Origin of the sequence: Thermoanaerobacter sp. A7A (assembly GCF_000445185.1) — a bacterium.
GTDB lineage: Bacteria > Bacillota > Thermoanaerobacteria > Thermoanaerobacterales > Thermoanaerobacteraceae > Thermoanaerobacter.
In genome coordinates, this window is the sequence record NZ_AVAF01000093.1 from 57,672 (window position 1) to 115,342 (window position 57,671).

General features: G+C 34.0%; 61 protein-coding genes, 1 tRNA gene, 1 other RNA gene, 1 pseudogene and 1 other annotated feature (2 of these 65 cut by a window edge). Of the genes and pseudogenes, 7 read left to right on the forward strand and 57 right to left on the reverse strand.

The genetic code is table 11. The annotated features are described in order from the left end of the window. The 46 genes and pseudogenes from M663_RS0106080 to M663_RS0106305 form a co-directional block, all read right to left on the reverse strand. Nucleotides 1-366: the 5' portion of a ribonuclease J gene (locus M663_RS0106080; protein ID WP_337954491.1), read on the reverse strand. Its footprint begins 1,299 nt before the window's first position; the window shows 366 of its 1,665 coding nt (coding positions 1-366); the start codon lies at nt 364-366; the stop codon falls past the left edge of the window. A gap of 177 nt (nt 367-543) precedes the next feature. Further along, nucleotides 544-984: a Fur family transcriptional regulator gene (locus M663_RS0106085; RefSeq protein ID WP_003869799.1), complete on the reverse strand. Its 441-nt coding sequence runs from the start codon at nt 982-984 to the stop codon at nt 544-546. 226 nt (nt 985-1,210) lie between these two features. Continuing rightward, the gene (locus tag M663_RS0106090; RefSeq protein ID WP_003869798.1) at nt 1,211-1,498 is read right to left on the reverse strand and encodes a DUF1292 domain-containing protein; all 288 of its coding nucleotides are present in this window, start codon (nt 1,496-1,498) and stop codon (nt 1,211-1,213) included. An 83-nt stretch (nt 1,499-1,581) separates the two neighbouring features. Continuing rightward, the gene (gene ruvX / locus M663_RS0106095) at nt 1,582-2,001 is read right to left on the reverse strand and encodes a Holliday junction resolvase RuvX (protein WP_029688308.1); all 420 of its coding nucleotides are present in this window, start codon (nt 1,999-2,001) and stop codon (nt 1,582-1,584) included. Nucleotides 2,002-2,056: 55 nt separating this feature from the next. Then, nucleotides 2,057-2,314, reverse strand: coding sequence for an IreB family regulatory phosphoprotein (locus M663_RS0106100; RefSeq protein WP_003869796.1), 258 nt, complete (start codon nt 2,312-2,314; stop codon nt 2,057-2,059). Nucleotides 2,315-2,391: 77 nt separating this feature from the next. Beyond that, nucleotides 2,392-5,025 (reverse strand): alanine--tRNA ligase, encoded by a 2,634-nt coding sequence (gene alaS / locus M663_RS0106105; protein WP_029688309.1) that lies wholly within the window; start codon nt 5,023-5,025, stop codon nt 2,392-2,394. 113 nt (nt 5,026-5,138) lie between these two features. Then, nucleotides 5,139-6,164 carry an AI-2E family transporter gene (locus M663_RS0106110; protein WP_004396485.1) on the reverse strand — a complete coding sequence of 342 codons (1,026 nt, stop codon included), beginning with the start codon at nt 6,162-6,164 and terminating at the stop codon, nt 5,139-5,141. 17 nt (nt 6,165-6,181) lie between these two features. Beyond that, complete coding sequence (locus tag M663_RS15310) at nt 6,182-6,343, reverse strand: hypothetical protein (protein ID WP_003869793.1); 162 nt, start codon at nt 6,341-6,343, stop codon at nt 6,182-6,184. Between the two features lie 86 nt (nt 6,344-6,429). Next, nucleotides 6,430-7,524, reverse strand: coding sequence for a tRNA 2-thiouridine(34) synthase MnmA (gene mnmA / locus M663_RS0106120; RefSeq protein WP_004396492.1), 1,095 nt, complete (start codon nt 7,522-7,524; stop codon nt 6,430-6,432). Nucleotides 7,525-7,570: 46 nt separating this feature from the next. Then, entirely contained in the window at nt 7,571-8,020 is a 450-nt protein-coding gene (locus tag M663_RS0106125) for an Rrf2 family transcriptional regulator (RefSeq protein WP_003868830.1), read from the reverse strand. Between the two features lie 213 nt (nt 8,021-8,233). Continuing rightward, a complete protein-coding gene (locus tag M663_RS15315) occupies nt 8,234-8,401 on the reverse strand; it encodes a VOC family protein (protein ID WP_012268707.1) in 168 nt (55 codons plus the stop codon). An 85-nt stretch (nt 8,402-8,486) separates the two neighbouring features. Further along, on the reverse strand, nt 8,487-9,551 hold the full coding sequence (gene orr / locus M663_RS0106135) for an ornithine racemase Orr (protein ID WP_029688310.1): 1,065 nt from the start codon (nt 9,549-9,551) through the stop codon (nt 8,487-8,489). Nucleotides 9,552-9,567: 16 nt separating this feature from the next. After that, nucleotides 9,568-10,911: a GlmL-related ornithine degradation protein gene (locus M663_RS0106140; protein WP_029688311.1), complete on the reverse strand. Its 1,344-nt coding sequence runs from the start codon at nt 10,909-10,911 to the stop codon at nt 9,568-9,570. After that, complete coding sequence (gene oraE / locus M663_RS0106145) at nt 10,895-13,099, reverse strand: D-ornithine 4,5-aminomutase subunit OraE (protein ID WP_029688312.1); 2,205 nt, start codon at nt 13,097-13,099, stop codon at nt 10,895-10,897. The genes M663_RS0106140 and oraE overlap by 17 nt, the downstream gene beginning before the upstream one ends. Then, a complete protein-coding gene (locus M663_RS0106150) occupies nt 13,089-13,463 on the reverse strand; it encodes an ornithine aminomutase subunit alpha (protein WP_003869787.1) in 375 nt (124 codons plus the stop codon). The genes oraE and M663_RS0106150 overlap by 11 nt, the downstream gene beginning before the upstream one ends. Beyond that, nucleotides 13,460-14,872: a 2-amino-4-oxopentanoate thiolase subunit OrtB gene (ortB, locus tag M663_RS0106155; RefSeq protein ID WP_029688313.1), complete on the reverse strand. Its 1,413-nt coding sequence runs from the start codon at nt 14,870-14,872 to the stop codon at nt 13,460-13,462. Before ortB ends, M663_RS0106150 begins: the two co-directional genes overlap by 4 nt. Next, nucleotides 14,869-15,171 (reverse strand): 2-amino-4-oxopentanoate thiolase subunit OrtA, encoded by a 303-nt coding sequence (gene ortA / locus M663_RS0106160; RefSeq protein WP_003868890.1) that lies wholly within the window; start codon nt 15,169-15,171, stop codon nt 14,869-14,871. Before ortA ends, ortB begins: the two co-directional genes overlap by 4 nt. 1 nt (nt 15,172) lies before the next feature. Continuing rightward, nucleotides 15,173-16,213: a 2,4-diaminopentanoate dehydrogenase gene (gene ord, locus M663_RS0106165; RefSeq protein ID WP_029688314.1), complete on the reverse strand. Its 1,041-nt coding sequence runs from the start codon at nt 16,211-16,213 to the stop codon at nt 15,173-15,175. Nucleotides 16,214-16,448: 235 nt separating this feature from the next. Then, nucleotides 16,449-16,760, reverse strand: a complete 312-nt coding sequence (gene trxA, locus M663_RS0106170; protein ID WP_028986148.1) for a thioredoxin — start codon at nt 16,758-16,760, stop codon at nt 16,449-16,451. Nucleotides 16,761-16,802: 42 nt separating this feature from the next. Next, nucleotides 16,803-17,120 (reverse strand): annotated as a pseudogene (gene trxA, locus M663_RS0106175) (thioredoxin); the annotation flags it as partial. 102 nt (nt 17,121-17,222) lie between these two features. Continuing rightward, on the reverse strand, nt 17,223-17,489 hold the full coding sequence (locus M663_RS0106180; RefSeq protein ID WP_003869782.1) for a metal-sensitive transcriptional regulator: 267 nt from the start codon (nt 17,487-17,489) through the stop codon (nt 17,223-17,225). A 76-nt stretch (nt 17,490-17,565) separates the two neighbouring features. Next, nucleotides 17,566-18,276 carry a tRNA threonylcarbamoyladenosine dehydratase gene (locus M663_RS0106185; protein ID WP_004396521.1) on the reverse strand — a complete coding sequence of 237 codons (711 nt, stop codon included), beginning with the start codon at nt 18,274-18,276 and terminating at the stop codon, nt 17,566-17,568. A gap of 17 nt (nt 18,277-18,293) precedes the next feature. Continuing rightward, nucleotides 18,294-18,476, reverse strand: a non-coding RNA gene (gene ssrS, locus M663_RS15320) — 6S RNA. A 66-nt stretch (nt 18,477-18,542) separates the two neighbouring features. Next, the gene (gene aspS, locus M663_RS0106190) at nt 18,543-20,321 is read right to left on the reverse strand and encodes an aspartate--tRNA ligase (protein ID WP_003869780.1); all 1,779 of its coding nucleotides are present in this window, start codon (nt 20,319-20,321) and stop codon (nt 18,543-18,545) included. Between the two features lie 14 nt (nt 20,322-20,335). Then, nucleotides 20,336-21,592, reverse strand: coding sequence for a histidine--tRNA ligase (gene hisS, locus M663_RS0106195; protein WP_029688315.1), 1,257 nt, complete (start codon nt 21,590-21,592; stop codon nt 20,336-20,338). A gap of 66 nt (nt 21,593-21,658) precedes the next feature. Further along, nucleotides 21,659-21,860 (reverse strand) — a binding site (T-box leader). A 352-nt stretch (nt 21,861-22,212) separates the two neighbouring features. Next, complete coding sequence (locus M663_RS0106210; protein WP_003868855.1) at nt 22,213-22,845, reverse strand: MBL fold metallo-hydrolase; 633 nt, start codon at nt 22,843-22,845, stop codon at nt 22,213-22,215. A 10-nt stretch (nt 22,846-22,855) separates the two neighbouring features. Beyond that, nucleotides 22,856-23,305 carry a D-aminoacyl-tRNA deacylase gene (dtd, locus tag M663_RS0106215; RefSeq protein WP_029688317.1) on the reverse strand — a complete coding sequence of 150 codons (450 nt, stop codon included), beginning with the start codon at nt 23,303-23,305 and terminating at the stop codon, nt 22,856-22,858. Nucleotides 23,306-23,316: 11 nt separating this feature from the next. Then, a complete protein-coding gene (locus M663_RS0106220; protein ID WP_029688318.1) occupies nt 23,317-25,476 on the reverse strand; it encodes a bifunctional (p)ppGpp synthetase/guanosine-3',5'-bis(diphosphate) 3'-pyrophosphohydrolase in 2,160 nt (719 codons plus the stop codon). A 46-nt stretch (nt 25,477-25,522) separates the two neighbouring features. Next, nucleotides 25,523-26,044: an adenine phosphoribosyltransferase gene (locus M663_RS0106225; RefSeq protein ID WP_029688319.1), complete on the reverse strand. Its 522-nt coding sequence runs from the start codon at nt 26,042-26,044 to the stop codon at nt 25,523-25,525. Nucleotides 26,045-26,057: 13 nt separating this feature from the next. Continuing rightward, a complete protein-coding gene (gene recJ / locus M663_RS0106230; protein WP_029688320.1) occupies nt 26,058-28,505 on the reverse strand; it encodes a single-stranded-DNA-specific exonuclease RecJ in 2,448 nt (815 codons plus the stop codon). Nucleotides 28,506-28,513: 8 nt separating this feature from the next. Then, nucleotides 28,514-30,181 carry a 2-polyprenylphenol 6-hydroxylase gene (gene ubiB, locus M663_RS0106235; protein ID WP_009052295.1) on the reverse strand — a complete coding sequence of 556 codons (1,668 nt, stop codon included), beginning with the start codon at nt 30,179-30,181 and terminating at the stop codon, nt 28,514-28,516. A gap of 82 nt (nt 30,182-30,263) precedes the next feature. Beyond that, on the reverse strand, nt 30,264-31,175 hold the full coding sequence (secF, locus tag M663_RS0106240; RefSeq protein WP_029688321.1) for a protein translocase subunit SecF: 912 nt from the start codon (nt 31,173-31,175) through the stop codon (nt 30,264-30,266). A 12-nt stretch (nt 31,176-31,187) separates the two neighbouring features. Then, nucleotides 31,188-32,423, reverse strand: coding sequence for a protein translocase subunit SecD (gene secD / locus M663_RS0106245; RefSeq protein ID WP_029688322.1), 1,236 nt, complete (start codon nt 32,421-32,423; stop codon nt 31,188-31,190). A gap of 19 nt (nt 32,424-32,442) precedes the next feature. Continuing rightward, nucleotides 32,443-33,000, reverse strand: a complete 558-nt coding sequence (locus tag M663_RS0106250) for a gamma carbonic anhydrase family protein (protein ID WP_003868512.1) — start codon at nt 32,998-33,000, stop codon at nt 32,443-32,445. Beyond that, nucleotides 32,981-34,366, reverse strand: coding sequence for a thioether cross-link-forming SCIFF peptide maturase (scfB, locus tag M663_RS0106255; protein WP_009052294.1), 1,386 nt, complete (start codon nt 34,364-34,366; stop codon nt 32,981-32,983). Before scfB ends, M663_RS0106250 begins: the two co-directional genes overlap by 20 nt. 66 nt (nt 34,367-34,432) lie before the next feature. Then, entirely contained in the window at nt 34,433-34,570 is a 138-nt protein-coding gene (scfA, locus tag M663_RS15325) for a six-cysteine ranthipeptide SCIFF (RefSeq protein WP_009052293.1), read from the reverse strand. 55 nt (nt 34,571-34,625) lie between these two features. Continuing rightward, nucleotides 34,626-35,018, reverse strand: coding sequence for a TIGR04086 family membrane protein (locus M663_RS0106260; protein WP_003868514.1), 393 nt, complete (start codon nt 35,016-35,018; stop codon nt 34,626-34,628). A gap of 87 nt (nt 35,019-35,105) precedes the next feature. Continuing rightward, entirely contained in the window at nt 35,106-35,405 is a 300-nt protein-coding gene (gene yajC, locus M663_RS0106265; RefSeq protein ID WP_029688323.1) for a preprotein translocase subunit YajC, read from the reverse strand. Continuing rightward, entirely contained in the window at nt 35,405-36,532 is a 1,128-nt protein-coding gene (tgt, locus tag M663_RS0106270) for a tRNA guanosine(34) transglycosylase Tgt (RefSeq protein ID WP_029688324.1), read from the reverse strand. Before tgt ends, yajC begins: the two co-directional genes overlap by 1 nt. Before the next feature lie 18 nt (nt 36,533-36,550). Continuing rightward, nucleotides 36,551-37,576 carry a tRNA preQ1(34) S-adenosylmethionine ribosyltransferase-isomerase QueA gene (queA, locus tag M663_RS0106275; protein ID WP_029688325.1) on the reverse strand — a complete coding sequence of 342 codons (1,026 nt, stop codon included), beginning with the start codon at nt 37,574-37,576 and terminating at the stop codon, nt 36,551-36,553. 17 nt (nt 37,577-37,593) lie between these two features. Next, entirely contained in the window at nt 37,594-39,186 is a 1,593-nt protein-coding gene (locus M663_RS0106280; protein WP_029688326.1) for a SpoIID/LytB domain-containing protein, read from the reverse strand. A 23-nt stretch (nt 39,187-39,209) separates the two neighbouring features. After that, nucleotides 39,210-39,422, reverse strand: a complete 213-nt coding sequence (locus M663_RS0106285) for a DUF2905 domain-containing protein (RefSeq protein ID WP_029688327.1) — start codon at nt 39,420-39,422, stop codon at nt 39,210-39,212. After that, nucleotides 39,415-40,431, reverse strand: coding sequence for a Holliday junction branch migration DNA helicase RuvB (gene ruvB / locus M663_RS0106290; RefSeq protein ID WP_004401833.1), 1,017 nt, complete (start codon nt 40,429-40,431; stop codon nt 39,415-39,417). Before ruvB ends, M663_RS0106285 begins: the two co-directional genes overlap by 8 nt. A 10-nt stretch (nt 40,432-40,441) precedes the next feature. Beyond that, complete coding sequence (gene ruvA / locus M663_RS0106295; RefSeq protein WP_029688328.1) at nt 40,442-41,005, reverse strand: Holliday junction branch migration protein RuvA; 564 nt, start codon at nt 41,003-41,005, stop codon at nt 40,442-40,444. Beyond that, the gene (ruvC, locus tag M663_RS0106300; RefSeq protein WP_003869754.1) at nt 41,002-41,499 is read right to left on the reverse strand and encodes a crossover junction endodeoxyribonuclease RuvC; all 498 of its coding nucleotides are present in this window, start codon (nt 41,497-41,499) and stop codon (nt 41,002-41,004) included. Before ruvC ends, ruvA begins: the two co-directional genes overlap by 4 nt. A gap of 81 nt (nt 41,500-41,580) precedes the next feature. After that, the gene (locus tag M663_RS0106305) at nt 41,581-42,147 is read right to left on the reverse strand and encodes a hypothetical protein (RefSeq protein ID WP_029688329.1); all 567 of its coding nucleotides are present in this window, start codon (nt 42,145-42,147) and stop codon (nt 41,581-41,583) included. 110 nt (nt 42,148-42,257) lie between these two features. Here M663_RS0106305 and M663_RS0106310 point away from each other — a divergent pair, with 110 nt between their 5' ends. After that, complete coding sequence (locus tag M663_RS0106310) at nt 42,258-42,704, forward strand: chemotaxis protein CheW (protein ID WP_029688330.1); 447 nt, start codon at nt 42,258-42,260, stop codon at nt 42,702-42,704. 19 nt (nt 42,705-42,723) lie between these two features. Here the strand turns inward: M663_RS0106310 and M663_RS0106315 are convergent, their stop codons facing one another. Both M663_RS0106315 and cysK read right to left on the reverse strand, forming a co-directional pair. Further along, a complete protein-coding gene (locus M663_RS0106315) occupies nt 42,724-43,464 on the reverse strand; it encodes a YebC/PmpR family DNA-binding transcriptional regulator (RefSeq protein ID WP_029688331.1) in 741 nt (246 codons plus the stop codon). Between the two features lie 60 nt (nt 43,465-43,524). Next, the gene (gene cysK, locus M663_RS0106320) at nt 43,525-44,445 is read right to left on the reverse strand and encodes a cysteine synthase A (RefSeq protein ID WP_029688332.1); all 921 of its coding nucleotides are present in this window, start codon (nt 44,443-44,445) and stop codon (nt 43,525-43,527) included. A gap of 132 nt (nt 44,446-44,577) precedes the next feature. Here cysK and M663_RS0106325 point away from each other — a divergent pair, with 132 nt between their 5' ends. Continuing rightward, nucleotides 44,578-44,934: a sulfite exporter TauE/SafE family protein gene (locus M663_RS0106325; protein WP_012995071.1), complete on the forward strand. Its 357-nt coding sequence runs from the start codon at nt 44,578-44,580 to the stop codon at nt 44,932-44,934. Beyond that, complete coding sequence (locus M663_RS0106330; RefSeq protein WP_012995070.1) at nt 44,931-45,284, forward strand: TSUP family transporter; 354 nt, start codon at nt 44,931-44,933, stop codon at nt 45,282-45,284. Before M663_RS0106325 ends, M663_RS0106330 begins: the two co-directional genes overlap by 4 nt. A gap of 27 nt (nt 45,285-45,311) precedes the next feature. On the opposite strand, the gene M663_RS0106335 is transcribed toward M663_RS0106330, so the two are convergent. From M663_RS0106335 to M663_RS0106345, 3 genes are all read right to left on the reverse strand, one after another. Beyond that, nucleotides 45,312-45,722 (reverse strand): CoA-binding protein, encoded by a 411-nt coding sequence (locus M663_RS0106335; RefSeq protein ID WP_029688333.1) that lies wholly within the window; start codon nt 45,720-45,722, stop codon nt 45,312-45,314. 84 nt (nt 45,723-45,806) lie between these two features. Then, nucleotides 45,807-46,457 (reverse strand): YigZ family protein, encoded by a 651-nt coding sequence (locus tag M663_RS0106340; protein ID WP_029688334.1) that lies wholly within the window; start codon nt 46,455-46,457, stop codon nt 45,807-45,809. 87 nt (nt 46,458-46,544) lie between these two features. Beyond that, nucleotides 46,545-46,973, reverse strand: coding sequence for an NUDIX hydrolase (locus M663_RS0106345; protein ID WP_012995067.1), 429 nt, complete (start codon nt 46,971-46,973; stop codon nt 46,545-46,547). A gap of 223 nt (nt 46,974-47,196) precedes the next feature. On the opposite strand from M663_RS0106345, the gene M663_RS0106355 reads away from it, so the two are divergent. Next, nucleotides 47,197-47,679, forward strand: a complete 483-nt coding sequence (locus M663_RS0106355) for a DUF3189 family protein (protein WP_012995066.1) — start codon at nt 47,197-47,199, stop codon at nt 47,677-47,679. Here the strand turns inward: M663_RS0106355 and hflX are convergent. Continuing rightward, the gene (gene hflX / locus M663_RS0106360; RefSeq protein WP_029688335.1) at nt 47,669-48,910 is read right to left on the reverse strand and encodes a GTPase HflX; all 1,242 of its coding nucleotides are present in this window, start codon (nt 48,908-48,910) and stop codon (nt 47,669-47,671) included. The genes M663_RS0106355 and hflX overlap by 11 nt on opposite strands. A 153-nt stretch (nt 48,911-49,063) precedes the next feature. On the opposite strand from hflX, the gene M663_RS0106365 reads away from it, so the two are divergent. Next, nucleotides 49,064-49,152 (forward strand) — tRNA-Leu (locus M663_RS0106365). 58 nt (nt 49,153-49,210) lie between these two features. Here the strand turns inward: M663_RS0106365 and M663_RS0106370 are convergent. Together M663_RS0106370 and M663_RS0106375 are read right to left on the reverse strand one after the other, a co-directional pair. Further along, nucleotides 49,211-50,911, reverse strand: a complete 1,701-nt coding sequence (locus M663_RS0106370) for an ABC-ATPase domain-containing protein (RefSeq protein ID WP_029688336.1) — start codon at nt 50,909-50,911, stop codon at nt 49,211-49,213. A 60-nt stretch (nt 50,912-50,971) separates the two neighbouring features. Further along, the gene (locus M663_RS0106375) at nt 50,972-53,437 is read right to left on the reverse strand and encodes an ASKHA domain-containing protein (RefSeq protein WP_029688337.1); all 2,466 of its coding nucleotides are present in this window, start codon (nt 53,435-53,437) and stop codon (nt 50,972-50,974) included. A gap of 377 nt (nt 53,438-53,814) precedes the next feature. Between M663_RS0106375 and M663_RS0106380 the strand changes: the two genes are divergently transcribed. Beyond that, nucleotides 53,815-55,302, forward strand: coding sequence for an aminotransferase class I/II-fold pyridoxal phosphate-dependent enzyme (locus M663_RS0106380; RefSeq protein ID WP_029688338.1), 1,488 nt, complete (start codon nt 53,815-53,817; stop codon nt 55,300-55,302). Nucleotides 55,303-55,353: 51 nt separating this feature from the next. Here the strand turns inward: M663_RS0106380 and trxA (M663_RS0106385) are convergent, their stop codons facing one another. The 3 genes from trxA (M663_RS0106385) to M663_RS0106395 are packed head-to-tail and all read right to left on the reverse strand — an operon-like array spanning nt 55,354 to nt 57,008. Beyond that, a complete protein-coding gene (gene trxA / locus M663_RS0106385; protein WP_029688339.1) occupies nt 55,354-55,677 on the reverse strand; it encodes a thioredoxin in 324 nt (107 codons plus the stop codon). A 41-nt stretch (nt 55,678-55,718) separates the two neighbouring features. After that, nucleotides 55,719-56,339 (reverse strand): TlpA disulfide reductase family protein, encoded by a 621-nt coding sequence (locus M663_RS0106390; RefSeq protein ID WP_029688340.1) that lies wholly within the window; start codon nt 56,337-56,339, stop codon nt 55,719-55,721. A gap of 12 nt (nt 56,340-56,351) precedes the next feature. Then, nucleotides 56,352-57,008 (reverse strand): cytochrome c biogenesis protein CcdA, encoded by a 657-nt coding sequence (locus M663_RS0106395; protein WP_029688341.1) that lies wholly within the window; start codon nt 57,006-57,008, stop codon nt 56,352-56,354. A gap of 201 nt (nt 57,009-57,209) precedes the next feature. Here M663_RS0106395 and M663_RS0106400 point away from each other — a divergent pair, with 201 nt between their 5' ends. Beyond that, a protein-coding gene (locus tag M663_RS0106400) for a TetR/AcrR family transcriptional regulator (protein ID WP_029688342.1) crosses the window boundary here: on the forward strand, nt 57,210-57,671 show its 5' portion. Its footprint extends 177 nt past the window's final position; 462 of the gene's 639 nt are visible here — the first part of the coding sequence; its start codon is at nt 57,210-57,212; the stop codon falls past the right edge of the window.

A 57,671-nucleotide genomic window follows, 5' to 3' on the forward strand; every position in this document is an offset into this window, starting at 1 on the left:
TGGCTTCACCGTTATCAATTTACTATCTTTTAAAATACCATGCTCTTTTAACTTATATTCTACTAAACCTATAGTCAGACGAGTCCCATATACAGGAACATTAAGTTGCTTTAAGACATATGGTAAAGCTCCAATATGGTCTTCATGACCATGTGTTAAAACAATTGCCTTAACCTTTTCCCTATTTTTCAATAAATAAGTAATGTCGGGAATGACCAAATCTATTCCCAACATTTCATCATCTGGAAAAGCGAGACCGCAATCCACAACTATTATGTCGTTTCCGAATTCAAAAACAGTCATGTTTTTGCCGATCTCATTTAACCCGCCCAAAGGAATGATTTTAAGTTTTGCCTTGTGTGCCAAATACTTATCTCCTTTCATTAGATATTTTTAGCTTTAATTTTATTTTCCCCCAAAAACCCAAAAAAACTTACCCGTACCTTACACCAGTTAATATAAATTATACTTTATTTGAAAAAATACTTCAACCCTATTAATGTAAATTATTTCTTAAACAAAATCCAAAATCTCACTATAAGTTTAATTATACCTGCTCCTACATTTGCTACAATAACCAAAAAATTTCACATTATGATCTATTATTTCAAAATCTTTAGTCTCTTCTATTGCCTCTTCTAAATTCTCCAAAAGGTCTCCTTCCATTTCTATAACTGCTCCGCATTTTAAACAAATCAAATGATGATGCTGATGGTTTTCATTATGATATAGCTCGTATCTATTTCGACCATCGTCAAAATTTAATTTATAGACAATACCTAATTCCTCAAATAACTGAAGGGTCCTATAAACTGTAGCAAGCCCTATTTCAGGATATTTTAGCCTTACAAGGTCATATATTTCCTCAGAGGAAAGATGTTTATCCCTATTTTCCATAATGACGTCCAATATCACACGCCTTTGAGTTGTCAACTTATATCCCTTATCTTTTAATTTTTCTTTAAATTTTTCAATTTCATTCATCTAAATCACCGCCAAATAATATCAACTAATATTAGTTTATGATATTCATTTTCAATTGTCAAATATTTTTTTTCGATTTTTTAGTAAATATCAAATTTTATAGTGGACAGAGATATTTCAATTGAGAATCCAATTTCCATTTTACATAGAAATTAAATTTTGTGGGTATATAAAATTAAGATATACCAAAACGGTATATCTTAATTAATTTCATTCTAATTTTAATTTACTCTTCATCGTCAAAATCTTCATCATCATAATATTCTTCATACTCTTCCATCAGCTCATTGTATGCTTCGACAGCATCATTGAACTCATCTTCGTCTTCAATCCCTACAAAAATATCATTGCCATTTTCATCTTGTTCCACTCTCAGGATGTAAGCATCTTCTCCATCACCATCGACAGGGACCACAACTGCATACCTGGTATCATCAAGGTCAAATGATGCTACAAGTTCGAAGTCTACTTCATGGCCGTGCTCGTCGATTAGCTGAATGATTTCTGGTTCCATACTATTTCACCTCAATTCTACTTCAAGATAATGTAATTGTATAACATACCAAAAAGACTGTCAAGTTTTTAATAAAAATTTATTTATTTATTTTTTTGTGAATCTAAGTAGTTCTGAAGTATAAGAACTGCAGCCAGCTTATCAATTACTTCTTTTCTCTTTGCCCTACTTATATCAGCTTTTTCTATTAAAACCCTTTGTGCTTCTACTGTAGTAAGCCTTTCATCCCACAAGATTATTGGTATATTAATAGCTTCCTTTAAGTGTTCAACAAATCTCATAACTTTTTGTCCCTGTGGCCCCAAAGTACCATTCAAATTCTTAGGCAATCCTACAATTATCATTCCCACTTCATATTCATTTATTATTTGTTTTATTCTCTCAAAATCTTTTTTGTTACTACTTCTTTTAATAGTAGTAAGTCCCTGTGCAATTGTGCCTGATAAGTCACTTATAGCTACCCCGATTGTTTTATCCCCCACATCTAAACCCATAATCCTCAAAGAAACCTCTCCATTCTAAAATTGCCTCACACAAAGTGAGGCAATTTCATTTTTCTTATTTTTGGGAAGACAAATACTCTCTCAAAAGTTCTTCTACTAATTCATCTCTTTCAATTTTTCTTATCAAATTTCTCGCATTTTTATGGCTGGTTATATAAGTAGGGTCCCCAGACAATATATAACCTACTATTTGATTAATTGGATTATAACCTTTTTCAGAAAGTGCTTCATACACTGCTGTCAATATCTCTTTAACAGTTTTTCTATCAGTTGTAACGTGATACCTCAGAGTCTGCTCGTTTTTATCTACCATAATATATCACCTCTAGATACATTTAACTACCATCAACTTTATAATAACCTATATTTACTTGGCTAGTCAAGCTTTTCTCAATTTTTTAACTGTTCTTTTACAATATCTATCGCTTTGTTTAACGCTTCATCTACCTTAGATAGATTTTTGCCTGTTCCTTGAGCCATGTCTGGTCTTCCACCGCCATTTCCTTCAGATACTTTGCACACCTCTTTAATAATAGCTCCCATGTTTATCCCTTTTTGAACAACATCTTTAGTAGCCATACCGACAAATATAGCTTTTTCTGGGGTAGAAGATGCTAATACTACTGCAGCAATTTTTAATTTATCTTTTAAAATATCTCCTAATGCCTTCAAAGCCTCACTATCATAATCTTCAACCTTTGAAACCACTACTTTTATACCATCTAATGAAATAGCAGAATTGATTAAACTATCAGCCAAAATAGAAGCCATTTTTATTTTTAATTGTTCTATCTCTTTATCTTTTGTCTTTAAAACTTGCTGCAAACTCTCAATTTTTGAAATTATCTCTTTATCTTGGACTTTTAATAAATCAGAAGCCTCTTTTAATATTTCTTCTTTCTCTCCTAAATATTTTATTGCAGCAAGTCCTGTTAAAGCTTCAATTCTTCTTAAACCTGCACCAACTGCACTTTCAGATACAATCTTAAAAATCCCTATTTCGTTAGTATTTTTAACATGAGTTCCACCGCAAAGTTCCATGCTGTAATCATCAATTTTTACAACCCTTACTTTATCCCCATACTTTTCTGTAAATAACGCAACAGCCCCTTCTTTCACTGCCTCATCATAAGTTTTTTCTTCAATATGCACATTTAAACTTTGGTATATCTTTTCATTAACCCTATTTTCTATTTGCTTTAGCTCTTCTTTAGTCACAGCTTGATAATGTGAAAAATCAAATCTTAATCGATCATCAGCCACAAGAGAACCAGCTTGATGAACATGGTCGCCTAAAATCTCCTTTAGGGCTTTATGAAGAAGATGAGTTACAGTGTGGTTTCTTGCAGCATTCCTTCGACTTACCACATCAATTTGAGCTTTTACTTCATCTCCTACTGAAATTAAACCTCTTTCAATTGTTCCAGTGTGTATAAACTTATCTCCTATTTTTTTACAGTCATTTACTTTTATCAAAGCATTTTCATTCTCTAGAACTCCCTTGTCTCCTATCTGCCCACCACTTTCAGCATAGAAAGGAGTAACATCTAATATGATACTCACATCATCTCCAGCTTCTGCTTCCTCAACAAGCTCTTCATCTTTTACAATAGCTAAAACTTTTGAATCGCTTTCATAAGTATCATATCCCACAAATTTTGTTTTAATATCTCCTAAAGTAGAATATATGTCTTGTTCCCACAAACTATTATCTTCTTTTCTGCTGCTTCTCGCTCTTATCCTTTGTTTCTCCAACTCCTTTGTATATCCTTCTTCATCAACAGTAATGCCAGCTTCTTGCAAAATTTCTTTTGTTAAATCCAATGGGAACCCATAGGTATCGTATAGTTTAAAAGCTTTAGAACCTTCTAATACGGTTTTTCCTTGTACTTTTAGTTCGCTTATATAATCTTGTAAAATTGTAAGTCCTTGGTCTATTGTCTCCTTAAATCTTTCTTCTTCCAGTTTGATTATTCGCTTTATATAGTCCTTTCTCTCAATTATTTCAGGATATGCCTCTCCATAATTTTCTATGACTGAATCAACCACTTTATACAAGAAGGTATCGTTTATCCCCAGCAATTTACCGTGCCTTGCAGCCCTTCTTAAAAGCCTTCTCAAAACATAGCCTCTTCCTTCATTAGAAGGCAGAATTCCATCTGATATCATGAAAGTTATCCCTCTTATATGGTCAGTGATAACTCTCAAAGACACATCTTTTTCTGCATCTTTTCCATATTCTACTTCCGCAATCTTAGACACAAAATTAGTAATGCCTCTTATTACGTCTACATCAAATATGCTGTCGACTCCCTGCATTATTGTGGCTATCCTCTCAAGTCCCATGCCTGTATCAATATTTGGATTTGGCAACCTGTGATAATTTCCTCGTTCGTCTTTATTAAACTGGGTAAAAACTAAATTCCAGAATTCAATAAACCTATCGCAATCACAGCCAACTCCACAAGTAGGCTTCCCACAGCCTTTTTCTTCACCTCTGTCAAAATAAATCTCTGAAGAGGGGCCACAAGGTCCTGTGCCAATCTCCCAGAAATTATCTTCTTTCCCCATCCTCACAATTCTTTCAGGAGGTAACCCAACTATTTTATTCCAAATCTCAAATGCTTCATCGTCTTCCTCATAAATTGATACCCATAACCTGTCAACTGGCAATCCCAAAACTTCTGTGACAAATTCCCATGCCCATGGAATAGCTTCTTTTTTAAAATAATCACCAAAAGAAAAGTTACCTAGCATTTCAAAAAAGGTACCGTGACGTGCTGTTTTACCCACTCTTTCAATATCCGGTGTCCTTATACATCTTTGGCAAGTAGTTACTCGTTTGCTGGGGGGAGTTTCTTTTCCTGTAAAATAGGGTTTTAAAGGAGCCATTCCAGAATTAATTAACAATAAGCTTTTATCATTCTTAGGAATTAGAGAAAAACTTGGTAGTCTCAGGTGCCCTTTGCTTTCAAAAAAGCTTAAAAATTTTTCTCTAATTTCGTTCATCCCGAGTTTTTCCATAAAAATCCTCCTTTTTGATACAATAAAAACCGTCCCAAATTTGGGGACGGGCTTTTACCCGCTCTTTTTTGAGTATATTATACAAGATTGAATATAACAAGTCAATAACTGGTTTATTTCTCAATAAAAATTTCTGTTACAATAACTTTCCCTATTGCTACAACAGGCACAGATAATAAAAGCCCCCAGACGCCAAAAAGTTCCTCTCCTGCAATCAATGAAAAAATCACTGTAATAGGATGAAGCCCTACACTGTCGCTAATTATTTTAGGTGTTATAAAGGCATTTTCTATCTGTTGCACTAAAAGACACACAAGTAAAGCCCAAAAGCCTTTAGATAAAGAATCAAGGAGCCCTATTAAAACAGCAGGAATAATTGACAAGATAGGCCCTATGTAGGGAATTATATTTAATATTCCTGCCAATATTCCTATTAAAAAAGCATATTTAACTTTAATTAGAGAAAGGCCTATACTTGTAAAAATAGCAACAAAGATAGAAAGATATATTTGTGCTCTTATGTATTTACTTAAAATTTTGTCTATTTTTTTTAAAAGAGCAAAAAAACTATCATGATATTTGGAGGGAATCATTCTTTCAATTTCTTTTTCAAATACATTTTTATCTTTTAAAAGATAAAAAGTAATAATCGGTACAATTATCACGTCTATAATATCTTTTAATATTGCAACAGTAGATTTAAAAACCAAATCGACACGAGAGGCAAAAAGATTATTTAGGGCATTCAAATTTTTATCTAAAACTTTTTCAAATTGAGGTGGCAAATAAGAAAAATAGTTAAATTTTAGTTGAATCAAAATTTTTTGTAGTTCTTCAGTATAGAAAGGTATCATTTTCACAAAAATAACTATTTCATTTATCAACAAAGGGAGAATGTAAAAAGAAAAAAATAGTATTACCAAAGCAACAATTAAAAACACTAGAAGAATAGACAAAAAAGTAGAAAAGCCCTTTGAATTAAAAAATTTTACCATTGGATTTAATAAATAGGCTATTAAAGCGGAAACAAAAAAAGGGGAAAGTATATTTTTAATACTCACCCAATTCTTTATAAAAAAATACAATAAGCCTATGGCACCAATGATTAAAAAAAGTAGATACACTTTTTTAACTTGCATTTTATCACCTGAAAAATCTATCTAATTTTTATTTTGTTCATTGTACGCCATATTTTTGTCATATTTTTTTCTATCATATCTTTATAACGTCTATATTTTCTCATATCTATTTTGGGAATTATATATGCAGCAGCTACTATTCCTGCCAAAAATCCCTTTATATATTTGTCTCTATTCATAAAAGCCCTCCTTTGAAATCTAAAAAAGTTTCTGCTTTTTATAGATTTCCCTCTTTAAAATAAAAAATGCACACTTTTTGTGTGCACTATCTCACCTTTTTTTCAATTATTCCTCCTCCTACTACTACATCTTTATCGTAGAAGACAACTGATTGTCCTGGAGTTATAGCTCTTTGAGGTTTTAAAAATTTTACTAATACTTTATCTTCTTCATATGGCTTTATTATAGCCTCTTCTTCTTTAGCTGTGTAGCGTATTTTTGCAGTTACCTTCATTTCCCTTTCAAGTTTTTCAATGGAAATAAAATTGTTATTTGAGGATATTAGCTCTTCTCCCCACACATCTTCTTGATGTCCAACAACAACCACATTGTTTTTCACATCTATATCCACGACGTATAAAGGTCTATCAGAAGATAAACCCAATCCTCTTCTCTGACCAATTGTATAGTGTATTATTCCCTTATGATACCCTAAAAATTTGCCGTGAACATCTCTAAATTCTCCTGGCTTTATTTCATCTTTAACTTGCCTTTTTATAAATCCGCTGTAATCATTATCTGGGATAAAACAAATTTCTTGACTCTCTAGCTTTTTAGCAACAGGTAGCTTTAACTCCTCTGCCAAAGCTCTTATTTCTTCTTTTTTGTAATTTCCTAAAGGGAAAAGAGCATGTTCTAACTGCTTCTGTGTCAAACGATATAAGACATAGCTTTGATCCTTAGAAGAATCTATACCTTTTTTTAATAAATATCTTTTTGTTTTTTCATCATAGTCTTTTCTGACATAATGGCCTGTAGCAATGTAATAAGCTCCCAACTCAAATGCTTTCTCTAGAAGCTCTCCAAATTTTATTTGCCTATTACACAATACACAAGGATTAGGAGTCCTTCCTTTTAAATATTCATTGATAAAATAATTTACTATTTTATCATAAAAGACTTCACTAAAATCAACTGTGTAATGAGGTACTCCCAACATCTCTGCAACTTTTTTTGCATCTTGTGTAGCTCTTAAAGAACAACAGCTCTTATCGCTATCAAAAGCTTTAGCTTCATGGTCTACCCATACTTTCATTGTAAGGCCTATAACATCAAATCCTTCTTTTTTTAAAAGATATGCAGCTACAGAGCTATCTACTCCTCCACTCATTCCAATTGCTACTCTATTGTTTATCTCCATATTATATATAAAATCCTCCCCTAAAAGTCCTAAAATTATTATTTCCCTAAATGTAATACATAAAAGCACTTTTTTGATTTAATCGCCTGTAATCATCCACCATATCCTGTAAAGTAATAGAGTCTATCACTTTATTTATACTGTCTCTTATTCTTTCCATCACCAACTTCGTCGGACAACCTCCTGCTCTGCTGCACTCAAAAGGAGTATCTTCCAAAACGCAATCTGCAGGAGCCAGTGATCCTTCCAATGTTCTTATCACATCTCCAACGGTTATCTTATCAGGAGGAGCTGCTAGCATATATCCTCCCTGTGCTCCTCTGACACTTTTCACAAGGTCAGCTTTTCTAAGGATTGCTATAAGCTGTTCTAGATAATGCTCAGAAAGTCCTTCATTTTCGGCAATTGTCTTTAAAGAAATGGGGCCTTCCCCGTAGTAAAGGGCTAATTCAAACATAGCTTGTATCCCATATCGACCTTTTGTAGATAGTTTCACGATTATCCACCCCTGAATTCCTACTATTTTACCCGGATTTCACCAAAAAGAATACCACTTAAAAAAGTGGTTGTCAACACTTAATTTTCTATAATTCTTTTGCTTTATCCTGCAAAGAACCCGGCATTATTTGCATTAGTTCTATTCTATTTCTATCAGGATCTTCTATCCAATATTGATAATTTCCATCTGCTCCCATCATAGGCTGCCCCTTTATTCAATGAATTGTCCCTCCGCCACTTTTAGATATACAAGCATTAATTCTCCATTTTCATGGTTTAACCTAAATGCTTCTTTTAGACCTAATTTTTTACAATAAAACTCTATGCTTCTGTCAATATCTGTGACTTTGTAGGCTACATGCCCTAAACCTATTATCATTTTAAAACCCTCCTAAAAAATATTATTCCTCACTCTATTATAGCAATCCCTTCAAATTTTTCATAATGCAAAAAGAGGCGCATTTTTACGCCTCTTCAATGACTTTTTCTACATATTCAGAGGTAGAACAGGATAAAATCCCTCCATATCTCAGTTTGAACTTTATTATATCTCCTACCTTATACGGATATTGGGAATTTGTAACATTTACAATTAAATGGTCACTGCTTGAACCTATTAATTCAATAGAGCTGTCTATAGGAATTAGGTCATTCATATTGACATCCTGTCTTCCTATAGCCAAAATTGCTCTTTTCATTATCCCCCTATCCACATATACTTGTCTTTCTCCAAAAGCATCCATTCCTAATATACCTCGTGGATAAGAAGGTTTTTCTTTTAATTCGACTATCTGTGCTTCTAAAGTAAATACATCGTCATAAGTATGGGGAATTCTGTCTCCAAAAGCCGTTTCCCTACCTAAGACAATAGCTTCTCCTATTCTAAGTTGCGTTATTCCTCTTGGTATGAGACCATTTTGAACTAAGTACAGACTGCTTGAGTTTCCTCCTGAGACTATATCTAAATTCAAGTTGAATTTTTTGTTGATAGAATTTTTTATTTCCACAAGCTCTTCTAATATATCTGGCGTAGGAATAACCGAACCATAACAAGTTAAATTAGTACCTATTCCCCTTAATCTTATACCTTCTAGTTTTACTATTTGTTCTACTATTGGAATAACATCCTCTTTCAATACGCCCTCTCTCAAATCCCCTAAGTCTACCATTAGGATTATTTCATGAATTTTCCTTTGTTTTTTTGCCTCTTCCGATAGGCTTTTTATTGTATCTATTTCTGAGTTTAGGCTTATATCTGCATATTTTATAACTTCTTCCACTTCACTTTTCATGGGAATTCGAAGAAGCATTTTAGGTACCGGTATATGTTGTAATTTTTTTAAATTTTTAATTCGAGAATCTCCTAAAATTTCTACTCCGCCTTTTACCATCGTCTGTGCTACTTCTGGAATAGCACAAAAAACTTTTGTAACACCTACTACCTTTATATTTTTCTTTTCACACAAATTAACGATAGTTTGTGTATTTTCTCGAAGTTTTACTAAGTTTATTCTCAACAAGGGATACATTTAATCTCCCCCATTTCTAAATACATAAGCTATTTTTGATTAATTTCAAAGCTTCGTCAGGATATTTCTTAGACAAAACACCACAAACCGCCATGATATAATCTCTGTCAATTAAAACTTTTGCCGATGAAGGAGGATAAAGCTCTTTTCCACTTCCTCCATCATTTATATTTTCTAATAATTTTTCTCCTCCTTCAAGTCTTGAAAATATTCCACCGGTACCTATTATCCATTTAACATTTGTCAAATCTCTTCCTTCCGCATAAAAGGTTCTTCCTGTAGGTCCAAAATAACTGCTTAATTTACCTGCGTGACGCTTTACTGCCACTTCTAATGCCTTGTTTGCAAGATATATCACAAATTCTTTTTCTTCTTCTGTTTGTGGTATTGGCTTTATATTGTTTATTAACTCATCTGCATTACTGAATTTTTTATATATATCCTCTCCGCACAAATCAAATAAATTTCTTGAATTAACAAAAACCCCCAAATCCCCCTCTACTGTGCGTTTAGCCAAAGGCTCTGGATTTACAGTTATTTTTTGTATTTCATCGCTTCCTTCAGTAACAGAATGAACATCTGTAGTAGCTCCACCTATATCGACTGCCATCAAATCACCTATGTCATTGTAAAGAAGTATAGCACATTCCATGACAGCACCTGGCGTTGGGATTATATTTCCTGTCACCAATTCTTTTACTTTACTCATACCTGGCGCTGTTACAATATGCTTTTCAAAAACTTTCTGAATCATTTTTCTTGTCGGTTCTACATTTAAATTATCAATTGATGGATAAACATTGTCTACAATGTATACTTCCTGACCGGCTTCTTGAAAAATGTGGGAAATTTCTTCTCTATTTTCTATGTTGCCTGCATAAATTACTGGCACATTCAACTTTAATTCCGCCAATTTTTCTCCATTATAAAGAGCAGTTTCTCTATCTCCGTAATCCACTCCACCTGCTAAAAGTATTATGTTTGGTTTTATTTGTTTTATTTTTTCTAAATCCGTTCTTCTCAGTTTTCCTGCTGTTATAAGTTTTATATTGGCTCCTGCCCCAAGGGCAGCCTCTTTAGCTGCCCTTACAGTCATGTCGTAGACTAAGCCATGTACAGTCATTTTGAGGCCACCAGCAGCACTGCTACAAGCAAGCATCTCACTATATACAAAATCTCCAATTTTATCTTTTAAATTCTCAATAGCCCCCACAAGACCAATATTCACATCCCCATCTAAGACTGTGGTAGGAGCCATCCCCTGACCTATAAAAACAGGATCACTGCCCAGAACAAAAGCATTTACAGTTGTCGTAGTACTTCCAATCTCGGCTACAAGTATGTCAATTGTTTTCCTCATTTTCCTTTTCCCTTCTTTTTTTAACTAAAAAACTTGCCACTTGATTTCCTTTTGTACCTCTTCCAAATCCTGCATCAAAGCCAACACTTTTAGCAAGGTCGTTTGTAATTTGCGTACCTCCACCTACTAAAATTACTTTATCCCTTATTCCCTTTTCTACACAGAGGTCGTGAATTTTTTTCATATTCTTTATATGGACATCATCATGGGTTATTATAGTGCTAGCTAAAATAGCATCAGCATTTTCCTCTATAGCTGCATCAACTAACTTTTCTACAGGACAAGAAGTACCAAGGTAAGTAAATTTTATGCCGTATTTTTCAATTCCACCGTGTTTTATGTCCAAAATCTCTCTTAAGCCCACAGAATGTTCATCATTTCCTACAGTTGCAGCAACCACCTTCATAGGCTTTCTCTTAATATCTTCTTCTATTTCCTCATCTGAAAGTATTTCCTCTTCCGGCGGTATTTCTAATTCATTTTTGTCAATAGAAAATTGAACACGCCCTCTTACTTCCACGTACGTTCCCTCTGCAGGATGCATTGGAAGTTTACCTAAAACGACTACATCAGTAAGCCCCAGCTTTTCTGCGTATTTAATAGCCGCGTATTCAGCAGTCCTTTCATTTACAGGCAAAAATAGGTTCATGCTTATTATGCCGTCTCCTGCCCATTCAACTTCTGGCTTTATTTTATCTCCTTTTCTGTACTCAACAGTTTCTTTCAATCTATTTTCTACATTGTCATTCTCATCTAATTCGTCTATATAATGGATTTTCTCATGCTTGCAAAGAGTACATCCATCTATTAAATCGCAAGGTTTATTAAGCCCTTCTGGCAAATTGTTATATCCAAAGTGAGAGCATACTGGTGCAATATAGTCTTTATCTCTTTTGTAAACAGTACCGGCGCCAATACCGCCATTTATAGTTCTTACAATGCCATCTCCATTTCTCTCTGGATAATAGCCTGAATCCACAAAGAAACCTTCTTCTACTGCCTTAAAGTATCCCCCAACTTCTAAAATTTCCTCCATAAAGAGAATAGCTCTCATTTTTAATTCTCTGACTTTTTTCCCTAACTCCCCATCAAAATTGAGTTTTACCATCTCTTTTAGACCGTCCATGCCGATAAGGGCTTGTTTAGCAGTGTTTATCGCGTTGATATTGTTGTAATGCCATGGGACATTTCTTCCCTCATCAGGAGTAATAGTACTTTGTATATCTGCTGAGGTCAATCGAGATATTAAAAGGTTAAGCACATGTGTTACAGTTGCTTCTCTCATATCGTGTTCGATATACTTTGTGTTCATTTGCGCTCTCATTTTATAATCTTTAAAAAGCTGCCTCAAAGCTACTGCATACGGCAAATCCAAACGTATGGAAGGAGTTGGTGGAGCATTTGGTGGCACTGTAGATAAGGCTATGTTTTCTGGTTTTATTCCTACTTTTCTCGAATAAAGTGTATTTATAGCGTGCTGAACTAAAAGTTCAGGCATAACTTTCCATCCATATTTTGCTGTTGCATTGGCATTGTGAGCACCATCAATTTGAAGTATATTAGCATCTGCCATTATTTTCTTAGCAACTGCTGCATCTACAAAAGACCTTACCATGTTTATATTTCTATAAAGGACATTGTACTGAGGGTCTTGATGGGCACCATTTACCCCTTCTTCAGCGAACATAACAGCTACTTCAGGACCGGCTATCCCACTTACATAAGAGTGAAAGTTTATAGGCCTACCGACCTCATCTTCAATTAAATCCAATGCTTTTCTCGTCGCTCTTATTTGTTTTCTCGAAATAGGAACTCCTCCTACACCTTCAGGTGTTCCTTCAATGAGTCCATCAAAATGGCTTTGTCCTAACGTTCTAATAACCATTATGTGGTCTGCTCCATGCCATGCTGCCATTCTCATGCGCCTTATATCATCTTCAAACCTTCCTGAAGCTATTTCTGTGGTTATCACACAATCTGGCTGAGGGTCAATGTTTCCAAAGTGTTTTGCAGCAGGTAAAGGAATACTGTTTTTAAGTGGTTTTGAAACCTGATAATACTCAAAATCGCCAATTTTGTGTTTACCTACATCCTCTCTCCAGTGCCATCCTCTTCTCCTAGGCACATATTTGTCCAAATCCTTTAAAATTTCTTCAATATCTATTTTTTTATCCTTTTCAAGCTTCATTTTTACTAGCCTCCCTTGCTATATCATCAAGCACCTCCAAGTACTCTCCATTAGCTATGGATTTTCCGGCAGTGAGGTAATCCTTTTTAACCCTTTCTGCAACTTTCAACACAATATTTCCTGCTCCTTTTGGCAAAAGCCCTCTTTCCTCAATTCTGTTTACAATCTCCTTTGCCTCAATACTAGAAAAACCCATTCGTAAAAGCACAGAACGCTCAATGGATGGAGATGTGTGATAATATGCCAACTCTATCAAAGGATCTACAATTTTTTCTGCCAATTTCCAGAAATATGCGTCTAATTCTTCATCTGTCATGTGCTTTAAGTGTTTGCTTCTTGTTTCAAAATCATCTTCTCGTCTCATACTAACCCTCCATTCTGTAATTCTGAAATTACTTCTTTCACAAATTCTTCACTGGACTTAGTATCTTCTGCTAAAAACTTGATGTCCTCCTCTTTAGGCATTATTCCAAAATGTTGGACACAGTTTTTAATATAGGATTTTTTCAAATTTGAAAGATTGACTTCTCTTGCCTTTATCATAGAAGGATGTTCAGGCAAAATTATATTTTGTCCTGGTATCTCATCATCAGGATTTCCTACTAGAATTTTTATGCCGTTTTGCATAGCAAAAGTAAGCTGAGCCGTTGGATTTTTACCTGCCCCTGTATATTCTGTCTCCTGCACCACTATTATCTGGTCATTTTCCATTTGCTGTGCCAAACTGAAAGCTGCCGCTAAAGAGGTATTTCCCGCTGGTCCTCTTTCTAAACCTTCTAATTGAGCTAAAAGCTCTGTCATGTAAAAGACTTCCCCTTGCTTGACAAGGTAATACCCATCCATGTACCTTAAAGGCCTTGCAGCATTTCGAGGCACATCTGCTCTATCCGGCCAAGTCGCAAAAGGAATTCCAAATCCTGTATGTCCCGTCGTAAAAGACTTTCTATTAAAATCTTTATCTGAGGCCATGTGAAGTCCTGTCAAATCAACACTCACGCCGTATATTTTTGTGTTTACTGCTCCCGCTTTCATAAGTCCTCTTGCAGTACCCGTCAAATTGCCTCCACCAGCATGGGTGGCTACAACAACATCAGGAAACTTACCAGTCCTCTCTTTTACTTGCTGAGCTATTTCATATCCCAATGTTTCAATACCAGCAACTCCAAAAGGAGTGTACAAAGAAGCATTAAAATATCCCGTCTCTTCTAATAACATCAAGTTTACATAAAATAATTCCGGTCCAACAGTTAGTTGTATGACTTCCGCTCCAAATGTTTCACACTTTCTTCCTTTTTCCAATATTTCTGGCTGCCCTATACCTCTACTATCATAAGCTTCTTGCACTACGATGCATTTTAAACCTTTCATGGCAGCTTGTGAAGCCACTGCTGCTCCGTAATTACCACTAGTGGCAGCTATGACTCCCTTATATCCCTTTTGTTTTGCGTGATATATAGAAACACTAGCCCGCCTTTCTTTAAAGCTTCCTGAATGGTTACAAGCTTCATCTTTTATAAAGATTCTGGCAGCTTTTCCTGTTGGCGAAACTTTTCTCGCTAATTCTGTCAAGTTTTTTAACTCTATAAGAGGAGTATTTCCTACATTTGCTTCCCTTTGTATTTTAACAATTTCTTCTAAGGTGTAACCTGTTTCTTTCATCATTTTTTCATATTCAAAAGCAATTCCACCTGATTCAAATTTTTCATAATCTATTCCCAAAGATCTTTTCATTATTTCGTTTTTCCTAGCCATTACATGCTTATACCTACTCATTCTTCTTCACCGCCATACAATATCTCTCTTGCTTTTATACCTGCTTTTATAAGCTCAGGAATTGGATTGCCAAAATCGTGAATATGCCGTGGATTGATTTCTACTAAAATTCCTTCCACTACTCTACCCGTCAAAGTCTTAATTTTGACTGTGTCGCCAATCTCTCCATCTTGTAAAAGTAAACCTTTAACCCACATCGTCAAAGGAGTCCCTTTGGTATCTTGAGGTGTATTTTCAGATCTTTCCGATGGTTCTAAAATAACCTGTTTAATTTTTACCCAATCGCCTTTTTGAGCCATTTTATCTCCTCCTGATCATATCTCTTGCATCGCCCATAATAGCTCTAGGTACAGGCAAATCCAGCATAGTAACAAGACCTGGCTGCGCATTTATGACATGAGGTATCATATTGACACAAAGAGCAATAGTACCTAGACCTCCAGGTATCTCAGGCTTTATAGACAACTTTATATTTGGAGTTCCTTTAATCTCAATATAGTCTCCAGTCTCTACTCCTTCTTTTTGAGGTAATATCTGTTGCGGATGTTCCAATTCTATTTTTACCTCTCCATCTACCTTTCCATACCCTATTTGGCGACATCCAGCAACGTAACCCGGCTCAACTCTTGCATAAGGGGTCTCTCTATAAGTTTTAGAAACTATAGGCTCTCTTGTCTGCTCAATACCTGAAAGTTTCCACCCTAAAGCATCACAAATCATCGAAATAGACTCAGGAAATCCTATATGCCCTGCAACAGTCCCGTTTTTTACGCCTTCTTCAAATTCCTCAGGAGTGAGGCCCACCCCTTGTTCTTCCATAACAGCTTTTCCAAAAGGAGATAAGTCATTAATTCTTGCTGCTTTAATGGAATCAACATCTACGCAAACTCCCGTCAGTGCAATGATTAAATAGTCTAATACAAATCCCGGATTTATTCCTGTACCTAAGACAGATACGCCATTTTCTCTTGCAAGTCTGTCAATTTCTTTGGCTAATTCTAGATGTTGTGCAGAAGGATACGCCATCTCCTCAGCAGTTGTAATGACATTGATGCCATTTTCTACCGCCAATTTAATGAGCGGGAAAACCTTTTCTACATAGGAGGATGTAACAATAACCGCTATATCAGCACTTCCTTTTTTTATAATATCTTGAGGTTCAGAAGTGATGTAAACAGGTTTAGAATTTGTCCCTAAAATTTCATTCAAATCCTTTCCTCTTTTATTTGGATCTGTATCAATTGCTCCAACTATTTCCATTCCTTTTTTAAAAAGTATCATCTTAGCAATACCACTTCCCATTGCACCAAGTCCCCATACAACCACTTTTATGTTTTCCATTCTATCACCTCTAAGAATTTTCTCTATATCTATATTGTATACATTTACTTAAGCTAAATAAAAGCTTTCCCATTCCTTAAAAACCGAAGAAAACCCAATATTAAATTGGGTTTCCTTCGGTTTGCGAGAGTATGCCTTAGTATGTTTCGATTTTCTTAATTTTTTGGAAAATTAAACAATTCTTTTCATATTTATTCAAGGAATAAAATTAAAAATCCTGCATAATGCAGGATTTTTAATTGTTTAAATGCTTTTCTATAAACTTTACAAAGTCTGCTTTAGGTCTTGCTCCTATTATTTTATCTACCATCTTGCCATTTTTGAAAAGTCCTATTGTAGGTATGCTCATTATTCTAAATTGCATTGCCAGCTCATTTTCTTCGTCTACATTAACTTTTCCTACTTTAATCTTTCCTTTATACTCTTTTGCTAGTTCATCTATTATGGGAGCAACTAATCTACAAGGTGCACACCATTCAGCCCAAAAGTCTATCAATACTGGTACATCAGAGTTTACAACTTCTTCTTCGAAATTATCGTATGTAATTTCTACCTCGTCAGATTCTTCTGATTGTGTAGCACCACCATTGAGATGTTTTTCTATAAACTTTACAAAGTCTGCTTTAGGTCTTGCTCCTATTATCTTATCTACCATTTTACCATTTTTGAAAAGCCCAATTGTTGGTATACTCATTATTCTAAATTTCATCGCCAATTCATTTTCTTCATCAACATTAATTTTACCTACTTTGATTTTTCCTTCATATTCTTTCGCCAATTCGTCAATTATTGGAGCCACCATTCTACAAGGCATACACCACTCAGCCCAAAAGTCTATTAAGACTGGTACATCTGAATTTACAACTTCTTGTTCAAAATTTTCAAGTGTAATAACTAATTCTGCCATAAAACCACTCCTATACTTTTATTTCAATTTTATTTTTATACAAAGCAATTGCTTTATACATTTATTATAAAACAAATTGCTCACAAAACCTAACTTTTAAAATCACTTCATAAATTTTATAAATGTCTCAACTAGTTCATCTATCATGTCATCTTGCTTTTCAGTACACATTGCTCCCTTTACACAGCTAGTAGTATAGCTTTTAAGAAGAATTTTGCCAACGCTGTTTATTGCAGACCTAACAGCAGCCACTTGTACCAGTACATCTACACAATAGGCGTCATTTTCAATCATTTTTTGTATGCCTTTTACTTGTCCTTCAATTTTTCTTAATCTTCTCAACAAATCCTCTTTGCTATCTTGGTACATATTATACCTCCCAACCCCATTGGGGTATCCAATGAATAGTATAAAAGTTTTTCACAGATATGTCAATAGCTTTTTGTTATTTTTTTAATAAATCCTTTACTACCTCTGCCGCTAAAATTAAGCCTGCTACAGAGGGAACAAAAGAAATACTGCCGGGTACCGATTTTGAAGAAGTTACAGTTTCCTCGCTTTGATAGAAATTTTTTAAAGGCTCTTCTTTAGAGTATACCACTTTTAAAGATTTAATACCTCTTTTTTTAAGTTCTCTTCTAACTATTTTTGCCAGAGGGCATACACTTGTCTTGTATATATCCGTTACTTCAAATTTTGTAGGGTCTAATTTATTTCCTGCCCCCATACTGCTTACTATAGGAATATTTAACGAAATGCATTTTTCTATCAAATCTATTTTAGAAGGTACTCTGTCAATTGCATCAATCACATAGTCATACTCTTTAGACAAAAGCCTATCGCTATTTTCGCTAGAGTAAAACTCTTTAAAAATAATAACCTGGGCTTGAGGATTTATTTCCAATATCCTATCTTTCATCACTTCTACCTTTGGCTTGCCTATTGTATGAGTAGTAGCATGTATCTGTCTATTTATATTTGTGACACACACGTTGTCCCCGTCTATCAAAACCAATTTACCAACTCCTGCTCTTACTAAAGCTTCAACAGCAAAAGAGCCTACTCCTCCTATTCCAAAAACAGCAACAGTACTGTTTTTAAGTTTTAAAAGCCCTTCTTTCCCTATTAAAAGCTCTGTTCGTGAAAAAATGTCCACACTCTTCCCTCCATAAAAAAAACCCCATAGTGCCGTGCCTCCCGGTAGTTTTTGAACCCGGACTCACAAAGTGGGTGCCCTCTTGGCAGCTTCATATTTCCGTTCGAAGACGGCCTATATTCCACTGCCAAAGCCCAGGCTCCCTTATTATTGGTGTTGGCTCAAACTTTCACCGGACCTCACGTACACCACAGGGCTTTTCAGCTTTATTCATCTTTCTATATAAATAATAGCACAAAAGCCTCTATTTTTCAACTGGTAAACGTTTATAGGTCTACCTTTATGTGCAATTCCTTTAACTGCTCTTCTGAAACCTCAGAAGGAGCATCTGTCATCAAGCACACTGCATTTTGAGTCTTTGGAAATGCAATTACATCCCTTATGGTGTCGCTTCCCGTTATAATCATTGCAAGCCTATCCAACCCATAAGCTATACCTCCATGGGGAGGAGCACCGTATTTGAAAGCCTCCATCAAAAATCCAAATCTTTCCCACGCTTTTTCTTCGCTAAATCCCAAAACTTTAAACATTCTTTTTTGAAGCTCAGTATCGTGTATCCTTATACTTCCTCCACCAATCTCTGTACCATTTAAAACTATGTCATAAGCCTTTGCCCTGACTTTTAAAGGTTCCTTTTCCAGTAGCTCTATATCTTCATCTTTAGGAGCAGTAAAAGGATGGTGCTTTGCTACATACCTTTTTTCTCCTTCGTCGTACTCTAAAAGTGGAAAATCTACTATCCAAACAAACTCATATTTATTCTCATCAATTAAATTAAATCTCTTGCCAAGCTCTAGCCTCAAATGAGCTAAAGTATCAAAAACTATTTCATCTTTGTCTGCCACAATTAGTAGCAAATCTCCGGCTTCTGCCTCAAGTCTTTCGAGTATTTTCTTCATTTCTTCTTCACTTAAAAATTTAGTAGCAGGAGATTTCACTTCCTTTTCAAAAACTTGTATCCACAAAAGTCCTTTAGCGCCATAAGTTTTTGCAAACTCTACCAGTTCGTCCAACTGTCTTCTTGGCATAGAAGCAGCACCTTTTACATTTATACCTCTGACAGACCCGTTGTTTTTTAAAGCATTCTTAAACACATTAAATTCTGATTGTGCCACTATATCAGATAAATCCTTAAGTTCCATTCCAAACCTCAAGTCTGGTTTATCTGTCCCAAATCTTTCCATAGATTCTTGATAAGATAATCTTTTAAAAGGAATTGGTACATCAATGCCTAAAGTCTCTTTAAATATCTCTGCAATCATTTTTTCGTTAATTTTCAAAACATCTTCTACTTCTACAAAAGACATTTCTATATCTATTTGTGTAAACTCTGGTTGCCTATCTGCTCTTAAATCCTCATCTCTTAAACATTTGGCTATTTGGTAATACTTGTCAAATCCAGAAATCATAAGAAGTTGTTTGAATATTTGAGGAGATTGAGGCAAAGCATAAAATTTTCCTGGATAAATTCTACTCGGTACAAGATAGTCCCTTGCCCCTTCTGGAGTACTTTTAATTAAAAGAGGAGTTTCTATTTCTATAAAACCATTTCTGTTTAAAAAATCGCGGACAACTTTAGTTATTTTAAACCGAGTCATCAAATTTTGCTGCATTGAAGGCCTTCTCAAATCTAAGTATCTGTATTTCAACCTTATAGCTTCTGATACATTGCTCCTATCCTCTATTGGAAAAGGCGGAGTCTCTGATTTGCTTAAAATTTTTAAAGTATTAGCATATATTTCAATTTCTCCTGTAGAAATTTTAGGATTTACATTTTCCGGAGCCCTTTTTACCACTTTTCCCTCTATTGCCAGTACATATTCACTTCTTACGCTTTGCACTTTTTCAAAGGCTTCAGAAGAAACCTCATTGCTAAAAACCACCTGCACAATGCCTGTTCTATCTCTTAAATCTATAAATACTAATCCTCCATGGTCTCTTCTCCTTTGCACCCATCCCATTACTACAACTGACTTATCTACGTCTTCAACTGTCAATTCTCCACACATGTGAGTTCTTTTAAGGCCATTTAATTGTTCTCCCATTTAACTCCCTCCGTTTATATATTTTTTATCCTTTGTTCTATCTCATCAATGGATATTTCTACTTCGCTTCCAACACTCATATCCTTTAATTTAACTTTGTTTTCCTTCATCTCTTCTTCTCCTATTACAATAGCAAATTTCGCATTAAGCTTATTGGCATACTTCATTTGAGCTTTTAAGCTTCTATCCATATTGTCTCTTTCTACTTTTAATCCATTAAATCGCAACTTATTTGCGAGAGCAAAAGTAAATAATTTTGCTTCTTCCCCAACATAAGCTATAAACAAGTCTACACCTTCAGGTTTAGGAATCTCAATGCCATTTTGCTCTAATGTAATAAGGAGCCTCTCTAACCCCATTCCAAAACCTACTCCCGGCATAGAAGGCCCTCCGCATTCTTCTATAAGACCATCATACCTTCCTCCACCGCATACAGTCCCCTGAGCTCCGATGTCTTTTGAAATTATTTCAAAAGCAGTTTTGGTATAATAATCAAGTCCTCTCACAATTCTGGGATCAATTATATAATCATAGCCCATTATATCTAAATATTTTTGTAGCTCTTCAAAATGACTTTTGCAATCATCACACAAATAATCTGTAATGAGAGGGGCATCTTTGGTTATCCTCTGACAACTTTCTACTTTGCAATCCAACACCCTCAAAGGATTTATCTCATATCTGACTTTACAGTCGTCACACAAATACTCCAAATTGTTCTTCAAAAACTCTTTAAGCACTTTATTATAATTTTTTCTACAAACAGGACATCCTACACTATTTATTCTAAGCTCCAAATTATTAAGCCCCAATTTTTTTAAAAGTGTCATAGCAACACTTATAACTTCTGCATCTGCAGAGGCGCTTTTAGCACCAAATATTTCGACTCCAAATTGGTGATGTTCTCTTAGCCTTCCCGATTGAGGCCTTTCATATCTGTAAACAGGAGTTATATAATACAATTTAGTAGGTTGCGTCTCTGCATACAAATTGTGCTCTATAAATGCTCTTACAGCTGGAGAAGTACCTTCAGGCTTCAGAGTAATGCTTCGCCCTCCCTTATCCGTAAAAGTATACATCTCTTTTCTCACAATGTCAGTCGATTCCCCTACTCCTCTTAAAAACAACTCAGTATGTTCAAAGCCAGGCGTTCTTATCTCTTTAAAACCGTAAACATCACATATCTCCCTTATGAGTCCTTCTATATATTGCCATTTATATGATTCTGAAGGAAGAACATCCTTCGTACCTCTTGGCGCTTTTGTAAGCATTTCACCAACTCCTTTTACATTTTGTAAAAACTTTATACATTTAAAAACCCCTCGTCTGCAACAATTTGCAGGGACGAGAGGTTAAATCCCGTGGTGCCACCCTGATTTGGACTCATTCCCTTAACGCAGGTTCACGGACACAGCCTACCTTATCGACTGGTCTGCTCACAGGTGTCTTTCGCAATAGCATAAGTATGAAGATACTCTCAATCACGGTATCTTCTCCCTGTATACCTGCTATTGCTACTCTCCTGGTCATCGCATTTATCCTTCATTTTATTTGATATTATACATTATACTATTACTAACTGTCAATCACAATTATCTTTTACATTTTTATTGCTAATTGGGCATTGTTCTACAATGTCTTTTTTTATATTTTCCTAATATTCCACCAACTATTGACAAAACAATTTCGAACTTTGATTTAGAAGATAGAAGAAAAATACATATTTCTTTAACAAAAAAAGGAGAAAATATTTATAAACATTTGGTAGACTTTAGAATGAAAGTCTTACAGCCAATTTTTGAAAAACTCTCTCCCCAAGAAATAGAAACATTAAAAAGCATATTGCAAAAAATTAAAGAAGAACTATAATTTTGAAGGTCCTCTTGCTTTTTCACTCCATCAAATCCCTCAAAAACAGATTAAGTCTCTTTTCTTTGCCAATAGTTGAAGAGTCCCCATGACCGGGGTATATTGTAACATCATTTCCTAAAACTAAAAGCTTATTTTTTATAGAGTCCCTTAAAGTAGAAAAATCTCCTCCAGGAAAATCGTGTCTTCCTATTGAGCCTTTAAAAAGAGTATCTCCTGTAAAACAGACGTTATCAATTTTAAAACACACTCCGCCCTTTGTGTGTCCTGGAGTGTGTAGGATTTCTACTTTGTATTTTCCAAAATATAGAGTATCACCGTCACTTAATAAAATATCTGCAGGATTGCATAGTATTTTTTTATAGACCATTTCAGATAAGTTTAAACTAGGGTCTAAAAGCATAGGAGCGTCTTCTTTTGAAATGGCAACTCTTGCTTGAGTTAGTTTTTTCAGCTCTTCTACTCCACCTATGTGATCAAAATGCCCATGTGTGAGTAAAATATATTTTACATTTAAATTGTTAGTAACAATATAATCTTGTATTTCAGATGAATATTCCCCTGGGTCTATTACAATTGCTTCCCTCTCTTCTTCGTCAGAAACAATATAGCAATTGGCTCCATAAAGTCCTACCACATACCTTTGTATTTTCATAAACTCACTCCTAAAATATTTTTTTAGAATCAATAAGTATAGTAACAGGCCCGTCATTTTCAATTAATACTTTCATCATGGCCTGAAATTTACCTGTTTTGACACTCACACCTCTTTTTTCAATCTCATTTACTAATAAATTAAAATACTTCAAAGCCTCTTCCGGCTTTTGAGCCATCATAAAATTAGGCCTTCTGCCTTTTCTCACATCTCCCAGCAAAGTAAATTGAGAGACGAGCAAAACTTCTCCTCCTATATCCAAAAGCGACAAATTCATTTTTCCTTCTTCATCCTCAAAAACACGTAAATTTACTATTTTATCCGCCATGTACATTACGTCATTTTCATTATCATCAACAGATATGCCAACCAAAACAACAAATCCTTTCCCTATTGAACTTATTACTTCTCCATCTACACTTACTTCTCCGCGAGTCACTCTTTGAACAACAGCTCTCAAAAAAATCACCTCTATGCACTTAATCGGTAAACATCCATTACTCCTTCCAAAGCTTTTAACTTATTCATAACTTTTTCCAGTTGCTCTTTTGAAATAATCTCTAAAGTTAAATTTATAATTGCAATATTGTCTTTTGTTGTTCTAGCATTGACAGCTTTTACAGCAATTTTTACATCTGCAAGAACACTAGTAACCTCTGTCAAAAGTCCAAATCTATCACTAGCCATAATCTGTATATCAGCTTGATAAGCGATATTTCTACCCTGATCCCACTCTACTTCTACAATTTTGTTCCTATCAAAAAGATATTCTTTTATATTGGGACAATCTTTTCTGTGAATAGAAATACCTCTTCCTTTAGTTACATAACCTATTATTTCATCACCCGGGACGGGAGAACAACATTTTGCAAACCTCACCATTACATTGTCTACACCTTTTACAATTACCCCCATTCCACCTGTTTTCTCTTTTTTCTTCCCAGCTTTATCAAGTGGAACGGACTTTAAACCTATTTCTTTTTGAGATTTTTTGATTTCCTCTTTTATTCTCGGTATTACTTGATTTAAAGTTAAGCCACCATAACCAATTGTTGCATATAAATCCTCTATTGTGTGAATGTTGAGTTTTTTAAGCACTTCCTCCCATATCTCACTTTTTATCATAGCAGGTTGTATTCCATGACGCCTGAGGTCTCTTTCTAACATTTCCTCGCCGCGAGCGATATTTTCTTCTCTTTTTTCTTTTTTAAACCACTGTCTGATTTTGTTTCTCGCTTGAGAACTTTTGACAATTTGCAACCAGTCTCTGCTTGGACCTCTGTCTTTATTTGGACTTACTAATATCTCAACAATATCACCGTTTTTCAATTGATAATTTATAGGGACTATTTTACCGTTTACTTTAGCACCATTTAATCGATGACCTATTTCAGTGTGTATGCTGTACGCAAAGTCAATAGGAGTAGACCCCGCTGGAAGATTTATGACATCCCCTTTAGGAGTAAAGACAAAAACCTCATCTGTAAAAAGATCAATTTTTAATGTTTCCATAAACTCTTTTGCATCTTTTAACTCTTTCTGCCATTCTAAAAGCTGCCTAAGCCAAGAAAGCTTTTGGTCAAATTCGTCTTCTGTAGTCTTACCCTCTTTATATTTCCAATGGGCTGCAATACCGTATTCTGCCGTTTTGTGCATCTCCCATGTTCTTATTTGTATTTCAAAAGGTTCTCCTTTAGGACCTATTACTGTAGTATGAAGGGATTGATACATATTAGGTTTTGGCATAGCGATATAATCTTTAAATCTTCCAGGAATTGGCTTCCATAAAGTATGCACAATTCCTAATACGCCGTAACAGTCTTTTACGGTGTTAACAATTATCCTCACTGCTAACAAATCGTAAATTTGTTCAAAGGTTTTATTTTGCGTTTTCATCTTTTTGTAGATACTGTAAAAATGTTTAGGTCTACCATCTACTTCTGCTTGTATCCCCATTTCTTTTAATTTCTCTTTAATTGTAGTTATGATATTTTGTATAAACTCTTCTCTTTCTTTTCTTTTGGCAGCAACCTTTTCTACGAGGTCATAATACTCCTCCGGATGCAAATATCTCAAGCACAAGTCTTCTAATTCCCATTTTATCTTAGATATTCCTAAGCGATGAGCAATAGGGGCATAAATCTCTAAAGTCTCTTCCGCTTTTTCTTTTTGTTTGTCAAGAGGTAAATATTTGAGAGTTCTCATGTTGTGAAGCCTGTCAGCTAATTTTATAAGTATGACTCTTATGTCTTTTGCCATTGCTATAAGCATTTTTCTCATGTTTTCAGCTTGTTGCTCTACTTTACTTTTATATTCTATTTTACCAAGTTTTGTAACTCCATCAACTAAATCAGCAATTTCTTTACCAAAATATTCCAGTAACTGCCCATAAGTCACATCTGTGTCTTCTATTACATCATGTAAAAGGCCTGCTGCAATAGTGGTAATATCTAACTCTAGTTCGGCCAAAATATATGCAACTTCTATGGGATGAATAATATATGGCTCTCCTGAGTTTCTTATCTGGCCGTCATGAGCATTTACAGCAAAGTCATAAGCTTTGTATATTAAACCTAAATTTGCATCATCACCCATATATTTTTTTATCCTATTTATCACTTTGTCCAACATATTTACCACACCTTATAATTAAAGTGGCTTAAAGCCACTTAATAGATTAAAACTTTATTAATGAAATTATATCATATCCGTCAAGTTTTTTTCTACCATCTAAAAAAGTCAATTCACTCAAGAAAATAATAGAGTCTACTATTCCACCCAATTTTTCAACAAGTTTTGCAGAAGCGTAAATTGTGCCTCCTGTCGCCAATAAATCGTCGACTATCACTACTCTTTGTCCCTCTAAAACAGCATCTTTGTGTATTTCAAGAGAATCTATCCCATATTCCAGTTCATACTCATAGCTTAAAGTTTCAGCAGGTAATTTTCCAGGTTTCCTGACAGGGACAAATCCTACTCCCAATCTATAAGCTAGTGGGGCTCCAAACAAAAATCCTCTTGCTTCTGGCGCTGCAATAAGGTCAAATTTTCTACCCTCTAAAGCCTTAGCCAGCATTTCTATGGAATAATTGAAAGCTTGCGCATCTTTTAAAACAGGTGTAATATCTTTAAATTTTATTCCTTTTTTAGGGAAGTCAGGTATTTCTCTAATCATCATTTTGATTTCTTCCAGCGTCATTACAAAAACCTCCTTAAATTTTCTGGCTGACAATGAACTTGGCAAATTCAATAAACTCTTTTTTAGCTGAGAGTATCTGTTGCATTATTCGAGCTTGTTCAATATTAACCTTTTGTGACACAGAATTTTTGCTTAACATAAAAATATTATCACGTTCTTTTACATTTATCAATCCTATTTCTTTCATTGCTTTTATGCAAAATGAAAATTTTATTGGATTTAAATTCAGTTGTGGATGCAAATGTTCTTTAAATAAAATGTTGTTTCCTTCTTCTATAAATTTGTAAAGTTTAATAAAGTCCTTCCTTTGAGGAAAAATTTCGTCAAAGGATTTTAAGTTATAATATATATCTGCTTCTTTAAAAACTAAATGAATCCTCTTTCCTTGTGAATGAGAAAGAATGTGGTAAAAGATTTCTTTTTTAAAGGGTATATCATAAATAATTATATCATCGTAGTATTTTAATGGTTTTAAAGAATTTGGGAAAAATAGTATACCATTTTCTTTTTTACAATCCACATTGCATAAAGAAAAATCCAAAAACTTTTCTTTTTTGAGATATCTAAGTAATGACCTAAGTTCTACAACTGTATTTACTATGACAACCGTTTTGCCTTCTCTTTTAAAAAGTTTTAGCACATATTCCCACTTGTTATTAATTCCTCTTTGGTCAATTATATAATCAACTTTTTTGTCTATCTCTTTTTTCTCGGGCTGATACTCTACCATGATTTTGCTCAAGTTTTTATAATAGGAAAACAAAGGTAACTTAATTCTTAAATCTTTTACATTTATCATTACTGACTCTATACCATTCCAGCTGTTTATTTCAATGCTTCCCACAACATCTATTATATCTCCTATTTTTACATCGTTTCCCTGGTCTGATACATCAAATAACATAAGCTCATACACAAACTTGTCTTTTTGGACGATGATTTTTTTGTATTTTCCACCATTTAAGTCAAATACTTTTGTAACTGTCAAACCCTCAAATAAAAAATTAGGCCGAGGATTATTGCTGCCAAAAGGTTTAAACCTTTGAACTTGTTTAGCTATTTCTATATCTATCTTTTCATTTTTAACCTTTGCATCTATTCTTAAACTTGGAATTAAATCAAGATCACTAAGCACCGTATCAGCGTATTCATTTATCTTAGTTTTAAAAATCTCCAAATTGTTTTTTTCAATATTTATTCCAGCAGCCATTTCATGACCGCCATATTTTATCAAATAATCTTTACAGTATTCTAATGCTTTATACAAATTAAAGCCTTCTATGCTTCGCCCTGAACCTTTTCCTTCCCCTTCTCCTAAACTTATAAGTATAGAAGGTCTATGAAACCTTTCTGTTATCCGGGATGCCACAATTCCAATAACACCTGGATGCCAATTTTTATCCCACAGTACAATTACTTTTTCCTTATTTAAATCAACCGTCTCTTTTATTTTTTTGATTGCTTCCTGAAGTATTTGATTTTCTATTTGTTGCCTATTTAAATTTTCTTGATTTAAATATTCTGCTATCTCTTCTACTTCTTTTTCATCTTGGCTTATCAATAACCTCACAGCCGCTTCTGCACTTCTTAATCGCCCTGCAGCATTGAGGCGAGGAGCTAATATAAATCCCACATGATATTCATCAATTTCACTATTTTGCAATCCAGAAGCTTTTATGAGGGCTTTTAAACCTATATTTTGTGTTTCATTTAGTCTTTTTAGTCCTTCTTTTACAATTATTCTATTTTCTCCTAATAAAGGGACAATATCTGCAATAGTTCCTATTGAAACAATATCTAAAAGTTCATAAGCTTCTTCTCCAATAAGAGCTTGTGACAGTTTAAAAGCAACCCCTACCCCTGCCAGGTCACAAAAAGGATATTCAATATCAGGCAAATGGGGATTTATCACCACATCTGCTTGTGGTATCTCCTTAGGGATACTGTGGTGGTCAGTTATTATCACGTCTATTCCTAAAAATTGGGCTTTTTCCACTTCCTTAACAGAGGTTATACCGCAATCTACACTAATTATAAGTTTTGTTCCTCTCTGTGCAATTTTGTCTATTGCTTCTTCATTTATACCATATCCTTCAACTAATCTTTCCGGTATATAATAATCCACTTTTGCTCCTAATTTTTTTAAGGTTAAATATAAAACAGAGGTGGCAGTAATTCCATCTACATCGTAATCACCGTAAATGGTGATTAGGTCCTTCAAGGCGATATGTTGTTGTATCAATTCTTTTGCCTCTTTTATCCCCCTCAGGAGATAAGGAGAATACAAATCTTTTAAATCAGGATTTAAAAAATTCTTAACTTCTTGGGCATTTAATTTTGATGAAAGTATATCAGCAATTATTTTGTGTAACCCGTATTCTCTTTGTATTTCTTGAGTAAGTTGAAGATTTGGATTTTCCTTCAAAATCCACCTGTAAATTTTGGACATCAAATCACCCACAAATTCTCCTATTTTTTTCTCCTCTCAATTATAAAGATTCGATAAAAGACCCATAAGCACAGAAGTAAAGCAACCACATAGCCAAAAAGCCCCAATGCATTGTAGCCGAAAATTTTATATCCCCCTTGAAATGTCAAAACCAATGAAGAAGCTACAATTAATGCTGATGCTATGATACTTATAATAACTTTATTCACCATAATATTTAAGTCATAGCGTAAGCTTTCACTTTCATCAAGGTTTATTCTAACTTTTATATCGTCTTTTATAAGCTTTGTCATTATACTTTGGATTTTGGAAGGAAGTTTTCTCAATACTATTATTGCCTTATGTAAATCTTTCGAGTTTTCTTTTAATATTTTAGTTAAACTGATGTTTCTCAAATATACCTCTTTTATAAAATCTTTTGCTACACTAGAAATGCTAAAATCGGGATCTAAGCTTCTGCCTACACCTTCTACTGTAGCTAAGGACTTGAGAAGTAAAGTAAACCCTGGAGGTAAAATCAGCTTATGCTTATAAACAGTTGACATTATTTTCCTCATTGAATCATTCACACTGATATTTTTTAGAGGAGTATTGTAAAAATAATTTATTATATGGCTCAAATCAGACTTAAGAGTTCTAAGGTTAGTATCAGGCCTTATGGCACCCATGTCCGACAAAACTTCTATTACTTCCTCAATATCATTCTCAGCAAAAGCTTTAAAAAGGTCAATTATCATTTCCCTTGAGGATTTATCAAGGTAGCCTACAATTCCAAAATCTATATATGAAATTTTGCCATCATTTGTAATTAAGATATTGCCAGGATGGGGATCTCCGTGGAAAAGACCAAATTCATAAACTTGTAAAAATATAGCCCATGCTCCCTCTCTTGCAATTTTCTTTAAATCAAAGCCTTTTTTAACAAGTAAATCTCTATTTTTTACACTTATACCTTCTACGTACTCCATTGTAAGAACGCGCTTTGTAGTGTATCCCCAATATACTTTAGGTATGTAGATATAACTTTCCTTTTCAAAATTTTCTCTAAAGCGTTCGGCATTATTCCCTTCTTGTGTGTAATCCAATTCATTGAGAAGAGATTCGGCTAATTCATCAACAATTTCTACAAAATCCAAAGGAGCATCAACTATACGCTCATTCAAAATTTTAGCAATATTCTTTAGAATTATTATATCAGCATTTATCTTTTGGGATACTTCTGGACGCTGTACTTTAACAACGACATCTTTCCCTTCTTTAATTTTTGCCCTATAAACTTGTCCAATAGAAGCTGAAGCAATAGGAGTTTCATCAAAATAAATGAAAAAATCCGATATTTTGCCTTTTAATTCACTTTCTAAAATATTCTTTATAGTTACAAAGTCTTCTGGTTCTACATCATCTTGAAGTTTAGCAAGTTCCAATAAAATATCATGGGGAATAAGGTCCCCTCTTGTACTTAAAAGCTGTCCCATTTTTATAAAAGTAGGACCTAATTCCTCTAATGTTTTCCGAATCCTCTCTCCTGCTCCCATGTAATCATGACTTTTCAGTATATGAAAAGGTATATGTCCACCTTTTAATAAAATATCAGAAATAAAACCAAAACCATTTTTAGTTAAAATCTTTAATATCTCTTTATATCTTCTGGTAATATTTTTATTTCTAAAAATAAAAGGCAAATTCATTTTTTCACCTCAATAAAAATCTAGTAGCATTATCTCTAAAAAGAGATATTATGCCACTAGATTTTTTGTATTTATTTAAAACTTAGGCTTTTATAGGTTTATTAGAGGTTTTTCTTCTCTTTTCTCTATTCTTAATTAATACCCAAAGAGGAGTAGAGATAAATATCGAAGAATATGTTCCCGAAATTATCCCAATAAGCAAAGGCAATGCGAAATCTTTCAATGCATTGGGTCCTAAGAAATACATTAAAACAAGGATAATCAACGTAGTCAAAGTTGTATTTATTGACCTTGTAAGAGTCTGATTTACACTAACATTTGCAATTTTTGCATAATCCGATCTTCTCATGATTTTTAAGTTATCCCTTATTCTGTCAAAAATTACGACAGTAGCATTCACAGAATAGCCAAATACAGTTAAAACTGCTGCTATAAAAGGAGCGTTAACTGTTATGTGAAAAATAGCATATATAGAAATTAATATAATCACATCGTGGAGTAAAGCAATAACTGCAGCCCCACTCATTTCAAATTCAAACCTAAATCCTAAATAGATAAACATTACAGCAGAAGCCAGCAATAGAGCACGTATCATTCCAAATTTTATTTCTGCGCCTAAAGAAGGTCCTACTTGTTGTGACATTATCAGATCGTTTTCCGTTAAATTATATTTTGACTCTATATCTTTTATTATAGAAAGTCGAGTTTCATTAGATATTGGGCTTGTCTTTATTGAAACAGTATCTCCCTTTGTGCCTATTTTCTGCACTTGAAAGTCTTTGACTTTATAATTGTTTAATATTTTTATGATGTCAGCAGTATCAAAAGATTTGCCAATTTGGAATTCCATTATTGTTCCACCAGTAAAATCTATACCCCAATTAAATCCATTTACAAACATTGCTATTACACCAATTAAGATTACAATTCCTGATATCGCAAACCAAATCTTAGTTTTACCAATGACGTCTATATGAAATCTGTGTTGATTCACTCAATTTCCCTCCTACGCTCCGTAAAATTTTATATTTCTTGTCAAATCCAAATCGACAAGTGCAAGCAACAAAAATCTCGTTACAGTTATAGCTGTAAACAAGCTGGATATGACACCTATTAGAAGTGTTAAAGCAAAACCTTTCACATTTCCAGAGCCCATGTAAAAAAGTATAATAGCACCGATAATAGTAGTCATATTAGCATCAAAAATGGCTCTGAAGGCCCTTGCAAAACCTGCCTCTAAAGCAGCTCTTATGCTTTTACCAGCCCATAGTTCTTCTTTAAATCTTTCAAAAATTAAAACATTAGCATCAACAGCCATACCAATTGACAATAGGAAGCCTGCAATCCCTGGTAAATCTAAGGTTATATTAAATAAAGCATAAATTATTAAATCTATCAATATATATATTAAAAGGGCTATATCTGCCATTACTCCTGGCAATCTATAAAAAACTGCCATAAATAGTAAAATAAGTAGTACACCATATATACCAGCTTCTACGCTAGCATTATAGGCACTAGGGCCTAAAGTTGCACCTACAGAACTATAGGCTATTGGTTTTAATGTAACAGGTAGAGAACCAGCTCTTATAAGAGTAGCTAATTCAGATGCTTCTTGAAAATCCTTCAAGCCTGTAATGACTGCATTTCCAGTAGTTATTACGTCATTTACTTTAGGAGCAGAAATTACCTTATCATCTAAAAGTATCGCAATAGGTTGTCCTAAAAATTTTTGTGTTGCTTCTGCAAATTTCTTTGTACCCTCTGCATCAAGTACAAGTGTAACTTCTGGTTGTTGCACACCTGTTTGACTCTGACCATATACTGCTTTAGAGTCTTTAACATTGGCACCAGTTAGTATTACTTGTCCATCTGGACCTACAAATTTTAATTGAGCAGTTTTACCTATTATTTCTATTGCTTTGTCAGGGTCTTTCATACCAGGTAATTCTACACGAATTCTATTTGAACCCTGTTGAGCTATCACAGGTTGTGTTACACCCAGGGCATCCACCCTGTTTTTTATAACCGCAATCGCTTTATCTATCGCGTCTTGTGTAACATCCCCCTGAGCTTCTAATAATACATAAACGCCACCTCTTAAATCTAGCCCTAATCTTATGTGCTTTTGCACAGGACTTATAGAGTAATTACCCACATTTATTCCAAAAAATGCTACATATGCAACTATTGCTGCAATAAGAACAACAGAAAAAAATTTGATAAAACCTCTACTTCTCATTCGAATCCTCCTTCATAATTCAACTATTTTCTATTATATTACTTTTATTGTAAACGGTCAATTTCCCAAAGTTGGAAAAATGTAATTTTGCTAATTCTACATAATGTTCATAGGAGCGATGAATATTTTCAATTTCCTCTTGAGTAAGTTTCCTTATAACTTTTGCAGGATTTCCAAAAGCAAGACTGCCCTCTGGAATCTTTTTACCTCCTGTTACCAATGAACCAGCTCCAATTATACAATTATCTCCTATCTCTGCATCATCTAATATAATCGTTCCCATACCTATTAGTACATTATTTCCTATCTTACAAGCATGAACTATCGCCCCATGTCCTATTGTACAGTAATTTCCTATATAACAAGGATGTCCTTCTGTAACATGTACAACGCAATTATCTTGTATGTTAGTTCCTTCTCCAACAACTATTTTATCTATATCTCCTCTCAGCACAGCCCCATACCATATATTTGCATCTTTTTTTATTTCTACATCTCCAATAACCTCTGCTGTTTCCGCTATATACGCCTCATCATCTATTTTGGGCTTCATACTTTTATATTCCTTTATTATCATTTTCCTCACCCTTTAGCATTTGATATGCTTTTATGGCAATCGCATTTTCAAAACGCCTTTTTTGCATTTCACAAGCCAGCTCGTAAGGTTTATTAATATCTCCATTTATGTTGTAGTTATTTGCAAAGCAACCTCCACTGCAATAGAACCTCGCCCAACATTTCGTACATTCTTCTTTTTTGTAAATATCGCTTTCCATAAATTTTTGCTGTAATTCTTTATTAGTTATACCTTCTTCAAGATTCCCTAATTTAAATTCCTCAATACCCACAAATTGATGGCAAGGATAAATATCCCCATCGGGAGTCACCGCTATATACTCAAAACCAGCACCACAGCCTTGAAGTCTTTTTTTAATGCAAGGCCCTCCTTCTAAATCTATTTTAAAATGATAAAAAGAAAAAGGCCTTCCTTCTTCGTATCTCTTTACATATTCTTCTGCTAATCTGTCATATTCATTTAAAATTCTCTCTAAATGCTCTTCCTTTAATGTATAGTCTTTATCTTCTTTTTCAACTACCGGCTCTACAGATATTTCATAAACTCCCAAATCAGCAATATGCAACACATCATTAGCAAAATCCAAATTTTTTGCTGTAAAAGTCCCTCTCACATAGTATTCTTTTTTCCCTCTTGATTCAACGAATTTTTTTATTTTTGGAACTATTGTATCATAACTTCCACTGCCGTCTACACGTATCCTCATGCTGTCATTTACTTCTTTTCTTCCATCCAAACTAAGTACCACATTAGAAAAATTTTCATTAAAATACTTTATTTTCTCATCATCCAGCAAAACCGCATTGGTTGTTATGGTAAATTTAATTACTTTTTTATTTTCTTTCGCCTTTTCTTTTCCATATTCTACTAACCGCTTGACTACCTCAAAATTTAAAAGGGGTTCACCGCCAAAAAAATCAACTTCAATGTTTCGCCTTTTCCCAGAACTTTTTATTAAAAAATCAATTGCTTTTTTGCCCGTCTCAAAATCCATCAACTTGCGGCTACCTTTAAAATCCCCAGTAGAAGCAAAACAATATTTGCACCTTAAATTGCAATCGTGAGCAACATTCAAACACATCGCTTTTATAACAGAATCATTTCTCGACACTGGAATATCTTTATATATATCTTCTGAAAATAATAACCCTTTTTCTTTTAATTCATCAATTTCTGCAATAGCTTCCAGTATATCTTCTTTTTTATATTTATGCTGAAGTAAATTTACAATTTCTTCTTTTGAGCGATTTTCATAAAAGTCCAAAATATCATAAATAATATCGTCTACCACATGGATAGAGCCACTTACCGGATCTACTACAATATTCATTCCCAGTCTTTTAAATTTATGCATTAGCTCTGACATTTTTTAACCTCCATTGCAAGTTTAAATGGCAGTAATTACACTTTACTGCCATTTGAGTAATATGTATTAATATTGACACTCTTGGTTTGCTACAGTACAAGAGGTTTTACAAGCAGACTGACAGGATGCCTGGCATTCGCCGCAACCTGGCTTTTTTAAGCTATTTTTTAACGTTGGCCTGTTAATTGTTATAACACGCTTCATTTTTCTTCCCTCCTCTTCCTGATTTATTATAACACATAAAGAGAAGGAATTAAAGCTATAAATTGATACCTATCATACCACCTAAAGCTCCTAAAATAGCTCCCCAAGCGTATTTTACTGCCCAAGAAGAAGTAGGCTCTAATTCTTTTACAAAAAATGCTCCCAAAATCAACATAACAGTTACATATAAAATACCAGCAATTCCTCCATTTAACCATCCTTTGCTAGTAGTATGCCTTGCTGATAAAGCACCTGATAAAACTATGCCTGTTATAGTTATCAACAAAGTAAGGGTAGGTAAAGTTAGTTCAGATACGGCTGTAAAAGTCAAAAGCAAAGCGTAAATTATGAAAAAACTAAGAGTGATAATGTATGCTATTAAAACCCCTGTAAAAATTCCAGTAATATTTATGCCAGTTCCCTTTTCCACACCAAACCTTCCTTTCAAAGTCTCACCCCCACAGTTTTCTTACTAATATGTATGCTTTTTATCTTAAACATAGTACATAAAAAAGATGCGGCAAACCGCATCTTATCATTTCTCTTCTTTATCGCTTTTGTCACTGGCAGAACTTACAACTCCACCTACTGCCCACTTTGCAATCTTAAGCCTTACCTTATCTGCACCCATTTCTAATGTTATCACATCATCTTTTATGTTTAGAATTTTATCATAAAAACCACTTTTTGTAATAATCTCATCACCTGGTTTTAAAGAATCAAGCATTTCTCTTTCTTTCTTTTGGCGTCTTTGTTGAGGCAAAATCAGCAAAAAGTAAAAGATTGCAACAAAAATAAGCATCTGAACAATTACGTAAGTCGTTTCGGGATTCATCAATACTCCTCCTTATAACCATATTTTTTAAAAAATTGTTTTTTAAATTCAAGCAGCCGGTCTTGCCTTATAGCTTCCCTTATCCTCTCCATCAATTTAATAAGGAAATATAGGTTGTGTATAGTTGCAAGCCTTGCTGCTAAAATTTCATTAGCCTTAAACAAATGCCTTATATAGGCTCTTGAATAATTTTTGCAAGTATAACAATCACACTCTTCGTCTAAAGGAGAAAAGTCCTCCGCATAAGGAGCATCTCTTACTATTAATTTGCCCTTGCTGGTAAAAACTGTCCCATTTCTAGCAATTCTCGTCGGAAGCACGCAGTCAAACATATCAACTCCTCGTATTACTCCCTCTATAAGGTCATCAGGACTTCCCACCCCCATAAGATATCTCGGTTTGTTTTCAGGTAAATATTCTGTAGTTAAATCTACAATGTCGTACATTACATTCTTTGGTTCTCCTACACTTAATCCACCTATAGAGTATCCAGGAAAGTCCATCTCTACTAATCTTTGAGCGCATTCTTTTCTTAAATCTTCATAAATCCCTCCTTGGACAATGCCAAAAAGAGCTTGTTTTTCAGTATTTTTATGAGCTTTTTTTCCTCTTTCAGCCCATTTGATGGTAAGCTCCATAGAATTTTTGACATACTCATAATCTGCAGGATAAGGTGCACACTCGTCAAAAGACATCATTATATCCGAACCTAAAGCATTTTGTATTTCTATTACTTTTTCGGGAGTAAAAAAGTGCCTAGAGCCATCTATATGAGACCTAAATTCTACACCGTCTTCTGTAATTTTTCTTAAAGAATTCAAGCTAAAAACTTGAAATCCTCCACTGTCTGTTAAAATTGCCCTATCCCAATTCATAAATCTGTGAAGTCCACCAGCTTTTTCAATAATTTTATGTCCTGGCCTTAAATAGAGGTGATAAGTATTACTTAGAATAATTGTCGCTCCAATTTCTTTTAATTCTTCTGGAGTCATTGCTTTTACAGTTGCTTGTGTTCCTACTGGCATAAACACAGGCGTTTCTATAACACCATGGGGAGTCTCTAATATTCCTAATCTCGCATTTGTTCTGCTATCTTTTTTGATGAGCCGATATTTAATCGCTGCCATTATATCCTCCTATTCTGCTCAAATTATAAGCATTGCATCTCCAAAGCTAAAAAATCTATATTTCTTTTCAACGGCTATTTTATAAGCCCTCATTATGTTTTCCTTACCAGCAAAAGCTGACACCATCATAATTAGAGTAGACTCAGGTAAGTGAAAATTTGTTATCATGCCGTCAATAGCTTTAAATTTGTAACCAGGATATATAAAAATATCAGTCCAACCACTTTTTTCTTTTATATAACCATCTTCATCAGCAACTGTTTCAAGAGTTCGAGTAGAAGTCGTACCGACTGCTATGATTCTTCCTCCACTTTTCCTAGTCTCATTTATTTTCTCAGCTGCTTCTTTTGTAACAATGTAAAATTCTTCATGCATTTTATGATTTTCAATTACTTCTTCCTTTACAGGTCTAAAAGTACCTAACCCTACGTGAAGAGTAATAAAAACAGTTTTTACTCCCATTTGCCTTATTTTTTCTAATAACTCTTCTGTGAAATGAAGCCCTGCAGTAGGAGCAGCTGCAGAACCTTCATATTTTGCATAGACAGTTTGATATCTATCTTTGTCTTTTAGTTTCTTTTTGATATAAGGTGGCACAGGCATTTCTCCTAATTTATCTAATACTTCTTCAAATAAACCTTCATAATAAAATCTTACTACTCTTCCTCCAACTTCTGTATTGTCCAAAATTTCTGCAACCAATTCTCCATTTCCAAAAACAACTCTTGTCCCTACTTTAGCTCTTCTGCCAGGCTTTACCAACGTTTCCCACTCATTTACTGATAATCTTTTCAAAAGAACAAATTCTATCTTTCCTCCTGAGTCTTGTCTTCGTCCTATAAGGCGCGCAGGAATAACTTTTGTATCATTTAAAACAAGACAATCTCCCGCTTTTAAATATTTTGTTATATTTTTAAAAATATCGTGTTGAATCTCACCAGTTTTTCTATTTAAAACCATTAAACGAGAACTAGACCTATCTTCTAAAGGTTCTTGTGCAATTAATTCTTCTGGTAATTCAAAGTAAAACTCGCTGCGTTTCATTTTTTTGCGCCATCCTTTTACAGAGTTTTATTGTTTATAGTATCGTATACCTCAATACCTTTGTAATAGTATTTTAAAATATAAATGTAATTATACCCATGGTCCGCCAGTCCTCTTGCCCCATACTGGCTTAAACCAACCCCATGTCCATAACCACTGCCATTTATAGTATAAACTTCGCTGGGCTTATCTGTCTTTTTCAATTCTTTTACTCCATTTGCCCCTATAACATAAAAGGTATCTTTAGAAACCTTCGTTATACCTGTACTATTTTGAATATTTATCTCTTTTAAAGAAACTTTTTGCGAATCACTGTAAGAAGAAGTCACGTACACTTCAAATTCACTGCTGCCATCGCCCTTTATATCAATCATAGTGCTTTTTATTTTTAGTCCAAAAAAAGATCGTATATCTCCTTTTTTCAATGCGAAAGTCCCTTTTGTACCATAAATAGTGACAGTAATCGCTCTTCCAGTCCAGCTTTTCTCAGTAACCTTTACATCTACTATATCTCCTATATACTGCCCTTTACTTAAGAGCATGTTTTTTATCTGGTCTTTTGTGTAAGTCACTGTCCAACTGTCATTAGCACTGCTATAGCCAAAAACATATTTATCTTCCACACCTTTTAAATAAGGAACATCCGCAGAAAAATAATTATTATTGTCTTCAGTATACCCTCCGCTGTGAGAATGATAAAGAGCATCTATAAGACTTCCTTGATATATAGCGACCACACCTTTTGTTTCATCTACCGCTTTGCTTGTAGAAGGATATTCTCCATCATATCCTTTGTAAACTTGTGTTTTATCATCATCTGTCAAATCAAATCCATATCTTCCGTATCTGCCTATGTTTTTAGCTGCATAAGTTCGTGCTGCAACTGCCTGTGCTTTTAAAGCTTCTATATTCCACGATGCCGGCATCTCACCCGGCACAACACCATATAAATATTCCTCCAAGGGCACAACATTTATAGCAGTCATGTCACTGTCCTGTTGCCTTCTAAACTCAAACATGCCTCTGTAACGCTTTGATTCTATCGCAAGGGGTGTGCTATCAGAATTAAGTTTGCTTACATATAAATCAGCCTTCATATTAAACAAAAACAGGTTTTTTGTACCATTGCTTATTAAAATATTTTTATCCGGCAACACTTTGGCTATATTGCTATAATCTTTTGAAAAAATCTCATAAGCAGATTCCAAATCCGGCAATGTCAAATACGGTCCTATGTATATATGATATTTACCATCAAATCCTATAAAAGCATTGGCAATTTGGCTTGCCACTTTAGCATAATCAGCATTCACAGTGTACAAATTATCATAGCTTCCCACCATTAAATAAAAATTATCATCTTTTACAACTTTTATATTTTGTGAATTAGTGCTAAAAATATTAACCAAATTTCCTGCATTGTCTTCATAGGCGAAATTAAAACCCCCAGAAGAAGAAAGCTGGTAAGAGGGTTTTGCAGTCTGTCCATAAAAAAGCCCTACTTTTATAACCTTCGGAATGCTAATATCAGCATTCGCGGTAGGGTAAGGTGAGAGAGTTAAAATCATGACACTAATTATACTCCCTATTATAAATTTTTTCAACCTCACAAAATACAACCCCTTTTCATACGTTATCTTCTAAAAAGCCAAAAAATTAATGTAAAAACCAGGCTCAATAAAAGGCTTGTCATAATAGGAAAATAAAAAGTGAAATTTCCTTTTTGATAAACTATATCTCCTGGCAAACGTCCTAAACCAATTTTTGAACCTACAGAAAAAAGCACCCCTATTAAAATTAATATAGCTCCCATAAATATCAACATTTTACCAAAACTATCAAACACCTTCTATCCTCCCCTGTTCTATATAAGGATATTTAAGGTAATCATAAGCTAATTTTGTAACAACTCTTCCTCGCGGAGTCCTGTTTAAAAAACCTATTTGCAAAAGATAAGGTTCATAAACATCCTCTATTGTATCCCCATCTTCTCCTATTGATGCAGCAATAGCATCGATTCCTACAGGACCACCGCCAAACTTTTCTATAATAGAAACCAAAATCTTTCTATCAATGTATTCTAATCCCATCTCATCTACACCTAATACGTCCAGCGCTTCTTTGGAAGTTTTAAAATCAATGTATCCATTTCCTCTTACTTGTGCGAAATCTCTCACCCGTTTTAGAAGTCTATTGGCAATTCTCGGAGTCCCCCGTGACCTTTTAGCAATCTCCAAAGCTGCATCTTCATCAATTCCAATGTTTAAAATATTCGCTGACCTTTTAATTATTTCTTTTAATTCCTCCACTGAATAGTAATCCAAACGGTTTATAACCCCAAATCTGTCTCTCAAAGGAGAAGTCATAAGAGCAGCCCTTGTCGTAGCCCCAATTAAAGTAAAACGCGGAAGACTAAGCCTTATAGACCTGGCACTTGGGCCTTTTCCTATTACTATATCCAATTCAAAGTCTTCCATTGCAGGATATAGAATCTCTTCTACACTTCTATTAAGCCTGTGAATCTCATCTATAAAAAGTATGTCATTTTCCTGTAAATTAGTCAAAATTGCTGCCAAATCTCCCGACTTTTCTATAGCAGGACCTGAGGTTATTTTTATTCCTACTCCCATTTCATTAGAAATTACTGTGGCTAAAGTCGTTTTTCCAAGGCCAGGAGGACCATATAGTAGGACATGGTCAAGGGGCTCTTTTCTCATCTTAGCGGCTTCTATGTAAATTTTTAATTCCTCTTTTATCTTTTGCTGACCTATATACTCAGAAAGCCACCTAGGACGCAAACTGTATTCAGAGGCATCTTCCTGTGTAAAACTTTGAGTTAGTATTCTCTCCTCCATTCAATTCACCCTATTTCATTAATTTTTTCAAAGCTTGTTTTACAGCTTCTTCTACGCTATCACAGGTGATATCTGCCAAAGCATAAATAGCTTCACTTTTGGTATAACCCAAAGCTAATAAAGCTTCTAAAGCCTCATTTGAAAAATTATTATCACCTTCAAAAACTATTTCTTTTGGAAGCTTATCTTTTAATTCCAAAATAATTCTCTCAGCAGTCTTCTTGCCTATTCCCGGAGCTATCGTAAGAGCTTTATAATCGCCTGCGTTAACTGCTTTTACAAAATTATCAATAGAAACCACAGACAAAATAGACAAAGCTCCTTTAGGCCCTACACCACTAACAGACAATAATTTCTCAAATAAATCTAACTCTTCTTTTGTTTTAAATCCAAAAATTTGAAAACCATCTTCTCTCACCTGCAAGTATGTATAAAGCTTGGTTATATTCCCCTTAGAAGGTAAAACTTTTAAAGTAGAAAATGGGACAAAAACCTTTATACCTATACCCATAAAGTCAATCACTACATAATCTTGTCCAATATCTTCAATCATCCCTCTAATATACTCAATCATCTTGAATACCCCAGCTTTTCAATCATATTGTTACTGTGACAATGGCATATAGCAACTGCCAATGCATCAGCTACATCGTCAGGTTTAGGAATTTCCTCAAGATTTAATAAAACCTTCACCATTTGTTGGACTTGATATTTATCTGCTCTTCCGTACCCTACCACTGCTTGTTTAACTTGCAAAGGAGTATATTCAAAAACCTTTATTCCCGAATTGACAGCAGCTAAAATAGAAACTCCTCTGGACTCCCCAATAGTTATGACAGTCTTTGCGTTTTTATTATAAAAAAGCTCTTCTATAGCTACTACATCAGGACTGTAAGATTTTATAAGTGATATAATTCCATTATATATATCGTGTAGGCGCAAAGCCTTATCAATACCAGCTTTTGTAGTAACTGCACCGTAGTCTATAACAGTAAACTTATTGGATTTGTAATCTATTATACCATAGCCCATTATGGCAATTCCAGGATCTATCCCTAATACCCTCATTATATCTCCTCTCCTTTTATTTATTTTAACATCAATGGACTTTATAAACAAGAAAAAGTTCTCCTAAAAGCATAGGAGAACTTAAGAGCTCAAATTTGCTAATATTTGGTATGCTTCATCTTTGTCTTTTGTAATTATATTTTTCATCACCCTTTCTCTGTCAAAAGGTGTTAAACTGTCCAAAGGTATGTCTGTTTTCTCTACAATTTCTTTATTGCCATTTCCGTCACTTTTTAATAAAACCACATATCCATTCATACTGGAAATTATATAATAATCTGGAGGTAATCCTTCTTTTTCCCTATAGAGAACTATTTCGTCTTCATCAAAACTTTTAACTTCCCACTCACTATATATCCTCGCAATTTCTTCCTTGCTTTTCCCATAAAGAGAAGGGGTTAAATTTTGAACCTCCCGGACTATCTCACCATTTTCAAGATATTTAGTTTCAAATATGAGTCTACTCTGAGAAATTAATTTTTTAGCAAGAGCTTCTTGTTGAGAAGAAATCTTTTGTTCATAAGTTATATTTTTTTCTGTTCTTTGCTTTTCATTATCTTTAACATTAATTAAATATCCCATCATTACTCCTATAAATATAGCTAACAAATATATAGTAACCAGTTTATAGGAAATTAGCTTTTTCATAACATCTCCTCCTGTTTTATGTAATTATAACCAATTTTAAAAAATTTATTCTCTTTGCAGGATTTTGTCAAAAAATATCGAATAATATCTATAAGGGAGGAGATGATAAAGTGGCAAATCAAATTGTAGTTTTTAAATTAAATAATGAAGACTTTTGCGTAGACATTAATCAGGTAATAGAAATTATACGGCTTCAGACGATTATTAAAGTACCTGATTCCCCCTCTTTTGTAGAAGGCATAACTAACCTAAGAGGAACAGTTATTCCTATTGTAGATTTAAAAAAGCGCTTCAATTTGCCTTTATCAAAAAAAAATGACAATAATCGGATTATTGTAGTAAATGTCACTAACAGACCAGTAGGTTTTATCGTAGACTCAGTAACAGAAGTTTTACATGTAGACGATAGTTCCATACAAGAAGCTCCAGACATAATAAAAGGAATTGGGAAAGAGTACATAACCTCTATTATCAATTTAAACGACAGATTAATCATCAACTTAGACTTACATAAAGTTTTAACAGAAAAAGAAAAGAAAGAGATAGAAGAAATGTAACCTCTTCTATCTCTTTCTTTTATTCCTCATCTTCGTCTTCTATTTCCACATTGTGATAAACGTTTTGTACATCGTCATTTTCTTCTAATTTGTCAATTAACTTTTCAAATTTTTCGTAGTCTTCAGGACTTAGTTGTATAGTATTTTTAGGAAGCATAGTAACTTCTGCTTCAGAAATTTTATAGCCTGCTTTTTCAATTGCTTCTTTTACTTCTTGAAAATTTGAAGGCTCAGTGATTATTTCGAATTCTTCATCTTCTGCAGAAAAGTCTTGCGCGCCTGCATCTATTGCAACCATCGCTAATTCGTCTTCATCAATAGAATCATTTTTTTCAACAATTATAATTCCGACTTTGTCAAACATCCATGTAACAGAACCAGCTGCTCCTAAACTACCACCATGCCTATCAAAAATATGCCTTATTTCACCAGCAGTTCTGTTTTTATTGTCAGTCAAGGCTTCAACAATTATAGCAGTACCAGAAGGACCATATCCTTCATATATTACTTCTTCTAAATTAGCTCCTCCTAATTCACCGGTACCTTTTTTAATAGCCCTTTGTATATTTTCATTTGGCAAATTATTAGCTTTTGCCTTTTCTATAGCATCTCTTAATTTACTATTGGCATTAGGGTCTCCACCGCCTTCTTTAGCCGCCTTTATAATGTCTTTAGTAAGCTTTGTAAAAATTCTTCCCTTTTTAGCGTCCATTTTCTCTTTTTTGTGTTTTATATTAGCCCATTTTGAATGCCCTGACATAAAAAAACCTCCTTTACTGTGTCTAAAATATTTTAACACAATAATATAGGGCTTGTAAATCTAATCCTCTCTAAAAAGTTGTGTGCTTAAATACCTCTCTCCACTGTCAGGAGCTATCGCTAAAACTTTTTTACCTTTGCCTAACTTCTTAGCAACTTCAATTGCTGCCCATAAGGAAGCACCTGTAGAAATTCCTCCAAGAATGCCTTCTTTTTTTGCTAAAAGGCGAGTCACCTCAAAGGCATCTTCATCTCTTACAGCAATTACTTCATCTATGACATTTTTATCTAACACCTTAGGAATGAAACCTGCCCCAATTCCTTGAATCTTATGAGGACCAGCTTCTTTCCCTGATAAAACTGCTGCTGAAAAAGGTTCCACTGCAATTATCTTTATATTAGAAAATTTACTTTTTAATTTCTTCCCTACTCCTGTAATAGTTCCTCCTGTACCTACACCTGCAACAAAAGCATCAAGTCCTTCATTAAAATCTTCAATTATCTCTTTGGCAGTAGTCTCTTCATGGATTAAAGGATTTGCAAAATTTTCAAACTGTTGTGGTATAAAATAGTTTTTATTCTGCCTTACTAATTCTTCTGCTTTTTTTATAGCGCCTTCCATCCCCAATTTGCCAGGGGTAAGAACTACTTCTGCCCCATATGCCGCTAAAAGCATTCTTCTTTCCATGCTCATAGTATCAGGCATAACTATTATTACTTTATACCCTTTTGCTGCCCCTACCATCGCCAACCCTATACCTGTATTTCCGCTGGTAGGTTCAATAATTACACTTCCTTTTTTTAATTTTCCTTCTTTTTCTGCCTTTTCTATCATGGAAAAAGCTACCCTATCTTTAACGCTGCCTCCGGGATTAAAAAATTCTAATTTTAAATAAATTTCCGCCCATTCTTTCTCCACAATTTTATTTAACTTAACTACTGGCGTTTTCCCAATCAGCTCAAAAACATTGTTGGCAATCATAAAATTTACCTCCATTTGTACATTACTATAAAAATTTTAAACTCTCTACGCTAGACATGTCAAATGGAAATTAGAATATCAAAAGATTTTAGAGAAAAAATAATAATATCAAGTTACAAAAGGTGATAAAAAATGACTGGCAAACTAAAACTTTTCGTTATAGGATTCATAACTGGTATTATAAACGGTCTTTTAGGTGCAGGTGGAGGTACTTTAATAGTCGCTGCATTGGTTTTTTTACTTGGCATAGAAGACCATAAGGCTCATGCTACGGCGATTTCAATCATACTACCTATTACTTTAGTCAGTAGTTTAGTGTATTTACAAAATAGAATAACCGACATTCCTATAACCATTAACATAGCTATAGGAAGTACAATAGGAGGATTTATTGGCGCATATTTTCTTAATAAAATCTCCATACCTTTATTAAGAAAAATTTTTGGAATAATAATGCTTATAGCTTCCGTCAGGATGTGGATATCATGAAACTATTTTTAATAGGACTTTTTTCAGGAATTGTAGGGGGAATGGGAATTGGAGGAGGAACAATTCTCATTCCTGCATTAACAATCTTTGCTGGAACCGAGCAACACATTGCTCAAAGTGTCAATCTTTTTTCTTTTATTCCTACAGCAATTATCGCACTAATATACCATTTTAAAAAGAAAAATATCAAATATAAAATTATATTGTTTATTATAATCGGTGGAATAATAGGAAGTGTTGTCGGAGCTATTATAGCAGCAATAACAAAAGCTTTTATATTAAAAAAAATATTCGCTGTTTTTTTATTTTGTATGGGAATATATGAACTTTTCTCAAAGCCCCGCAAATAATTAAAATAAGAGGAGATAGTTCTCCTCTTATTTTCTCTTGTCTGTTTCCAACATTACACAGGCATTATAAATAACTTTTAATCCAAGGTTTTTGGCTTTTTCCACCAGTTCCTCACTTTCTGCCCCCGGTTGAAACCAAATAATTTCTACACCTAATTTTGCAGCCTCTTCTACGTACTGCTCACCTATACTTGGAGAAACTACCATATCTACAACCTCTGGTATCACAGGTAAGCTGGACAAAGAGTCATAGCAAGGATCTCCATCTACTTCTTGAAATTTTGGATTAACAGGATAAGCTGTATACCCGTTCAATTTAAGAGTTCGGTAAATTTGATAGCCATATTTACTCTCTCGAGGGAGTGCTCCTACTACAGCCCACACTTTTCTTTTCATAGCTTCTTCTACATAATCTATGTAGGAATAATCCCACTCCATTCTTTTTTACCTCCTAATTTAATAGGGGCTTAAATTAATGCACCCCTATTTACTTTTCTCTCACCATTTTATAAGAGATAAAATTTATGTTCCATAATATTCATCGCCTTTTTTTAAAAGGTACACATCTTCTTCAATTTTTATATCACACTTTTTACTTGTCAAATCGTTTATAAAAGTTTGAAATTCTAATAGATGGTTTTCTTCAATATGTAATACTATAGAAACTTTATCTGAATATATAGTATCCTTAATGTAATAACCTTTTTTTAAAAGCTCATTTTGAATTTTTCCCAGCAAAGTATAATCAAAAGTGAGGATTATACTTTTCGCAGGAATTTTTTCTACTATTCCAGCAGCATCAATACCTATTTTTGCCCCTTTTGTGTAAGCTCTCACTAATCCTCCTGCTCCTAATAATATTCCACCAAAATACCTTGTAACCACAACAGCAACGTTTTTTAATCCTTCTTTTTTTATCACATTTAATACAGGTATACCTGCTGTGCCAGAAGGCTCTCCATCATCACTAAAACGCTGAATTTCATCATTTTCTCCAATAACATAAGCATAAACGTTATGGGTTGCCATTCTGTGATTTGCTCTAATTTCCCCTATAAATTTTACCGCCTCTTCCTCTGAAGAAACTGGTTTAGCATGTCCAATAAATCTGGAACGCTTTATTTCGATTTCAGCAACTCCGTAAGAATATAGCGTTTTATAACTTTTAGCCAAAATAGCACCCCTTTGTAATTATACCAAAATATAATCAAAAAATAAAGCCGTTACCGGCTTTATTAGGCTTCATCAAAGCTTTTTCGCCTATGCCAAAGCCTTCGTCAACGTCTTGTATTTAAAATAAGAAACGTTTACAAGCGATTTGTCTTGACTATAGGTAATCATCTCCAAAGCCTTGTCTATAGGATAAAAACCTCCATCGACAAAGCCATCTTCTTTGCTAATATTAAATTCCTCTTCAAAAGTAGTCATGAGATACCAAGTAATTTTATTAAAGACAGGACGCTGACGGGTAACAGAATAGAATTCGTAACTGGTTTCACCAGCAGTAGAAAGGACTTCAACAGATTTAAGGCCTGTTTCAGTACAGACTCTCCTTATGGCCACATCAATAGGCAATTCATTATTTCTAATAACCCCTTTTGGTAACACCCATTCCCCTTTCTCATTTTTAAGAATGAATACACTATCTCCTTTGAATACAACTCCACCAGCGCAATCTCTTATTAACATTTACAAGCCCCCTAAAATTTTTATTTTTTTCTTTTAATATAATATTCTTTAAAAACTTTTAAATTCCTTCTTAAATTTTTAATTTTATTTTTATTTTTATCCATATCTCCACAATTATACATCAAAATTTAATTTTTCCATCAAAAAAAATCAACTTACCAGTATAAAAATCTCTAAATTATAAAAAATATTTAATGTAAAAAACAAGGAAGGGGAGTTTCAAATGTATATAATTTATCACTGTTATGGCGGAACGCATACTTCTGTAATAGCATCTTACATACACACTGGAAAACTGCCAATGGACAGAATTCCATCTAAAGAAGAAATAGAAAGCATATCTTTGTTTGATAAATTAAATGGCCAAAATGACCCGGGACACATCGTTCCTATTGGTACTGATGAATATGGCAACAACGTATATTCTATGGGGGTAAAAAATGCCAAAAAGTTAATTGAGCCAGCTCTTAAAGATTTATACTATCATATATTCAATACAAACGAAGGACTGCTTTTGATTGACACGACTGGTACTACAAACTGGATTATGAAAATTGGCGGATTTACTTCTATTGCTTTAAAATTTCCTGTTATAGGAAGGCCTTTAGTCATTTATGGTACGCAAAAAGCTTATAAAAAAATTGTTCAAATAGTTAAAAACGTAAAGGCTCAAGAAAAAGCAGAATACAACGCTATTAAACGATAATAAAATCTTTGAGTTTCTCCTTTGTTTCTTTTTGAACTTCAGCTTTTATCATTATCCCGTCCTCATTATAATTTTCTTCAATTATTTTTGTTTTTTCTTTTAAATAATTGTATTCTTTAGTCTTATCATAAGGCAGTAGAAAATTCACTACTTCCACATCTTTAAAAATTTCTCTTTCTATTGCCTCCAATAAATTATCAAATCCAATTTTATTTTTTGCGGAAATATAAACTTCTCTTTCATTTCCTTTAAGTACAACTTCCAAAAGGTCAATTTTATTAAAAACATTTATCTTAGGGATATTAATAGCCCCTAAATCTGAAAGAACCCTTTCTACAACCTTTATCTTTTCCTCCATATCTGGTGAAGTCACATCAATTACATGAAGCAATAAATCTGCATATTTAACCTCTTCTAATGTAGATTTAAAAGCCTCTACAAGGTCATGGGGTAATTTTCTAATAAAACCTACGGTATCAATCAAAATCACTTCTCTCCCTGAAGGTAAAATAAGTCTTCGGGCAGTAGGATCAAGTGTTGCAAATAATTTATCTTCCACATAAACTTCTGCCTTTGTAAGAGCATTAAGTAGTGTGGATTTGCCCGCATTTGTATATCCTACTATAGCTACAACAGGAACTTGATTTTTTTTACGTCTACTCCTTTGTAAATCTCTATGCCTTTTTATTTCCTCCAGTTTCTTTTCTATTGCCTTTATTCTATTTTGTATATGCCTCCTATCAGCCTCTAATTTTGTCTCACCAGGTCCCCTTGTTCCTATTCCACCACCCAATCTTGAAAGTTGTCCCCCCATACCTACAAGACGTGGTAGACGATACTTTAATTGTGCTAATTCTACTTGCAACATACCTTCTTTTGACCTTGCCCTTTTAGCAAATATATCAAGGATAAGATTAGTTCTATCAATCACTTTTACATTTAAAAAGTCTTCCATATTTTTAATTTGAGTACCAGTAAGCTCATCATTGACAATAATAAGGTCAGCCTCTTGATTCTCAACAAAAAATTTTAATTCCTCCAACTTACCTTTGCCAATATAATGAGCTTTGTGGATTGTATCACGCTTTTGCGTCATAACACCTATTACTTCTACACCAGCTGTCAAAGCCAGCTCCTTTAATTCTCCCATACTTTCTTCATCTTCAGTTGTTGAAATGATTCCTACTAAAATTGCGCGTTCTATCTTTTCATTTCTGCTTAACTCTTCCATAATATCACCAACCTTGAAAAATCTTCTGTAAATATAAATATATCACAAACAAAGGAATCTATAAATAATGACTAGGTAAATTAATAGCACTTTTTATAAAAAGGGTATTGAAATTTTTATTAACCTATGATAAGATATCAAATGTAATAACTTGCCGAAGTGGTGGAATTGGCAGACGCGCTGGACTCAAAATCCAGTGGGGCTTACACCCCGTGTGGGTTCGACTCCCACCTTCGGCACCAGTTGAAAATGAAGGATTAGCCTCCTCAAGCGAATCCAGTGTTGCTGAGGAGGTTATTTTTATTTTACAGTAAAGCTTCGCAATCTATTTAATGCAGCAGCTATTTCATAAAGCCTCGGCAAAGCTAAATTACCAGGATGCTTACCATAAAAATGAGATACCACATCAAGTCCTTTTTTATTTATATCTTGATATACTTTTTCTAATATTTCTTTTATATTGCTTTTTTCATCTACATATTTATCGGCAATATATCGTATTATCTCCCCAATAGCATTTGTCTGACTTTTGTCTACTAATTGTTCTACATAATCCAATTCAATCTCTTGATATCCAAATTTAATAGTATCTTCGTCTTTTGATTTTATCTTTTTACCCTTTATTTCAAGTCCTTTTTTAAGAGGAACTCTTGGCTTTATAACTATAGGTTCACTATTTCCTTCGACTTTTCTATTCGTTTTGAATTCTTTGGCAATTTTCTTTGCCTCTTGCGTAACGTCATAGGGTCTGTAGTCGTGCATTTTAATTACGCAATTTGCAACATCAAAATAATCTCCACTGCCACCCATAACTAAAATCGTAGAAATACCCTTATCTTTATATAGCTGTTTTACTCTATCAATAAAAGGAGTTATAGGTTCTTCCTTTTTTGCAATCAGTTTTTGCATACGTGCATCTCTTATCATAAAGTTAGTAGCTGAAGTATCTTCGTCCAAAAGCAGCAAGCTGGTACCTATTTCTATCGCCTCAATAATATTTGCTGCTTGAGAAGTACTGCCACTGGCATTTTCGGTAGTAAACCTTGTAGTATCTATGTCGTTGGGCAAATTATTTATAAAAGGACTTATGTCTACTTTTTCTATCCTTCTGCCATCCTCTGCTCTTATTTTTACTGCATCAGCTACAGTTATAACAAACTCTCTGCCATCACCTGGTATGTGATTGTATACCCCTTTTTGAATAGCTTGTAACAAGGTAGACTTGCCGTGATAACCGCCGCCCACAATAAGCGTAACTCCTTCGGGTATTCCCATCCCCGTTATCTCTCCTCGATTCGGAAGTTGAAACTTAATCCTCAAGCTATCCGGCGACTCAAAAGGTACTACATTACCGCCTTTTAAAGGTCTATCACTTATGCCGCTTTCTCTAGGAAGAATCGCACCATCAGCCACAAAAGCCACAAGCCCTCTCTCTTTTAGTTGACTTCTAAGGTAATCTTGGTCTTCCACTGTCTCAACCCATAGCCATATATCTTGTACGTTGAGGCTCTTTTTTAAAAGACTTTTTTCTACAATTTGAGGTAAAAATTCAAGAAATATTCTTTGGGCACCACTGCCATTTATTCGTCTACCAAAAGCAGGAAGTCCTATGCTCAATCTTGCTTCTACATAATCTTTGTTAACTACCATTGCACTTCTTTTAATTATTTGTTGACCACCTTTGTCTATGTAAATATCCCCACTATGTCCTGTACCTTTTAAAGAAGGCAACCTTTTTATAACTTCAAAAACTGACCTTGTCAAAAAATCTTCTAAAGCAACTTGCCTTGAGGGATTGTTATACATGGAAAACTCAAAATCAGCTATATTTTGAGGCACTTTAACCCTTATCCTTGAAGGAGGTGCAAAAGGGTCTCCCTGAACATGGTCAATATACAGTATAAATTTTTCAAACTCATATTCTCCTTCAAGGTCTTTGTAAGCTTTATACCCCTTTCCATCTATTTTATCAAGCTTTTTCTTAAGGTCTTCTTTTGTCATCTACAAACACTCCTTTGTTATAATTTCAATGCATTTTTTATATTCTGACTCCCACTTTTATTAAAAATACATTCCTTTTACAAATTCATTTTGAAAATCTTCATGGGTTGATAGTTCTATATAGTTTATTTTATTTTGTAAATGTATTGCTCTTTTCAGTTCTTTATCAGAAAGCAATGCCATTATCGCACCAATCCCAGCACTATTGCCTACTTGAAGGATTTTGCCTTGAAGTTCCCTTGGCAAAAGCCTAATTGTTATCGCACTTTCAGGAAGAATGTAATTTCCAAATCCTCCTGCCAAAAAAACTTTTTTTATTTCATTTACATCAATACCTATTTCTTTTATCATGATGTTAATGCCAGCAAGTATGGCGCTTTTTGCCAGTTGTATTTGCCTTATATCTTTTTGTGTCACATATATTCCATTTTCTATTAAAAATGCCGGTTCACCTTTGTAAAGAGTTATCCTTTCTGCAATATCAACAGGTACATTTTTAACTTCTTCTTTAGACAAAAGCCTGCCAGTACTATCAACAATGCCATACTTCAAAAGTTCAGAAATAATATCTACAATACCGGAACCACATATTCCTTTAGCTTTTTTATTTCCTATTGTAGTATAAAAAGCTCTTTTACTAAAATCTACATGGTCTATAGCTCCTTCTACGCCATTTAGTCCAAAAGTTATTCCTGCTCCTTCAAAAGCAGGGCCTGCTGCAGCCGAAGAAGCAATAAGGTTATCTTTATTCCCCAATACCATCTCGCCGTTGGTTCCTATGTCTACAAGCAAGCATAGTTCGTCAGATTGGTCAATTTTGTTTGCCAAAACTGCTGCCACAGTATCTGCTCCTACATAAGAAGATATAAGCGGTAATGTTATTAAATATCCTTCCTTGTTTATCTCTATACCAATCTCTCTTGCTTTTATTTCTATCATTGACGTAAAAGTCGGCACATAAGGAGATATCGCTATATTCTTGGAAGATACATTTAAAAGGAAATGTATCATTGTAGGATTACCTACTGCCACAATTTCATGTATATCGCTTTTGTCTATAGAATTTTTTACACAAAACTCCTCTACAATTTCATTTATTTTATTTATTAGAGCTGAATGCAACTGATACAATCCTTGAGAATTAGTAATACTATAAGTTATTCTCGTTACAACATCAGCACCAAAAGTCCTTTGCGGATTTAAACATGAATATACATCTACTTCTTTCCCCTCATCTAAGTCATATAAATAAGCAGCAATAGTAGTAGTTCCTATATCTAATGCTATACCGTAATTGTATGGTTTCGAAGTGACCTCCTTAATCGAAATTATTTCATTTTTCCTAATAGTAATATTTACCTTATAATCATTTTCTTCTAAAACTTCAGGAAGATTCGTTAAAAACTTTAAAGGAACTTCTATTTCTCCACCTACAGCCTCTTTAATTTTTTTAACATAGTCATTTTGGTCATGTAAAGTTGGTTTTTTAATTTCTACTGTAGAAGTTTTTACGCGAGGATATAATTCAATACTTAACAAATCATTTTCTTTTGTCAATATTTTTGCTTTTTGCTCTTCAGAAAGTACCTTGACCTCTAAATCCCTATCTATCTCAACAAAACACGCAAGCCGAATGTTGTTTTTTATTTCTTTATCTGTCAAAAAGTATTTTTCATCATCAGAAATATCAAGTTCCTCACTTAATATAACTTTACATTGACCACAAATCCGACTGCCACCACAAAAATTGTTAAGTTTTATTCCATTTTTAACAAGAACATGAAATAAATTTTCTCCTTTACTTACTTCAATAACTTTTGTGTTGCCACTAAAATGAACAGTTACTTTATATTTAGATTCACCAAAAGAATTTCTATAAATACAATCTTTAGCTTCACAATTATTGCAAACTGATTTATTTTCAAGTCTTTTCACGTTTTCCCCTACTCCACATACAAAAGACACTGTTTTTTGTGGTGTTATGATAAAACTGTGATTAATATTTACACCGATTTTTGAACTGTCCACAAGTTTGCAAATCACAGCCTGATTTTTTATGTCCCACTTATTTCCTGGGTAAAAAACATCTGTAACTTCTTTGCCATACTTTTCCGCGTTTTCTCTTACCTCTTCCCAAAAATTATTCGTCAATATTTCAAGGAAAACGCCTGCAATAACATCTAAAATCATTCCTTTTGTGTAATTACTTTCTGAAAAATAATCATTTACCCTTTTATCTATTCTATCTCCCAGTGTAATGATTGCTAAAATTATATATTCCGCTTCTTTTAAATTTTTTACTATATAATCCCCAAAGAAATAATCTCCAGTTTTAAAGATTATTTTATTTTCTCTCTCATCAATATGAAAATTATCACATACTTGATGAATAATTTTGTAATCTATTAAATTTTGCGCTTCCGTAGTTGCTTCCTCAATTAAATATTGATCCACATCAAAATTCATGTTTTTCAACTTTTTTAATGATAAGTCCTTTACTCTTTGCACAACATCTTTACTAAGCATTTCCACACCTCATTAAAACGCATATTGTCATACCGTTTTGTTTATTATTATAAATTGCTATAGTAAAAATCGCAAATAAAATTTATACAGAAAACCTCTACTTATTACAAAAATGCATTTGACATTTCAGGGTTTTTCTCATACTATATAGTATAGTGTAATTAAAGACTAGATTAGCAGTTTAAAACTTTCTCTAAAAATATTTTTAAATTAACATAAAACTTATTATTGAAATTTACAGCAATATGTCTTATAATGAATTGAAATTATTTTTAAGGAAAGCAAAGCTCTGCAAAGCCTATGCCTTTGAATTACTTATATCAAGGTTTTAGGCTTTTATTCTGAGCCAAAACTTATGAAAGAAGGTGTTAGATGCGTTGAAAAAGTTTGATCAAGCCCAAACTCCTTTATTTGATGCCTTAATGGAATATGTAAATAACAATACTATCCCTTTTCACGTGCCAGGGCATAAAAAAGGTGTGGGAATGGCCAAAAAATTCTTAGATTTTGTAGGCAAAAATGTATTGTCAATGGATGTAACAGTGTTTCAGCAAGTAGATAGCTTGCACAAGCCTACTGGGCCAATTAAATATGCCCAAGAATTAGCAGCAGAAGCGTTTGGTGCCGACGCTACCTTTTTTTCTATTCATGGAACATCTGGTGCCATTCAAGCAATGATTTTAAGTGTAATGAGAGAAGACGAAAAAATAATTGTACCTCGAAATATTCATAAATCTGTAACGTCAGGAATTATATTAAGTGGTGCTATACCTGTTTATATGCAACCAGAAATTGATAAAAATATCGGTGTCGCATTAAATGTCACACCAGAAACAGTAGAAAGAACCTTAAGAGAGCATCCAGATGCAAAAGCTGTTTTAATAATAAATCCGACTTATTACGGAGTTTCTACCGATATAGTAAAAATTGCTGAAATTGTTCATGACTATGACGCTATACTCATGGTGGATGAAGCTCACGGACCACACCTTAAATTTAACGAAAAATTGCCTATTTCAGCGATGGAAGCAGGAGCTGATATCTGTGCACAGAGCACTCATAAGATTATTGGCTCAATGACGCAGAGCTCGATGCTTCACGTTAAAGGCGATAGAATTGATATTAATAGAGTAAAACAAGTAATGAGTTTACTCCAAACAACAAGTCCTTCGTATATATTGTTGGCTTCCTTAGATGTTGCAAGAATGCAAATGGCTACAGAAGGAAAAGAATTATTAGATAGAACAATAGAATTAGCAGAGTACGCTCGAAGAGAGATAAACAATATAAAAGGACTCTACTGTTTTGGTGAAGAAATTGTTGGCCGTGATGGAGCCTATGACTTTGACCCCACAAAAGTTACAATAACAGCTAAAGGCCTTGGAATAAGCGGCCATCAGTTAGAGAGAATATTGGCAGAAAGATATTATATACAACCTGAACTTTCAGATATGTATAATGTTTTATGTGTATTCTCTATTGGTGATACAAAGGAAAAAGTCGATTATCTCTTAAGGGCTTTAAGAGAAATAAGTGATGAATTATACAATGAAAATATTGAAATAGCGAAACCTATAGATATACCAGAAATACCAGAACAAGTAGTATCACCAAGATATGCTTTTGGCTCCTCCACTGTTGCACTACCTCTAAGAGAAAGTGTAGGGCAAATAAGTGCCGAGTTTTTGATGGCTTATCCTCCAGGTATTCCAGTGCTTTGCCCGGGGGAAAGAATAACATTAGAAATTATAGAATATGTAGATAAAATGAAAGAAGCTAACTTAAGCATACAAGGCACCGAAGACCCGGAAGTAAATTATATAAAAGTAGTAAATGACCGGCAAGTTTTAAACGTGATAGCATAATCTTTTACTAAAAAAGGAGTATCTCTAACAAAAGATACTCCTTTTTAATACCTATTTTAAATATTTTAACATTTTTTCAACTAAATGCTCTTTAGGCATAAAACCTATAACTTTGTCTACCATTTTTCCATTTACAAAAACCCCCATTGTAGGTATGCTCATAATTCTATATTTAGAAGCAATTACAGGATTTTCATCCACATCCAGTTTTGCCACTTTTATCTTATCAGCGTATTCTTCCGCAAACTCCTCTAACACTGGTGCCATCATTAAACAGGGTCTACACCATTTAGCCCAAAAATCTACTAAAACAGGTTTATCAGAATTGTATACTTCCTCTGCAAAAGTCTCATCTGTGACATTTACTGGTTTCATTTGTGTATATCCTCCTTCTACTTGCTTTTGTACATTTTCATTTATTGAGAAATTGATTTATAATACTCTTCAATTTCGTCATATGTCATAGCCCCATTGCTAATTGCCCTTATGACCCCGTTTTTATCTATAAAATAAGACATAGGTATAAATTGAACCTGATAATCGTAAATAGTACTTAAGTCAGTATCCAGTAGCACAGTAAATTCATATCCTTTCCCTTCTAAATACTGCTTTACTTTTGATGGGCTTTCACCCAAGTCTATCGCAAGTAAAACCGTATCATCTTTATGGCCTTTTATAAACTGATTTAAAGCTGGCATTTCAATTTTGCAATAAGGACAAGTTGTTGCCCAAAAGTTTAGTATAACTTTTTTTCCTCTTAAGCTCGACAAGGTCACAGTATTGCCATCTAAATCTTTTAGCGTAAAATCTGGTGCTACATCTCCTACTTGATTCCCTATCTTAGGCTCACTTTGCTCAGTTTTATTTGCATTTGCATTTGAACTTGTATTTTGACCTTCATTATTGCTAGGAGTATTATTTTCTGCCACTTGAGAAGGGGAAGGTTGAGCACTTTTTGTGTAATTATTTAAGACGAAAATAAGTGCCCCTATAACTATCACACCAATTATAGTAAAAATTAGACTTTTATTTTTCACACTAACCACCTCTTAATAAAAATATCCACTTATCTTGATCAGCATGTTAAAATATAAAAGAACTCCAAATATTATGAGAATAACCCCACTTATTACCTCAATATAAGGCAATATTTTGTTAATCCTTTTATACATACTTTTAAACTTGTCAATCAATAAGGCTGTAACTATAAAAGGTATGCCAAGCCCCATAGAATATGCAAAAAGCAATATCACGCCTACACTTAAAGTACTGACCGACCCAGCATACAACAATATCGAAGCGAGAATTGGACCTACACAAGGTGTCCATCCTGCTGCAAAAGTTATACCCAATACTAAGGACCCTATATAACCGGTCTGTACCTTTTCCATATTTATTAATTTGACTTCTTTATTTAAAAATAGTGGTCTAAAAATCCCAGTCATTTGAAGTCCAAAAAGCACAATTATTATCCCACTTACTTTCTTAAAAATGTCTTTATAGGCTAAAAAAAGCTTTCCTAGTTGGCTTGCAGTCGCCCCCATTAAAACAAACACTATGCTAAATCCCAAAACAAAGAGAAACAAATTTATTAAATTATTCTTTTTATTTCCGAAAATATATGACACATAAGCGGGAATTAAAGGCAAAACACAGGGTGATAAAAAAGAAACAATTCCTGCTAAAAATGCAGTATAAATTGGCACATCTACACCTCCCTCCCCTATAGGGTGTGACTAATACTATATTACCACACTTTCTGATACAGTACAACTATGTTCAAACAAGAAAGAAAAGAGAATTCACTTTAAGAAAAATCAAAAACCCTTGATGGCTATTTTGCCATTGAGGATTTTATTTTTGACATTTTGTGACTAATGAGTCATAATAATCTTGAGGTGATGTTGATGCCAAAGGCTACCTTTTTGAATCTTGCACAGGAAAAAAAAGATCTTATCACAGATGCACTTATAAAACATTTTGCAACAAAACCCTATCATCTTGTGGATATATCAGACGTTGCCAAAGAATGCAAAGTTGCAAAGGGAAGCATGTATCAGTATTTTGAGAACAAAAAAGATATGTATTTTTACACAATTGAAGTTGCGTATGAAAGATTTTTGCAGCTTCTTACTAAGATGGACATGGTTCACGTGAACATATTGGACTACTACGAAAACTCCCTTGAGAGTGTATGGAATGCAATGAAAGATTTGAGGTATGAGTATATGTTGCTTGAGATGGCATTTTTTTCTCATGACTCACCTTTTAAGGATGAGATAAATGAAAAATTCCTAAAGCAGTCAAGAGATTTTTTGGTTGAGATAATCAAATACAACCAGAAGCAGGGCTTTATAAGAGACGACATA

Coding starts and splice junctions, on each gene's coding strand:
- M663_RS0106100 (WP_003869796.1), bottom strand. CDS start 2,314: ATGGTAGATAAAAACGAGCAGACTCTGAGGTATCACGTTACAACTGAT.
- ortB (WP_029688313.1), bottom strand. CDS start 14,872: ATGAGTAGGTATAAGCATGTAATGGCTAGGAAAAACGAAATAATGAAA.
- secD (WP_029688322.1), bottom strand. CDS start 32,423: ATGAGAAGTAGAGGTTTTATCAAATTTTTTTCTGTTGTTCTTATTGCA.
- aspS (WP_003869780.1), bottom strand. CDS start 20,321: ATGGGAGAACAATTAAATGGCCTTAAAAGAACTCACATGTGTGGAGAA.
- M663_RS0106110 (WP_004396485.1), bottom strand. CDS start 6,164: ATGCAAGTTAAAAAAGTGTATCTACTTTTTTTAATCATTGGTGCCATA.
- M663_RS15315 (WP_012268707.1), bottom strand. CDS start 8,401: ATGATAATAGGTTTAGGGCATGTAGCCTACAAAGTCACAGATATTGAC.
- oraE (WP_029688312.1), bottom strand. CDS start 13,099: ATGAAGCTTGAAAAGGATAAAAAAATAGATATTGAAGAAATTTTAAAG.
- M663_RS0106345 (WP_012995067.1), bottom strand. CDS start 46,973: ATGTTAATAAGAGATTGCGCTGGTGGAGTTGTATTCAAAGGAGATAGT.
- ruvC (WP_003869754.1), bottom strand. CDS start 41,499: ATGAGGGTATTAGGGATAGATCCTGGAATTGCCATAATGGGCTATGGT.
- ortA (WP_003868890.1), bottom strand. CDS start 15,171: ATGGCTCAAAAAGGCGATTGGGTAAAAATTAAACAGGTTATTTTAGAA.
- M663_RS0106325 (WP_012995071.1), top strand. CDS start 44,578: ATGACTGGCAAACTAAAACTTTTCGTTATAGGATTCATAACTGGTATT.
- ord (WP_029688314.1), bottom strand. CDS start 16,213: ATGGAAAACATAAAAGTGGTTGTATGGGGACTTGGTGCAATGGGAAGT.
- M663_RS0106180 (WP_003869782.1), bottom strand. CDS start 17,489: ATGTACCAAGATAGCAAAGAGGATTTGTTGAGAAGATTAAGAAAAATT.
- hflX (WP_029688335.1), bottom strand. CDS start 48,910: ATGGAAGAGTTAAGCAGAAATGAAAAGATAGAACGCGCAATTTTAGTA.
- scfB (WP_009052294.1), bottom strand. CDS start 34,366: ATGTCAGAGCTAATGCATAAATTTAAAAGACTGGGAATGAATATTGTA.
- alaS (WP_029688309.1), bottom strand. CDS start 5,025: ATGGAAAAACTCGGGATGAACGAAATTAGAGAAAAATTTTTAAGCTTT.
- M663_RS0106315 (WP_029688331.1), bottom strand. CDS start 43,464: ATGTCAGGGCATTCAAAATGGGCTAATATAAAACACAAAAAAGAGAAA.
- M663_RS0106335 (WP_029688333.1), bottom strand. CDS start 45,722: ATGGAGTGGGATTATTCCTACATAGATTATGTAGAAGAAGCTATGAAA.
- M663_RS0106085 (WP_003869799.1), bottom strand. CDS start 984: ATGAATGAAATTGAAAAATTTAAAGAAAAATTAAAAGATAAGGGATAT.
- ruvB (WP_004401833.1), bottom strand. CDS start 40,431: ATGGAGGAGAGAATACTAACTCAAAGTTTTACACAGGAAGATGCCTCT.
- scfA (WP_009052293.1), bottom strand. CDS start 34,570: ATGAAGCGTGTTATAACAATTAACAGGCCAACGTTAAAAAATAGCTTA.
- yajC (WP_029688323.1), bottom strand. CDS start 35,405: ATGAATCCCGAAACGACTTACGTAATTGTTCAGATGCTTATTTTTGTT.
- M663_RS0106140 (WP_029688311.1), bottom strand. CDS start 10,911: ATGAGGAAAACAATTGACATACTTGTAGCCGAGATTGGAAGTACTACG.
- ruvA (WP_029688328.1), bottom strand. CDS start 41,005: ATGATTGAGTATATTAGAGGGATGATTGAAGATATTGGACAAGATTAT.
- M663_RS0106090 (WP_003869798.1), bottom strand. CDS start 1,498: ATGGAACCAGAAATCATTCAGCTAATCGACGAGCACGGCCATGAAGTA.
- M663_RS0106210 (WP_003868855.1), bottom strand. CDS start 22,845: ATGAAAATACAAAGGTATGTGGTAGGACTTTATGGAGCCAATTGCTAT.
- ubiB (WP_009052295.1), bottom strand. CDS start 30,181: ATGAATTTGCCTTTTATTTTTAGAAATAAAAATATTACCAGAAGATAT.
- M663_RS0106355 (WP_012995066.1), top strand. CDS start 47,197: ATGTATATAATTTATCACTGTTATGGCGGAACGCATACTTCTGTAATA.
- mnmA (WP_004396492.1), bottom strand. CDS start 7,524: ATGGAGATAAACAATAGAGTAGCAATTGGAATGAGTGGAGGAGTAGAT.
- M663_RS0106330 (WP_012995070.1), top strand. CDS start 44,931: ATGAAACTATTTTTAATAGGACTTTTTTCAGGAATTGTAGGGGGAATG.
- cysK (WP_029688332.1), bottom strand. CDS start 44,445: ATGATTGCCAACAATGTTTTTGAGCTGATTGGGAAAACGCCAGTAGTT.
- M663_RS15310 (WP_003869793.1), bottom strand. CDS start 6,343: ATGAATAGAGACAAATATATAAAGGGATTTTTGGCAGGAATAGTAGCT.
- M663_RS0106305 (WP_029688329.1), bottom strand. CDS start 42,147: ATGAAAAAGCTAATTTCCTATAAACTGGTTACTATATATTTGTTAGCT.
- M663_RS0106370 (WP_029688336.1), bottom strand. CDS start 50,911: ATGACAAAAGAAGACCTTAAGAAAAAGCTTGATAAAATAGATGGAAAG.
- orr (WP_029688310.1), bottom strand. CDS start 9,551: ATGTATCCCTTGTTGAGAATAAACTTAGTAAAACTTCGAGAAAATACA.
- hisS (WP_029688315.1), bottom strand. CDS start 21,592: ATGCTTACAAAAGCGCCAAGAGGTACGAAGGATGTTCTTCCTTCAGAA.
- queA (WP_029688325.1), bottom strand. CDS start 37,576: ATGAAACGCAGCGAGTTTTACTTTGAATTACCAGAAGAATTAATTGCA.
- M663_RS0106375 (WP_029688337.1), bottom strand. CDS start 53,437: ATGCTTAGTAAAGATGTTGTGCAAAGAGTAAAGGACTTATCATTAAAA.
- M663_RS0106225 (WP_029688319.1), bottom strand. CDS start 26,044: ATGACGCTGGAAGAAATCAAAATGATGATTAGAGAAATACCTGACTTC.
- M663_RS0106250 (WP_003868512.1), bottom strand. CDS start 33,000: ATGATAATAAAGGAATATAAAAGTATGAAGCCCAAAATAGATGATGAG.
- M663_RS0106220 (WP_029688318.1), bottom strand. CDS start 25,476: ATGTTGGACAAAGTGATAAATAGGATAAAAAAATATATGGGTGATGAT.
- trxA (WP_029688339.1), bottom strand. CDS start 55,677: ATGAAACCAGTAAATGTCACAGATGAGACTTTTGCAGAGGAAGTATAC.
- tgt (WP_029688324.1), bottom strand. CDS start 36,532: ATGGCAGCGATTAAATATCGGCTCATCAAAAAAGATAGCAGAACAAAT.
- M663_RS0106150 (WP_003869787.1), bottom strand. CDS start 13,463: ATGAGACGAGAAGATGATTTTGAAACAAGAAGCAAACACTTAAAGCAC.